The sequence below is a fragment of the Clostridioides sp. ES-S-0010-02 genome, from assembly GCA_020641055.1.
Taxonomy (GTDB): domain Bacteria; phylum Bacillota; class Clostridia; order Peptostreptococcales; family Peptostreptococcaceae; genus Clostridioides.
On the sequence record CP067345.1, the window covers coordinates 2,100,831 to 2,158,501 of the forward strand.

The 57,671-nt window shown below is 26.5% G+C and carries 59 protein-coding genes, 1 riboswitch and 1 other annotated feature (2 of these 61 cut by a window edge); of the genes, 42 read left to right on the forward strand and 17 right to left on the reverse strand.

Going from position 1 to position 57,671, the window contains the following annotated elements; translation table 11 throughout:
* The 5 genes from JJC01_09495 to JJC01_09515 form a co-directional block, all read left to right on the forward strand.
* Positions 1-712, forward strand: the 3' portion of a protein-coding gene (locus JJC01_09495; protein ID UDN60075.1) for a hypothetical protein. Its footprint begins 989 nt before the window's first position; only the last 712 of its 1,701 coding nucleotides appear in the window; the start codon falls outside the window, past its left edge; its stop codon occupies positions 710-712.
* Between the two features lie 168 nt (positions 713-880).
* Positions 881-1,498 (forward strand): hypothetical protein, encoded by a 618-nt coding sequence (locus tag JJC01_09500; protein ID UDN60076.1) that lies wholly within the window; start codon positions 881-883, stop codon positions 1,496-1,498.
* A 359-nt stretch (positions 1,499-1,857) separates the two neighbouring features.
* A complete protein-coding gene (locus JJC01_09505; GenBank protein ID UDN60077.1) occupies positions 1,858-3,051 on the forward strand; it encodes an aspartate kinase in 1,194 nt (397 codons plus the stop codon).
* 17 nt (positions 3,052-3,068) lie between these two features.
* Entirely contained in the window at positions 3,069-4,361 is a 1,293-nt protein-coding gene (gene lysA / locus JJC01_09510; protein ID UDN60078.1) for a diaminopimelate decarboxylase, read from the forward strand.
* Positions 4,362-4,565: 204 nt separating this feature from the next.
* Entirely contained in the window at positions 4,566-5,231 is a 666-nt protein-coding gene (locus JJC01_09515; protein ID UDN60079.1) for a hypothetical protein, read from the forward strand.
* Positions 5,232-5,379: 148 nt separating this feature from the next.
* Here JJC01_09515 and JJC01_09520 read toward each other — a convergent pair whose 3' ends face one another.
* Positions 5,380-6,465 carry an AI-2E family transporter gene (locus JJC01_09520; protein ID UDN60080.1) on the reverse strand — a complete coding sequence of 362 codons (1,086 nt, stop codon included), beginning with the start codon at positions 6,463-6,465 and terminating at the stop codon, positions 5,380-5,382.
* Positions 6,466-6,656: 191 nt separating this feature from the next.
* On the opposite strand from JJC01_09520, the gene JJC01_09525 reads away from it, so the two are divergent.
* From JJC01_09525 to JJC01_09535, 3 genes are all read left to right on the forward strand, one after another.
* Complete coding sequence (locus JJC01_09525) at positions 6,657-7,373, forward strand: rRNA pseudouridine synthase (protein ID UDN60081.1); 717 nt, start codon at positions 6,657-6,659, stop codon at positions 7,371-7,373.
* 42 nt (positions 7,374-7,415) lie between these two features.
* The gene (locus JJC01_09530) at positions 7,416-7,997 is read left to right on the forward strand and encodes a class I SAM-dependent methyltransferase (GenBank protein UDN60082.1); all 582 of its coding nucleotides are present in this window, start codon (positions 7,416-7,418) and stop codon (positions 7,995-7,997) included.
* Between the two features lie 378 nt (positions 7,998-8,375).
* The gene (locus JJC01_09535; GenBank protein UDN60083.1) at positions 8,376-9,248 is read left to right on the forward strand and encodes a MurR/RpiR family transcriptional regulator; all 873 of its coding nucleotides are present in this window, start codon (positions 8,376-8,378) and stop codon (positions 9,246-9,248) included.
* A gap of 185 nt (positions 9,249-9,433) precedes the next feature.
* On the opposite strand, the gene JJC01_09540 is transcribed toward JJC01_09535, so the two are convergent.
* Positions 9,434-9,634, reverse strand: coding sequence for a cold-shock protein (locus JJC01_09540; GenBank protein ID UDN60084.1), 201 nt, complete (start codon positions 9,632-9,634; stop codon positions 9,434-9,436).
* Between the two features lie 149 nt (positions 9,635-9,783).
* A riboswitch (cyclic di-GMP riboswitch) is annotated at positions 9,784-9,880 on the reverse strand.
* A 264-nt stretch (positions 9,881-10,144) separates the two neighbouring features.
* Here JJC01_09540 and hcp point away from each other — a divergent pair.
* Entirely contained in the window at positions 10,145-11,803 is a 1,659-nt protein-coding gene (gene hcp, locus JJC01_09545; protein ID UDN60085.1) for a hydroxylamine reductase, read from the forward strand.
* A 48-nt stretch (positions 11,804-11,851) separates the two neighbouring features.
* On the opposite strand, the gene JJC01_09550 is transcribed toward hcp, so the two are convergent.
* The 3 genes from JJC01_09550 to JJC01_09560 all read right to left on the reverse strand — a co-directional run bounded on the left by JJC01_09550 (position 11,852) and on the right by JJC01_09560 (position 13,528).
* Entirely contained in the window at positions 11,852-12,061 is a 210-nt protein-coding gene (locus JJC01_09550; GenBank protein ID UDN60086.1) for a helix-turn-helix transcriptional regulator, read from the reverse strand.
* A 10-nt stretch (positions 12,062-12,071) separates the two neighbouring features.
* On the reverse strand, positions 12,072-12,539 hold the full coding sequence (locus JJC01_09555; protein ID UDN60087.1) for a DUF2975 domain-containing protein: 468 nt from the start codon (positions 12,537-12,539) through the stop codon (positions 12,072-12,074).
* 290 nt (positions 12,540-12,829) lie between these two features.
* Positions 12,830-13,528, reverse strand: a complete 699-nt coding sequence (locus tag JJC01_09560; GenBank protein ID UDN60088.1) for an alpha/beta hydrolase — start codon at positions 13,526-13,528, stop codon at positions 12,830-12,832.
* 264 nt (positions 13,529-13,792) lie between these two features.
* Here JJC01_09560 and JJC01_09565 point away from each other — a divergent pair, with 264 nt between their 5' ends.
* Entirely contained in the window at positions 13,793-14,350 is a 558-nt protein-coding gene (locus JJC01_09565; GenBank protein UDN60089.1) for a TetR/AcrR family transcriptional regulator, read from the forward strand.
* 269 nt (positions 14,351-14,619) lie between these two features.
* Here JJC01_09565 and JJC01_09570 read toward each other — a convergent pair whose 3' ends face one another.
* Positions 14,620-15,099 carry a GNAT family N-acetyltransferase gene (locus tag JJC01_09570; GenBank protein ID UDN60090.1) on the reverse strand — a complete coding sequence of 160 codons (480 nt, stop codon included), beginning with the start codon at positions 15,097-15,099 and terminating at the stop codon, positions 14,620-14,622.
* 304 nt (positions 15,100-15,403) lie between these two features.
* On the opposite strand from JJC01_09570, the gene JJC01_09575 reads away from it, so the two are divergent.
* From JJC01_09575 to JJC01_09615, 9 genes are all read left to right on the forward strand, one after another.
* Positions 15,404-16,162, forward strand: coding sequence for a GNAT family N-acetyltransferase (locus JJC01_09575; protein UDN60091.1), 759 nt, complete (start codon positions 15,404-15,406; stop codon positions 16,160-16,162).
* A 639-nt stretch (positions 16,163-16,801) separates the two neighbouring features.
* On the forward strand, positions 16,802-17,203 hold the full coding sequence (locus tag JJC01_09580; protein ID UDN60092.1) for a hypothetical protein: 402 nt from the start codon (positions 16,802-16,804) through the stop codon (positions 17,201-17,203).
* A gap of 420 nt (positions 17,204-17,623) precedes the next feature.
* Positions 17,624-18,124 (forward strand): GNAT family N-acetyltransferase, encoded by a 501-nt coding sequence (locus JJC01_09585; protein ID UDN60093.1) that lies wholly within the window; start codon positions 17,624-17,626, stop codon positions 18,122-18,124.
* Positions 18,125-18,204: 80 nt separating this feature from the next.
* Positions 18,205-18,418: a binding site (T-box leader), on the forward strand.
* A 262-nt stretch (positions 18,419-18,680) separates the two neighbouring features.
* Complete coding sequence (locus JJC01_09590; GenBank protein ID UDN60094.1) at positions 18,681-19,715, forward strand: N-acetyl-gamma-glutamyl-phosphate reductase; 1,035 nt, start codon at positions 18,681-18,683, stop codon at positions 19,713-19,715.
* A 41-nt stretch (positions 19,716-19,756) separates the two neighbouring features.
* On the forward strand, positions 19,757-20,974 hold the full coding sequence (gene argJ, locus JJC01_09595; protein UDN60095.1) for a bifunctional glutamate N-acetyltransferase/amino-acid acetyltransferase ArgJ: 1,218 nt from the start codon (positions 19,757-19,759) through the stop codon (positions 20,972-20,974).
* Between the two features lie 13 nt (positions 20,975-20,987).
* The gene (gene argB, locus JJC01_09600) at positions 20,988-21,848 is read left to right on the forward strand and encodes an acetylglutamate kinase (protein UDN60096.1); all 861 of its coding nucleotides are present in this window, start codon (positions 20,988-20,990) and stop codon (positions 21,846-21,848) included.
* A gap of 57 nt (positions 21,849-21,905) precedes the next feature.
* Complete coding sequence (locus JJC01_09605; protein UDN60155.1) at positions 21,906-23,093, forward strand: aspartate aminotransferase family protein; 1,188 nt, start codon at positions 21,906-21,908, stop codon at positions 23,091-23,093.
* 106 nt (positions 23,094-23,199) lie between these two features.
* Entirely contained in the window at positions 23,200-24,222 is a 1,023-nt protein-coding gene (gene argF / locus JJC01_09610; GenBank protein UDN60097.1) for an ornithine carbamoyltransferase, read from the forward strand.
* A gap of 124 nt (positions 24,223-24,346) precedes the next feature.
* Positions 24,347-24,955 carry a DUF4878 domain-containing protein gene (locus tag JJC01_09615; GenBank protein UDN60098.1) on the forward strand — a complete coding sequence of 203 codons (609 nt, stop codon included), beginning with the start codon at positions 24,347-24,349 and terminating at the stop codon, positions 24,953-24,955.
* 377 nt (positions 24,956-25,332) lie between these two features.
* On the opposite strand, the gene JJC01_09620 is transcribed toward JJC01_09615, so the two are convergent.
* From JJC01_09620 to JJC01_09635, 4 genes are all read right to left on the reverse strand, one after another.
* Positions 25,333-26,550 carry a M20 family metallo-hydrolase gene (locus tag JJC01_09620; protein UDN60099.1) on the reverse strand — a complete coding sequence of 406 codons (1,218 nt, stop codon included), beginning with the start codon at positions 26,548-26,550 and terminating at the stop codon, positions 25,333-25,335.
* Between the two features lie 230 nt (positions 26,551-26,780).
* Positions 26,781-27,419 carry an ABC-2 transporter permease gene (locus JJC01_09625; protein ID UDN60100.1) on the reverse strand — a complete coding sequence of 213 codons (639 nt, stop codon included), beginning with the start codon at positions 27,417-27,419 and terminating at the stop codon, positions 26,781-26,783.
* Positions 27,419-28,282 (reverse strand): ABC transporter ATP-binding protein, encoded by an 864-nt coding sequence (locus JJC01_09630; GenBank protein ID UDN60101.1) that lies wholly within the window; start codon positions 28,280-28,282, stop codon positions 27,419-27,421. Before JJC01_09630 ends, JJC01_09625 begins: the two co-directional genes overlap by 1 nt.
* Complete coding sequence (locus JJC01_09635) at positions 28,279-28,653, reverse strand: GntR family transcriptional regulator (GenBank protein ID UDN60102.1); 375 nt, start codon at positions 28,651-28,653, stop codon at positions 28,279-28,281. The genes JJC01_09630 and JJC01_09635 overlap by 4 nt, the downstream gene beginning before the upstream one ends.
* A gap of 423 nt (positions 28,654-29,076) precedes the next feature.
* Between JJC01_09635 and JJC01_09640 the strand changes: the two genes are divergently transcribed.
* The 5 genes from JJC01_09640 (at position 29,077) to JJC01_09660 (ending at position 34,220) form a co-directional block, all read left to right on the forward strand.
* Entirely contained in the window at positions 29,077-29,421 is a 345-nt protein-coding gene (locus JJC01_09640) for a replication/maintenance protein RepL (protein ID UDN56463.1), read from the forward strand.
* 16 nt (positions 29,422-29,437) lie between these two features.
* On the forward strand, positions 29,438-30,034 hold the full coding sequence (locus JJC01_09645) for a hypothetical protein (GenBank protein ID UDN56464.1): 597 nt from the start codon (positions 29,438-29,440) through the stop codon (positions 30,032-30,034).
* 36 nt (positions 30,035-30,070) lie between these two features.
* Complete coding sequence (gene clpB, locus JJC01_09650; GenBank protein ID UDN56465.1) at positions 30,071-32,665, forward strand: ATP-dependent chaperone ClpB; 2,595 nt, start codon at positions 30,071-30,073, stop codon at positions 32,663-32,665.
* Between the two features lie 283 nt (positions 32,666-32,948).
* Positions 32,949-33,419, forward strand: coding sequence for a methylated-DNA--[protein]-cysteine S-methyltransferase (locus JJC01_09655; GenBank protein UDN56466.1), 471 nt, complete (start codon positions 32,949-32,951; stop codon positions 33,417-33,419).
* Between the two features lie 660 nt (positions 33,420-34,079).
* Positions 34,080-34,220: a hypothetical protein gene (locus tag JJC01_09660; protein ID UDN60225.1), complete on the forward strand. Its 141-nt coding sequence runs from the start codon at positions 34,080-34,082 to the stop codon at positions 34,218-34,220.
* On the opposite strand, the gene JJC01_09665 is transcribed toward JJC01_09660, so the two are convergent.
* The gene (locus tag JJC01_09665; GenBank protein UDN56467.1) at positions 34,217-34,588 is read right to left on the reverse strand and encodes a helix-turn-helix transcriptional regulator; all 372 of its coding nucleotides are present in this window, start codon (positions 34,586-34,588) and stop codon (positions 34,217-34,219) included. The two genes, JJC01_09660 and JJC01_09665, sit on opposite strands and share 4 nt — an antisense overlap.
* A 638-nt stretch (positions 34,589-35,226) precedes the next feature.
* On the opposite strand from JJC01_09665, the gene JJC01_09670 reads away from it, so the two are divergent.
* Positions 35,227-35,484: a hypothetical protein gene (locus tag JJC01_09670; GenBank protein UDN56468.1), complete on the forward strand. Its 258-nt coding sequence runs from the start codon at positions 35,227-35,229 to the stop codon at positions 35,482-35,484.
* A 260-nt stretch (positions 35,485-35,744) separates the two neighbouring features.
* Here JJC01_09670 and JJC01_09675 read toward each other — a convergent pair whose 3' ends face one another.
* Positions 35,745-36,419 carry a VanZ family protein gene (locus JJC01_09675; GenBank protein ID UDN56469.1) on the reverse strand — a complete coding sequence of 225 codons (675 nt, stop codon included), beginning with the start codon at positions 36,417-36,419 and terminating at the stop codon, positions 35,745-35,747.
* Between the two features lie 263 nt (positions 36,420-36,682).
* Here JJC01_09675 and JJC01_09680 point away from each other — a divergent pair, with 263 nt between their 5' ends.
* From JJC01_09680 to JJC01_09705, 6 genes are all read left to right on the forward strand, one after another.
* Entirely contained in the window at positions 36,683-36,982 is a 300-nt protein-coding gene (locus JJC01_09680; GenBank protein UDN56470.1) for a hypothetical protein, read from the forward strand.
* Between the two features lie 145 nt (positions 36,983-37,127).
* On the forward strand, positions 37,128-37,523 hold the full coding sequence (locus JJC01_09685; protein UDN56471.1) for a DUF5071 domain-containing protein: 396 nt from the start codon (positions 37,128-37,130) through the stop codon (positions 37,521-37,523).
* A 727-nt stretch (positions 37,524-38,250) separates the two neighbouring features.
* Positions 38,251-38,928 carry a TVP38/TMEM64 family protein gene (locus tag JJC01_09690; GenBank protein UDN56472.1) on the forward strand — a complete coding sequence of 226 codons (678 nt, stop codon included), beginning with the start codon at positions 38,251-38,253 and terminating at the stop codon, positions 38,926-38,928.
* 156 nt (positions 38,929-39,084) lie between these two features.
* The gene (gene ilvD, locus JJC01_09695; protein UDN56473.1) at positions 39,085-40,740 is read left to right on the forward strand and encodes a dihydroxy-acid dehydratase; all 1,656 of its coding nucleotides are present in this window, start codon (positions 39,085-39,087) and stop codon (positions 40,738-40,740) included.
* Between the two features lie 358 nt (positions 40,741-41,098).
* Positions 41,099-42,037 carry a S8 family peptidase gene (locus JJC01_09700; GenBank protein ID UDN56474.1) on the forward strand — a complete coding sequence of 313 codons (939 nt, stop codon included), beginning with the start codon at positions 41,099-41,101 and terminating at the stop codon, positions 42,035-42,037.
* Positions 42,038-42,261: 224 nt separating this feature from the next.
* Complete coding sequence (locus JJC01_09705) at positions 42,262-42,690, forward strand: flavodoxin (GenBank protein ID UDN56475.1); 429 nt, start codon at positions 42,262-42,264, stop codon at positions 42,688-42,690.
* A gap of 192 nt (positions 42,691-42,882) precedes the next feature.
* Here the strand turns inward: JJC01_09705 and JJC01_09710 are convergent, their stop codons facing one another.
* Entirely contained in the window at positions 42,883-43,503 is a 621-nt protein-coding gene (locus JJC01_09710) for a hypothetical protein (protein ID UDN56476.1), read from the reverse strand.
* A gap of 159 nt (positions 43,504-43,662) precedes the next feature.
* Between JJC01_09710 and JJC01_09715 the strand changes: the two genes are divergently transcribed.
* The 7 genes from JJC01_09715 (at position 43,663) to JJC01_09745 (ending at position 49,631) form a co-directional block, all read left to right on the forward strand.
* Positions 43,663-44,031 (forward strand): MerR family transcriptional regulator, encoded by a 369-nt coding sequence (locus tag JJC01_09715; GenBank protein UDN56477.1) that lies wholly within the window; start codon positions 43,663-43,665, stop codon positions 44,029-44,031.
* 464 nt (positions 44,032-44,495) lie between these two features.
* The gene (locus tag JJC01_09720) at positions 44,496-44,858 is read left to right on the forward strand and encodes a metal-dependent transcriptional regulator (protein ID UDN56478.1); all 363 of its coding nucleotides are present in this window, start codon (positions 44,496-44,498) and stop codon (positions 44,856-44,858) included.
* A gap of 11 nt (positions 44,859-44,869) precedes the next feature.
* The gene (locus JJC01_09725) at positions 44,870-46,534 is read left to right on the forward strand and encodes a helix-turn-helix domain-containing protein (GenBank protein ID UDN56479.1); all 1,665 of its coding nucleotides are present in this window, start codon (positions 44,870-44,872) and stop codon (positions 46,532-46,534) included.
* A 62-nt stretch (positions 46,535-46,596) separates the two neighbouring features.
* Positions 46,597-47,349 (forward strand): TSUP family transporter, encoded by a 753-nt coding sequence (locus JJC01_09730; protein ID UDN56480.1) that lies wholly within the window; start codon positions 46,597-46,599, stop codon positions 47,347-47,349.
* 768 nt (positions 47,350-48,117) lie between these two features.
* Positions 48,118-48,411, forward strand: a complete 294-nt coding sequence (locus JJC01_09735; GenBank protein ID UDN56481.1) for a winged helix-turn-helix transcriptional regulator — start codon at positions 48,118-48,120, stop codon at positions 48,409-48,411.
* The gene (locus JJC01_09740) at positions 48,392-49,033 is read left to right on the forward strand and encodes an SdpI family protein (GenBank protein UDN56482.1); all 642 of its coding nucleotides are present in this window, start codon (positions 48,392-48,394) and stop codon (positions 49,031-49,033) included. The genes JJC01_09735 and JJC01_09740 overlap by 20 nt, the downstream gene beginning before the upstream one ends.
* Before the next feature lie 265 nt (positions 49,034-49,298).
* Positions 49,299-49,631 carry a carboxymuconolactone decarboxylase family protein gene (locus JJC01_09745; protein ID UDN56483.1) on the forward strand — a complete coding sequence of 111 codons (333 nt, stop codon included), beginning with the start codon at positions 49,299-49,301 and terminating at the stop codon, positions 49,629-49,631.
* 421 nt (positions 49,632-50,052) lie between these two features.
* On the opposite strand, the gene JJC01_09750 is transcribed toward JJC01_09745, so the two are convergent.
* Positions 50,053-51,033, reverse strand: coding sequence for an effector binding domain-containing protein (locus JJC01_09750; protein UDN56484.1), 981 nt, complete (start codon positions 51,031-51,033; stop codon positions 50,053-50,055).
* A gap of 647 nt (positions 51,034-51,680) precedes the next feature.
* Between JJC01_09750 and JJC01_09755 the strand changes: the two genes are divergently transcribed.
* The 4 genes from JJC01_09755 (at position 51,681) to JJC01_09770 (ending at position 54,819) form a co-directional block, all read left to right on the forward strand.
* Positions 51,681-51,845 carry a hypothetical protein gene (locus JJC01_09755; protein ID UDN56485.1) on the forward strand — a complete coding sequence of 55 codons (165 nt, stop codon included), beginning with the start codon at positions 51,681-51,683 and terminating at the stop codon, positions 51,843-51,845.
* Between the two features lie 290 nt (positions 51,846-52,135).
* Complete coding sequence (locus tag JJC01_09760; protein ID UDN56486.1) at positions 52,136-53,518, forward strand: PLP-dependent aminotransferase family protein; 1,383 nt, start codon at positions 52,136-52,138, stop codon at positions 53,516-53,518.
* 280 nt (positions 53,519-53,798) lie between these two features.
* A complete protein-coding gene (locus tag JJC01_09765) occupies positions 53,799-54,500 on the forward strand; it encodes an AzlC family ABC transporter permease (protein ID UDN56487.1) in 702 nt (233 codons plus the stop codon).
* Entirely contained in the window at positions 54,493-54,819 is a 327-nt protein-coding gene (locus tag JJC01_09770; protein ID UDN56488.1) for an AzlD domain-containing protein, read from the forward strand. Before JJC01_09765 ends, JJC01_09770 begins: the two co-directional genes overlap by 8 nt.
* Positions 54,820-55,341: 522 nt before the next feature.
* Here the strand turns inward: JJC01_09770 and JJC01_09775 are convergent.
* The 3 genes from JJC01_09775 to JJC01_09785 form a co-directional block, all read right to left on the reverse strand.
* On the reverse strand, positions 55,342-56,187 hold the full coding sequence (locus JJC01_09775) for a DUF4878 domain-containing protein (GenBank protein UDN56489.1): 846 nt from the start codon (positions 56,185-56,187) through the stop codon (positions 55,342-55,344).
* Between the two features lie 279 nt (positions 56,188-56,466).
* Positions 56,467-57,234, reverse strand: coding sequence for an ABC transporter ATP-binding protein (locus tag JJC01_09780; GenBank protein UDN56490.1), 768 nt, complete (start codon positions 57,232-57,234; stop codon positions 56,467-56,469).
* 10 nt (positions 57,235-57,244) lie between these two features.
* A protein-coding gene (locus tag JJC01_09785; GenBank protein ID UDN56491.1) for an FtsX-like permease family protein crosses the window boundary here: on the reverse strand, positions 57,245-57,671 show its 3' portion. The gene runs 1,907 nt beyond the window's last position; only the last 427 of its 2,334 coding nucleotides appear in the window; its start codon lies beyond the right edge, outside the window; the stop codon is at positions 57,245-57,247.

The window sequence follows — 57,671 nt, forward strand, 5'->3', positions numbered from 1 at the left end:
TGGAAATGACAATAGGTCATATTGGTATACAGGTATAACATCGTCTGGTGGAGATGAATCTACAATTGGATTTATGCTTGTTGACTCTAGAACTAAAGAAGCTAAACTGTATAAGCAGCCAGGAGCAACTGAGACAGCTGCGATGAAATCAGCTGAAGGTAATGTTCAAGAAAAGAATTATGAAGCTACATTCCCTGTTATGTACAATATATTAGGTCAGCCAACATATGTATCATCTTTAAAAGATAAAGCTGGTCTTGTAAAGAGAGTAGCCTTTGTATCTGTTGAAGATTATAATGTACTTGGTCTAGGGGAAGATAAAAATGAAGCTTTAAGAAATTATAAAGATTCATTAGAATCTAAAGGCAATGACTTAAAGCTTGATAATGATATGAAAGATGAAGTTATAGAAGGTGTAGTAACTAGAATAAGTCCTGATGTGCGAGGAGGAAATACTAATTACTATGTAACTTTAGATTCTAATAAAGAGATAATATTTAAAGCTACCTCAAAAGTATCTAGCGAATTACCATTGACTCAAGTTGGAGATAAAGTTAAAATATCATATTCAAAAGAAGAGTCTGGTGTAATTGAAATGTCAGAATTTGATAACTTAAATATTGCAAATTTTGATGATAAAAAAGCAAAACAAGAGACAGGAACTAATGAAGATACAAATTCACAAGATTCTGAAAGTCAAAGCAATGTGTAACTTAGTAAAAAAACTGTAGATAGTGTTTAGTGCATTAATAGCTAGTTTTTATAGAAATAAATTCTATAAAAACTAGCTATTTTATTTTAATTCTTTGTAAATTTAATGTCATAAATTTAATATAATATTAGTACAACTTTGCAAATAATACTTCAAGGAGAATGTACTATGACGAATATGGAAAAAGAGATATTGCTTTTAATTAGCAGGGTTAGATGTGTTACAGAAGCTCAATTTAGAAAGATTTATGGAGACCAAAAAAGATACAATAAAAAAAATTTCAAAAAAACATTGAGAAAAATGTGTAGTGAGTATACACTAAAAAAATATCCATGTGATGTGGATTATCGTAACTATAAGGACCTCTCATATGTTTACTATTTGAATGGTAGTAAGCTTTTTAAGGGAGATGATTTAATAAAGGCTCTAGTAGGGTCAGAACTAGTTGTTAGAATTAATACTGCAGGTTGTGATGTAAAAAGATTTTATCGAAATGTTAGTGTAGATGATGTTAAATATGATTTATTTATTGAATATACAGATCAATTTGGCAATATAAAGCAGGTTTTAGTAGATGTTGATTTAAATAATGAAATAGATGTTTCTAAATATGAGAATCTCTCTAGAAAAATAGATAAATCTACAATTCCATTTTTTAGAGTACCAAATATTTTGGTGGTTACACCAGATAATTTATCTGAATTAAATGACTTAGAGAAAGAAGATAATGAATATAGTATAAATTTTATAGATTTAGGATTAAATAAACTATTTAATTGTATATAAGATATTTTAGAAAATAAAGTTTTTGATTTGCCACATTTTGTAAAAAAATTGTTGCAATATTATATAGAATATGATAAAACTATATTAATAAATTAATTAATAATAATGAGCCTAGGGTAGAGGTAGCTATATTCAAGAGTAATCAATAGTAGCTGGTAAGTGTTGATGATTGATGAAAGGGTCTATAGCCGAAGAAAAGTTGTTGACAAACAGATTTTCTGGACTTATGCAGAATATGCATAAGGCTGTCACTTTTAAAGTGGTGAGCTACAAGGTTACTTGGTCTATGAAGTTCACACGTCCAAAGTATACCTTTGGGCGTTTTTATTTATCAAAATTTAGCTTGAGGGGGAAAAAGCATGAGTATAATTGTCCAAAAATATGGAGGAAGTTCAGTTGCAGATACTGACAAAATAAAGTCAATTGCAGAAAATATAATAGAAAGAAGAAAAGAAAATCCACAAATGGTAATAGTTGTATCTGCTATGGGAAAATCAACAGATGAATATATAAACTTGGCAAAAGAATTGAGTAATGAACCTAGTAAAAGAGAGCTAGATGCTTTAATGTCTACTGGAGAAATGATTTCAGCATCTTTATTATCAATAGCATTAAATGCACTTGGTTGTAAAGCCATAAGCTATAATGCTTATCAATTAAATATAAAAACAAGCGGACTTCATGGAAAATCTCAAATTGACGATATAAATGTAAATAGAATAAAGAATAGTTTAGATGAAGGGAATGTTGTAATAGTAACTGGATTTCAAGGAATCAATGAAGATGGTGATGTAACTACTCTTGGAAGAGGTGGTTCAGACACATCTGCTGTAGCTCTTGCAGTTAAATTAAATGGTAAATGTGAGATATATACAGATGTTGATGGAATTTATTTTACAGACCCAAGAAAATATGCAAAGGCAAGTAAACTTGATGAGATTGAATATGAAGAGATGCTTGAATTAGCAAGTTTAGGAGCACAAGTAATGCATTCAAGAAGTATAGAACTTGCACAAAAATATGGTGTTGAAATTTATGTTGGACGTACATGTGGTACAGTAAAAGGAACATATATAAGAGGGGGAAAAGACATGAAATTAGAGGATAAAGTAATAACAGGATTAGCTACTAGTGATGATGATAGTTCTATAACAATAAAAGATTTTAAAGTAGAAAATATATCTAGTTTATTTGAAGATATAGCAACTATGGGAATAAGTGTGGATATGATAAGTCAAACTGCACCTATTTTAGATAAAATAAGTGTGTCATTTACAGTTCCAAAAGAAGAATTAGGAGAGTGCAAAAAGATAGTGTCTAAATATACAAATGAAGAACATGTAGTAATTGATAATAACATCACTAAATTCTCTTTAGTAGGTCTTGGTATGAAAAATACTTCTGGAGTTGCTGCTAAAGTATTTAAGATATTTAATGAAAATGGTATAATGGTAAAACTTATAACTACATCAGAAATTCGTATAACTTGTGCCATAAATTCTGATGATAAACAAGTAGCTATTGAGAAAATAGCAGAAGTATTTAATATATAAAACTTAGGGAGGATATTATGAAACTTCATGGAACTATGACTGTAAAAGACAATGAATTATATATTGGAGGTGTAAGCTGTCTAGAGCTTAGTAAAAAATATCAAACTCCATTATATGTATTTGACGAAGACTTAGTAAGACAAAACTGTAGAGAATATATAAAATATTTTAAGGCTAAAGATGGAAAAAATAAAGTTGCTTATGCAGGTAAGGCATTTTTACCTCTTTATATGTGTAATCTTATAAATGAAGAAGAGATGTGTTTGGATGTAGTTTCAGGAGGGGAACTATATACAGCTTATAAATCAAATTTTCCTATGGAAAAAGTTTTCTTTCATGGAAACAATAAAACTGAAGAAGAAATAAATATGGGATTAGATTTGGGAGTAGGTAAGTTTGTAGTAGATAATTTCTATGAGTTAGATTTAATTGAAAAATTATGTGAAGAGAAGGAGAAAACTCAAGAAATATATTTTAGAATAACACCTGGTATAGAAGCTCACACACACGATTATATAAAAACAGGTCAAATAGATTCTAAATTTGGTTTTGCTTTAGTAAATGGAGATTTGTTTAGAGCAATAGAAAAATTGAATGATTATACAAATATTAAATTGGTAGGTCTTCATGCTCATATCGGTTCACAAATATTTGATGTAGAACCATACATAGATACAGTAGATATAATGATGAACTTAGTAAAAGAAATAAAAGAAAAATTTAATATACAGCTGACAGAAATTGACTTAGGCGGAGGTGTAGGTGTTTATTATAGTAAAGGTGATAAACCTAAAACTATAAGAGAATTCTGTGAAACTATAATCACTAAAGCAGAAAATTCTTGTAAAGAACTTGGAATAGAAGTACCTACATTGGTAATAGAACCAGGAAGATCAATAGTTGCAAATGCAGGAAGTACATTGTATACAGTAGGTTCAATAAAAGATATAAAAGATGTTAGAGTTTATGTAAGTGTAGATGGAGGTATGACAGACAATGTAAGACCTTCACTATATCAAGCTAATTATGAATGCAGTATTGTAAATAAGATTAACCATGAGACCATGAACCATGTAACAATAGCTGGTAAATGTTGTGAAAGTGGAGATATATTAATTGGAGATATAGATATAATGGATATAAAAAGTGGAGATGTACTTATAACAACATCAACAGGTGCATATGGATATTCAATGTCTTCAAATTATAATAAAATACCAAGAGCAGCAGTAGTGTCAGTATTTGATGGAGATGACAAGATAATTTGTAAAAGACAAAGTTATGAAGACTTATTATCTTTAGAAGTATAGAAGAAGAATTAAATATTAAATTTTAAAATAAGTAGATTAGACGATATATCTATAGATTTAAACTAATTTTTAGTTTGTTATAGTTATTCAAGTCATATCTACTTATTTTCTGTTTTATTAACAATTTTCCTGTAATAAATATAAAATATTTTAAAAACTTCCTGATTATGATAAAATTTAAAGTATATGACAAGGAGGGATTTAATGAGAGGAAGAGTAATTTTATTGATATCGATATTATCTATATTTCTTGTAGGATGTTCATTTAATAAAAAAGATGAAATAAGTTCAACTGAGCAAGGAAAAATATATTTAGAGAAACATGACTATAAAAAAGCTATGGAAGCATTATCCTCTGCATTAGAAGAAGATAGCGCTAATGAAAATGCAAGAGCTATGTATATGCAATCTATGAGAATGCTAAATGTGGATGAATTTGAAAAAGCTACAAATTATACGGATGCAATTAAAGAGCTTAAGCTTATAGAGAAAATTAAAAACGGCTCATCTGTTATCAAAAATGAAGCATCTAAAAAGAAAGAGGAATTGACTAAATTAGAAAAAGAACAGAATGAAGCAGAGGAAGAACGAAAGAAAAAGGCAAAAGACACAGCTGGAGAAGATAGGTATAGAGTGGAATCAGAAGCAAAGAAATCTTCCTATAGTGAAAAGAGTAAAAATAATAAATCTAATTCCAAAAACAAAAATACAACTTCAAACAATAACAAAGATGTAACTAACAATGATTCTTCTCAAAATCAAGAAAAACCAAATACGAGCAATCCAACACCGACACCAACTCCACCTTCATCAGAAAATAGTGGAGGGTCAGATAGTAGTGGAAATTCTCAGAACTCAAATAATCAGTAAATGTAAAGTATTACATATAAAAAATTAAGACTTTGTATCAGAAAATGAAATTAACTTTTAGCATATATTCTTTGCCAAGAGTTAATTTCATTTTTTTATAGTAATGTAATAGATAATAATTAATTTTTAAAATTATAAAAGATAAAGCTTATTGCAATCTCTTGTCAATATATTTGTCAATAGAAGTTTTTACAACAGCAGCTACAGGTACTGAAAGAAAAACACCTATAAATCCAAAAAGAGACTGTCCTATTAAAATCGCAGAAATTATCCATATAGCTCCTATTCCAACTTGATTGCCCATAACCTTTGGCTCTATGAAATTTCCATCTAGTTGTTGTAATATAAATATAAATACTATAACCCATATGGTTTTTTGTGGGCTGTATAAAATTGTCATAGCTACTGGAGGTATAGCTCCAATAAATGGCCCTAGATAAGGTATTATATTTGCTAAAAATATTATTGAAGCTAAAAATAAAGCATTTTCTATTCGAATGATAAATTGAAATCCTATAAATGCAATTATACCAATAATGAGAGAGTCTAAAATTCTACCAATTAAATAATCATAAAAAATATCATGAGTAGTTCTAAAAAATTCTATAATGTCATCAGCTTTGTTTCTAGCAGTAGAAGAATATAGCAATCTTTTAAATCCTAATGCAATTTTTTCCTTATCATATATAATATATATAGATAATATAAAGCCCATTACCATACTAAATAGCATAGATGATATGCTAAGTGTATAGATTAAAAGGTTTTTAGGAATTCTACTAATAAAATTACTAGCTTCTTTTAATGCATTATCTAAGCTGTGTTGTATATGAGGAATTAGAGCTTTTAAAAAATCTATGTTTGACATATTTTTTTCTATAAAATTATCTATATAATCACTGTAGATAGGCATTTCATTTATTAATCTATTTAATGTATTGGCTATTGAAGGAATTAGTAATCTAATACCAAAAGCTAAAATAATACCTATCAATATATAAGATAAAAAAATGGATAAAAGCCTATGTGTTTTAAATTTTATTTCAAAAAGCATTACAAGAGGATTTAAAAGCAAAGCGAGTAAAATAGCTAGTAAAAATGGACTAAAAAAACTTAATAATCCTTCAATGCTAGATATAAAATCTGCTGGAGTATTAATAAACTTAAAAAATAAAATTCCAATAAACACGACCATTAAATAATATTTTACATTTTCTTTTGAAATAATAATCACTTCCTTAAAATAGTGTTTAATCAGCTATTACATATTAATAGTATGTGAAAAGAAATTACAATTATTTAGGAAAATTAAATAATTTTTTGGCTTGTTTTTAATTAAGGTCTAGTATAGTATAATAATGTAACAAAATTAATGTTGATAAAAATATTAAATAACATATAATTTAAGATAAGAAAGGATTATGTATGAGAATTAATAAATATATAGCTTCTTGTGGAATTGCATCTAGAAGAAAAGCAGAAGAAATCATTCTTGAAGGAAGAATAAAGGTAAATGGAAATATAGTAAAAGAGCTATCTTTTAATATTGATGAAGAAAAAGATATAGTAGAATTTGATAATAAAGCAGTAAAGCCAAGCGAAAATTATGTCTATATAGTATTGAATAAGCCAGAAGGTTATATAACTACTGTAAAAGATCAGTTTAATAGAGCAAGTGTAATAGATATATTAAAAGGTGTAAAGGAAAGAGTATATCCAATAGGGAGGTTAGATTATGAAACAAGTGGGCTTTTGATACTTACTAATGATGGAGATTTAACATATAAACTTACTCATCCAAAACATGAAATTAATAAAACTTATGTGGCAAGTGTAAAAGGAATTATAAATAAGGATGAAATAAAAAATTTTGAAAAAGGACTAAAAATAGAAGATTATACAACAGCACCTGCTAAAATCAGAGTAACTAAGGAAAATAAAGAAAAGAATTATTCAGTATGCGAAATAACTATACATGAAGGAAGAAATAGACAAGTAAGAAAAATGTGTAAGGCTATAAATCATCCAGTTTTAAACTTAAGAAGAATTTCTGTAGGGAAAATAGTATTAAAAGATATAAAAGTTGGTGAATATAGATACTTAACAGAAGATGAAATAAAATATTTAAAATCAATAAAATAACATGAAAATGAAATGAAGTTAATAGTAGGGAGAAATAATATTATGGCATATGCAAAACATTTAACTAAAATTACAGATATAAATAAATTTTATTTAGAAAATATTATTAATAAAGGTGATGTAACAATAGATGCTACCATGGGAAATGGTTATGATACAAAGTATTTGGCTGAAAAGGTTGGAGAAAAAGGCTTTGTATATGCTTTTGATATACAAGAAGAAGCTCTAAAATCTACAAGAAAAAAATTAGAAAAAGAAGGATATATAGATAGAGTAAAATTAATACTTGATGGTCATGAAAATATCGATAAATATGTAAAAGAAGAAGTTTCATGTGTTTTATTTAATTTAGGATATCTTCCAAGAGCAAAACATCTAATTATAACTAAACCAGATACAACTTTAAAAGCTATAAAGTCTAGCTTAGAAATATTAAAAGAAAATGGAATAATAAGTATTGCTATATATACAGGACATGATGGAGGGCAAGAAGAAAAAGATAGTATATATAATTTTGTAAATAATTTAAATCAAGATGAATTTAATGTTTTAGAATCTAAATTTTTAAATCAAGTCAATAACCCACCACAATTGATTTTAATTGAAAAGAAAAAATCACAATAAACACTAAAAAAAACTTGACAAGATTCTATTAAGAGTTAATATATATATTGTAACCTTTTAAAAACACTTTAAATAATAAGTATATGATAATTTACTTTTGAAGTAAGTAATGTACTTAAATATGCAAAATAAAATATTTAACTTTTAAATGAGTAAAAATTGAAAATTTTAAAAGAAATATTGAATAAATCTTAAAAAATGCAAGGAAAGATGGTATAATAAATTTAATCGAAAATACTATGTGAAGTATAAGGTACAGAAAAGTTAGAATTTTATGAGTTTAAGAAGCTGAGATAAAAACTAAAATAATAAAATTTTTAGAAAAAATATTAGTAGTGATAAAAAGAAAATAGTTTATATAACTAAAAGGAGAAAAAAATGGAAGAAACAAATGAAATGAAAGATAGTAAACATTTGATATCAAATATACAATCTCAATACACGAGGTTAAGTAAGGGGCAAAAACTTATAGCACAATATATTTTGAATAATTATGATAAAGTTGCATTCATGACTGCATGCAAATTAGGTGAAACTGTAGGAGTGAGTGAATCTACTGTTGTAAGGTTTGCAAATGCTCTAGGCTATAGTGGGTATCCAAAATTACAAGCTGCACTTCAAGAACTCATAAAAAATAAATTAACTACAGTACAAAGAGTTGAAATGGCACATGATTATTCTGATGATTTTGCAATATTGAACAAAGTTTTAAAGAGTGATATAGATAATATAAGATCAACATTAGAAGAAATTGATGAAAAAGCATTTAAGGAAGCTTCTAATAAACTTTTAAAGGCAAGAAAAATATATATACTTGGTATGAGAAGTTCTTTTGTAGTAGCTCAATACCTAGGTTTTTACTTAGATATAATACTTGATAATGTCCATATAATTAGAATGGATATGGGAGATGCATTTGAACAGATTGTAAGAATAAACGAAGAAGATGTTATAGTTGCAATTAGTTTCCCACGTTATTCAAAAAAATCTTATCAAATTGTCAATTATGCTAAGGAAAAAGGAGCACATGTAATTTCATTAACAGATAGTTTATTTGCACCAGTAGCAGCACTTGCAGACAATACTCTTTTGGTTAAGAGTAATATGGCTTCATTTGTAGATTCACTAGTTCCAGCACTTAGTATTTCAAATGCTCTTGCAATCTCTGTTGGTATGAAAGAAAAAGAAGATATTAAACAGCACTTCGATGACTTAGAGCAAATCTGGAAGAGATATTCTGTATACGAGTAAAGTTTATATATTAATAAGTATGATTAATTATTAAAAATCTCAAATCCATCAGTTTTTGAGTAAAAATACTATAAAAAACTGACTGACATTTAACTGACAGTCAGTTTTTTTATTTAAATAAGATTTTGCTTAAATTATCAATAAAAAAAGACCCTCAAAAGAGTCTTTCCCGAAAAATCTATATATTATAATATAGTTATATTTTCTGCTTGAGGACCTCTAGCGCCTTTAACTATATCAAAGCTTACTTGTTGACCTTCTTCTAATGATTTAAATCCTGAAGTTTGTATAGCTGAGAAATGAGCAAATACATCATCTCCACCTTCTATTGATATAAACCCAAATCCTTTTTCATTATTAAACCATTTCACTATTCCATTATTCATTAAAAATACTCCTATTAACCTATATCAAGATATACTTGATTTAATTGTGTATTACCACAAATATTATTATATCATAGATTAATAGGAATGTCTATTCAATTATATTTTTTAGTTAACATTTTTGGTTATTATTAGTCTTAAAAATATATTTTTAAGACTGTCTGACATAACTCATAAATTAATTTATAAGTCTTAGTCCCTATAGCTTTGCGTCACTAAATTTCTCTAGTTTTGCCGATTTAGTTTTATTCTACAACTACAATAATACATTAGAATGAGTTATTATTCAACATTCTTGTTTTAAAATCAAATAAATTTAAAAATAGTTTACTTAAATTTTTAAATCATATCTAAAATAATTTAGGAGTACCTTTAAATTTACTTACTTGCATTATAGAGAATACTTATCATAGTATGTACATTTGAAGATGCAATTTTAATTTACTATTTTTATAATATATAACATATATGGGTAAACTATGTAACAAGGTAAAGAGGAGGTATAAATATATGGAAAATTCAATGTTCTGTTATCAATGCGAGCAAACTGTTGGTGGAAAAGGATGTACAAAAATAGGGGTTTGTGGTAAAACGCCAGAAATAGCAGCACTTCAAGACTTATTAATCTATCAATTAAAAGGTATAAGTTGTTATGCTAAAGTTTTGTTAGATAATGGAGAAAAAATAGATAAAGATATAGTTTCTTTTGTAGAAAATAGTTTATTTACGACTTTAACAAATGTAAATTTTGATGGTGATGTACATGAAAATATGCTAAGAAAATCACAAGAAATAAAGCAGAGATTAAGAAAAAAAATTAAAGAACCTATTGTAAACAATGAGTATGCTGAATATAATTTAAGTGAAACAAGAAGTCAAATGATAGAAGATGCTAAAAGAGCTGGAATAATGTTTGATGAAAGTTTAAACCCTGATATACGTTCACTAAGAATGACAATACTTTATGGATTAAAAGGAATAAGTGCTTATGGGCATCAGGCTAGAGAGCTTGGATATTATAATAATCAGGTAGATGAATTTTATTTTAGAGCATTATCAGCAATTACAGATGATGATATTTCTTTAGAAAACTTAATAACATTAACTCTTAAGACGGGTGATATGAGTGTTGCTGTAATGCAAAAACTAGATGAAGCTAATACTACCATTTATAAAAATCCAGAACCTCATAAGGTAAATGTAAAAATAAAAAAAGGACCTTTTATAATAGTTTCAGGACATGATTTAAAAGATTTGGAAATGTTACTTAAACAAACAGAAGGAAAAGGGATAAATATATATACTCATGGAGAAATGATTCCTTGTCATGGATATCCAGAATTAAATAAATATACTCATTTAGTAGGGAACTTTGGAGGAGCATGGCAAGATCAACAGAAGGAATTTGATTCTATACCAGGATGTATACTGATGACAACAAATTGCTTAATGAAACCAAGAGATTCTTATAAAGATAGAATTTTTACAACTAGTGTCGTCGGATGGGATGGTGTAAAATATATAGGTAAAAGTGAAAATGGAGAAAAAGATTTTAGTGAAATAATAAATAAAGCACTAGAACTTGGTGGGTTTGAAGAAAGTGAAGAACCATATGAAATATTAGTAGGATTTGGACATAATGCTACATTAAGTAATGCACCAGCAATAGTAGATGCAGTTAAATCTGGAAATATAAGACATTTCTTCCTTATTGGAGGATGCGATGGTGCAAGACCTGGAAGAAACTATTATACTGAGTTTGCTAAACAAGTTCCTAAAGATTGTATAATTCTTACACTTGCATGTGGAAAGTATAGATTTAATAAATTAAACTTTGGTGAAGTAGCGGGGTTTCCTAGGTTGTTAGATGTTGGTCAATGTAATGATGCTTATTCAGCAGTAAGAATAGCCTTAGCTTTAGCTGATGCATTTGATACAGATGTGAATAGTCTTCCTCTCTCAATAATATTATCATGGTATGAGCAAAAAGCTGTGGCAGATTTATTAGCATTATTATCACTAGATATAAAAAATATTTATTTAGGGCCAAGTTTACCAGCCTTTATAAGTCCAAATGTACTACAATACTTAGTTGATACATTTAATTTAATACCTATTAGTACACCTGAAAAAGATTTGGCAACATGTCTAAATGTTCCACTAAAATAATAAAAGCTATAGGTGATAATCAAAAAGAGTGTTTTAGACACTCTTTTCTTAATCATCTTCTACATATTCAAGTATATCACCTGGTTGGCAGTCTAAAGCTTTACAAATTTCATTTAGAGTGGTGAATCTAATAGCTTTTGCTTTGCCAGTCTTTAAAATTGATAAATTAGCATTTGTAATATCTATTTTTTCAGCCAAATCTTTAAGTGATATTTTTCTTTTTGCCATCATTACATCTAGATTAACTATAATTGCCATAATATCACCTCTATATCGTTAAATCGTTATCTTCTTTTATTTTTATAGCTTTATTAAATGTTTCAGCAATTACAAAACACATTAGTGAAAAGATAAAAGAGATGACCATAAGTGGTGAAATTCCTCCATTATCAGTTCCAAATATTTTTATAGGACCAGCATTTACACTATAACCATTGATACATTCAATTATAGTATTTATCAATAAGCAATATCCCATTATTTTAAATCTCTTAACATTTTCAAGTATAAAAGGTGAGTATTTAGTGCTATTAATTATAAAAGTTAGGAATAAAATAACTATATAATAGTCAGAAAAATAAACAATTCTAACAATTGTAATAATCAATTTTTCAAAGCTAAAATTATACAAAGATATGGGTATCATACATAAGAATATTATACCTGTTGCAGCCATACTTACTAACATAATGTACAAAAACACTGTTAGAATATTTCTAAAAAATTTTGTACTCATAAATACCATCTCCTTAATATAGGTTATATTATTGATTATAATATATAATTTATTGTTTTTCAATAAAAAAATATTGATTAAAATATAAAAATATTATTGTATATATAAATAAGAATATTAAGGTGGTAAGTTTATATGAAAAAGAATATAAGTTCTAAAATGTTGAATAATATTGTGCTAGTTGGAATAATTTTAACTTTATTATCGCTTATTTTAATGATATTAAGATAAAGTGAATTGATAGAATAATTATTCTAATTTATAGATAAATAGTAATAATGAAATTATCTTCACTCAAATAAAGTATTTGTCCATTTATTTAATACTTTTAATTGCTCTGGTGTATTAAACCAATGCTCCCCGTTTGCTATAACTGTTAAATTACAATTAAAATGGCGTGTAAATTTCTCTACCACACTTAGTTCTGTAAGTTCGTCATGTTTACCATATAGTATTCTTGTTGTAGTGTTCCATTTAGTAATAGGATGTTTTTTGACATATTGCAGATATTCCCATGAAAGTGTATGACCAAATGAAGTTGGAATAATTAGTTCATGTTTAAGTTGTTCTTCTGATACATTTGCCCAAAGCATCATATTAGAAATAAGTTGTTGCATATCGAGAATTGGAGATACAAAAACACACTCTTCCAGATTCTCATTTTCAAAACTTAACATACTAAACCATGCACCAATACTATTTGCATATAATGCAATTTGATTCCAATTAGATTTTGCATATTTCATTATAGCTAATAACTCTGGAACAACATTCCATGGGTCAAACGAAATGTTTTCTTCTTTACGTTCTCCATGTTTAGGTAAATCAATGCTTAAAACCTGCCATCCATGATTAACAGCGATATTAGCAAAAATTTCGGCTTCTTCTTTATAACCACATTGTCCGTGTATATAAATATACAATTTGTTTGAAGGATTTCCCCAAAGAATTGAAGGAATTCCATGAATTTGAAAATATTTCTTTTCCATAAAAATCTCCCTTCAGTTTAATATATAGTATCTATTGATATATCTATTAAACTATAAAATTATACTGTAATATTCTAATTTAATTATCTATAATACTAATTTAATTAGTTATAATACTAATATAGTTAGTATTATATTAAACTAAAATTAAATTGTCAACATTGCACTCAATATAAAGTTTTTTATAAGTCTTAATTGTTGACGAAGCTAATTAGATTAGTTAAACTAATAAAGTAATTAATTTTAGTTGAGAGAGGTATAATCATGCGTGTTAGTAGAGATATAGTAATACAGGTAGCATCTGATATAGCTGATAAAGATGGGCTTAACAAGCTTTCTTTAAAAGTTGTTGCAGAAAAACTAAGTATACGTACACCTTCTTTATATAATCATATAGAAAGCTTAGATGATTTGTTGAGAGAGGTTGCTCATAATGGTATGAGGAAAATGAATAAACAGATGGAGAAAGTTGCTATTGGTGATTCTGGAGATACAGCTATAAAGTCTGTAAGTATTGCATATTTTAATTTTATAATTGCTCATCCTGGGGTTTATGAAACAATTCAATGGGCTATTTGGCATGGGAACAAAGAAACATCAGAGATATTTGAAGAATATAAATCGCTATTAGAAAAACTTATTCTTTCTTGTAATTTAAGAACAAAGAATATAGATGAAGTATTAAATTTGTTGATGAGTGTGATTCATGGATATTCAACTTTGCAACTTGGAAAAGCTCTTTTAGATTCAGAAGAAGCCATAAAAAGTCTATCTGACACTGTTGATACTGTACTATTAGGTATTCATAAAAAGTATGACTAAATATATCGCTAAATATTAATGTAAATGATAGAATTAATAATCAACATTACATATATATCAATAAATTATAATATAGTTGATTTAATTAATAGATTGGATTAGAAAATAAGAAGTAAAAAAATAAATATTAATGTCTTTGCTAGAAGATTCTTTCAAAGTATATTACTTAAAACTTAAAGAAAAATAGTGTACTTTAAAAATTTAATCTAAAAGCAAATCAACTTTAAAAACTTTAAGTGGATTTGCTTTTGATATATTTCTTTGTTAAATTAATTTGATATTGATAGTTTCATTGGAGTAAAACGTATACCATTGACAATCTGTTCAGCATTAGTATTTTTAAATCCTAATTTATGGTAAACTTCAACAGCATAAGGGGATGAATTTACAGTTACTTCAGTTAAATCATCTCTGTTTTCAGTACAATACTTTACACCTATAGCCATTAATTTTTTTGCAACACCACATTTGTGATAATTTTTATCTACAAATAACATACATATATGATTTAGGTCTCTGATAGCTAAAACCCCAATTAACTTTTCACAATCAAAACAGCCCCAAAAGAAAATAGATTTTTCTTTGACTTTTTCAATAATAGAGTTATATTCTATAAATTCATGGAATGACTTAATTCCTTCAGCACAATAATCTGGAGACTCAAATTCTTCAAATACATTCCAAATTAAATTCAATGCACTTCTAATATCAGGTTCTTTTAATTCTCTTATTAGGTACTTTTCACACATTATAAACAACACCTCTATTATTAAAAATTTTTCTTATAATTATATACCTTAAATATATTTATTTCAATATAAATTGTTTTATTAAATTTGAATTTAAAGGTGATTAATAAAACAATCCATATATAATATAGTTAGAACATAAAAATTTATTTAATTTTACATATAATTTAATAATGATAAATTTGAAATAATTTAATATAAAATGAAAATATATATGACATATAAGTGTCATATATATAATAGTACAATTAAAGATATAGTATATATATGAAAACTATTTTGTAAAGAGAGAAGGAGAGGTAATATGCAGATTATAGATATAAATTCAAATAATATTGATAATGAACATGTATGTTGTGCAATTACTGAAAAAAAGGGAGAAAACTGTGTTTCTTCTAAAAAATATTGGATGAAAAGTAATTTTGACAAAGGTCTTGTATTTAAAAGATTAGATGAAAGAGGTAAAGTTTTTATAGAATATATACCAGCAGAAAATGCATGGTGTCCTATTACTGCAGATAATTATATGTATATTAATTGTTTCTGGGTATCTGGAAAATTTAAAGGACAAGGATACTCTAATTTATTACTACAAAAATGCATTGATGATGCAAAGTCAAAAGGAAAATATGGGTTAGTTGTACTTTCATCTGAAAAAAAGCTACCATTTTTATCTGATTCTAAGTATTTAAAATATAAAGGATTTTATCTGGCAGATACATCAGAACCAAGTTATGAGTTATTGTATTTTCCATTTACTGATAATGCACCTATTCCATGCTTTAAAGATTGTGTAAAACAAAGTAAATCAAAGGAGAATGGGATAGTTTTATATTACAGTAATCAGTGTCCATATACTGCAAAATATACTCCTATTTTAAAAAAAATTGCGAATGCTAGAGGTGTTGAAGTAAATCTTATAAAATTTGAAACAGCAAAAGAAGCACAAAATGCTCCTGCACCATTTACTACATATAGTCTTTTTTTCAATGGAGAATTTATAACTAATGAGATACTTTCTGAAAAAAAAATTGAAAAATTTTTAGATAGTAAAGGTTTTTAAAACTTAATTAAAATAAGATATAAATTTAAATCTTCTAGTTTTTGTGCAATTTTTAGGTGTTTGTTTGGACATAAATGAGAATATACATTCCATGTTGTTTCAATTTTTTCATGTCATAAATGTTCTGCTATTGTTAGTATATTTATTCACTAGTCAAATTATAATATTTTACAGAATAACTAAACATTGCAACAAGATGGTTGTGTATTGTTTTTAGATATGTTTGACTGTAATTAACTTTTAATAATTAGTTTTGTCACTTTCTTACATGGGAAGGAATAATTTCATTTATTTGAAAATTTCAAAAGAAAGGAAGTAATTTTAAATCTATTGTAAGCTTTTCATTAATAGTAGTATCCTTTGCTGTTGTTTGAGTTCTTCTATATTTATTCTCCATATACTTATATTAACATTATATGTGTATGTATCAATGTTTTTTATATACTATTTGTGCTATCCATTCAACCTAAATGAGTGTGATTTCCACTCTAAATTGTAAAAGCTTCATATAAATCCTATGATATATTTAAGATATTTTTATAATAATTATAAATTTATATTAATAAACAACTGTAAAGGTGAACTTGCTTATAGTATAATAAATTAATATATTATGCAAAGAGTTAAGGAGAGATACTTATGCAGACTTTAGATGTATACATGAAAAAATTATGTCCACAATATCTAATAAAACATAGTGAAATCGTTGATGAAGTAACTGTTGATGTACGTACATCGATAGAATATGGTAGTATAGCCAAATTAGAACATAATATCTCTGTTATTAATGAAAAAGAATATGACTTCCTGCACAGGAATAAACCCATCGCAGGAATTGTTGTCTTATATGGTTTAATAAAAAATCGTAAAAAAATAAAAGATAGGCTTCTATCTATTAGCGATAACAATAGTAAAAAGATAATAATTGTTTGCTCTAGAGGTAGGCTTCGTAGTCCAATTGTTTGGATGTATTCTAGATATTTAAAAATAGATTCTAAAGTATTAATAAATGGAATACACTCTCTAAAAAATAATTCTTAAACTTATAAAAATATAGATCATTCTCGATATTATGCAACTAATTATCACATATATAGTATCAAGCTAGAATGTATATATATTTACACAAATCTATATGTATTCTCACTTGTTGTTCAACTGTGTTGAATTAATAATGATACTTTTATCAGTTAATTTCCATCAATTTTATTTTCAATAATTACAATTGTAAAATTGAGGATGTTGTAGAAATAAAAAAAGATATTGAGTAGTAAAATTTATGATACTAATATACTTTATAGCCTGTTAGAAAATATAGAACTAATAGTACTAATAAATGAAATTTCATGTGATAGATGAGCTTTTATCAGATTAAAAAGAAAATCAGCAGAAAGACGATTGTTGTGTATGATTAAGAATTCTTTGATAACAATTTTAGTCTTTCTCTTAAAAGGAGAAAAAATGATATTAAAAACAGAAAGATTAACTCTAATTCCACTATCACTTCGTCAACTTGAACTTTGGACTTCCAATAATTCAGAATTAGAAAAGGAATTAGAATGCATTTATTGTGCAGAACCAATGACTGGTTTTTTTTATGATATTGTAAAAGGACAATTAAATATTGCTAAAAAAGATGAAAAAAATATATTGTTTTATACATTTTGGTTTATTATGTTAAATGAAAACCGTACAATTATAGGATTAGCCGATTTTAAAGATGTGCCAAATTCTTATGGTGAAATTGAGATTGGTTATGGATTAGGTGAGGATTATAAAAAACAAGGATATATGACAGAAGCTATTAAAAAGATATGTAGCTGGGGATTAAGTCAACCAAATGTTTCTTCTGTGATAGCTGAAACTGATGCTTACAATACAGATTCACAAAATGTTTTATTAAGATGTGGTTTTAAGTTATATCGTAACTCGGATACAAAATGGTGGAAATTAACAACCTAGAAAAAATTTCCAAAAATTTATAAATAATATTGACAAACTACTAAAAATAAATTATTATATAAAACAACAAGAAAAGAAATTGAAATCCTATGAAAAAGAAAGTAGCATAAAAGGATTTGATAGAGAGCTAGGGATGGTGGAAGCCTAGTAATGAATTTTATTGTGAATAGAGCTTTGGAGGAAGTTACCAGAATTAGTAGTATGGTAATTGGTGAGTCTCGCCTTAAGAGATTAGAGTGGGTAAGATTATCTTATCAATTAGAGTGGTAACGCGGGTGTATATTCGTCTCTTGGTCTTTGACCAAGAGGCTTTTTTAATTTTAAATATACATTTGCAAATACTTTTTAATTCATAAGAATTATTATAATTGTAATTTTACCAATAAGAGTGGTACCGCGGAAATTCGCCTCTTAGCATTATAATGCTAAGGGGCTTTTTATTGTTAGTTAGATAGTTTTAAACTTATATATTATCAAATGATTATTAAATAATAATATTAATTTAAAAAAATAATTCGAAATATTCTTAAAATAATTATAAAACGGAGGAAATAAAATGAGCAAAATAAAAGCTGGAATTATTGGAGCAACTGGATATGTTGGTGTAGAATTACTAAGATTACTAATAAATCATGAAGGAGTAGAAGTTACAGCTATAGGTTCAAATTCATACATTGGCAAAAACATAGTTGATATATACCCAAGTATAGGTTATGAAAACAGTATGACATGTATAGAAAACGAAAAAGTAATTGATATGTGTGATGTTGTATTTACTGCTCTTCCACATGGTGTAAGTGAAAAGTTTGCAATAAAAGCAATTGAATCTAAAAAGAAAGTCATAGATTTAGGTGCTGATTTCAGAATAAAAGATGAAAAAATATATAGTAAATGGTATGGAGTATCTTTTATAGATACAATTTTGCACAAAAAAGCTGTATATGGATTAAGTGAGATATATCAAGAAGATATAAAAAGTGCTGATATAGTTGCAAATCCAGGATGTTATCCTACTAGTATTTCTTTACCATTGATGCCATTATTAAGTTCTAAATTAATAAAAAATAATAATATAATAATTGATTCTAAATCAGGTCTTACAGGAGCTGGTAGAGAGTTATCAACAAGTAGTCATTTTACAGAAGTTAATGAGAATATAACTGCATATAAAATAGGAAAACATAGACATACTCCAGAAATAGAACAAAATCTAAGTGAAGCGTATAAAGAAGATGTAGATGTAGTTTTTACACCAAATCTAATTCCAGTAAATAGAGGGATACTATCAACTATATACTGCATAAAAGAAGATAATGTATCTATAGGTGATATACATAAAAAATTAACTGATTATTATGAATATAAAAAATTTGTAGAAATACTCCCATTAGATAAGATAACCTCTTTAAAAAATGTTGTATATTCAAATAAATGTGTAATATCAGTACATGAAAATAAAGATACATTAATAATCTGTTCAACTATAGACAACATGATTAAAGGGGCAGCAGGGCAAGCCGTACAAAATATGAATATAATGTTTGGAATTGAGGAGACTACAGGCTTAAAGCATATTGCACCAGCATTTTAGGAATAGAAAAATACTAAACTCATATAATTAGGAGGATAAAAATGGAGATTATAAAAGGTGGAGTTACAGTTCCAGAAGGGTTTGTTGCTTCAGGAATTCACTGTGGCTTAAGAAAAAATAAAGAAAAGAGGGACTTAGCTTTAGTTTATTCAGATATTTTATGTGATGCAGCAGCAGTAGTTACTCAAAATAAAGTTAAAGGAAATCCAGTTTATGTAACACAGGAGCATATTAAAAATGGAAAAGCACAAGCGATTATAGTCAATAGTGCTAATGCTAACACATTTAATGGAAAAGAAGGTCTTATAAACGCATATAAAATGGCTAAATTTACTAGTGAAAAATTAAATATTAAAGAAGATGATGTTTTGGTTGCATCTACTGGTGTTATAGGAAAACCACTAAATATAGATTTAATAGAAAAAAATATGGATGAGTTAGTAAGTAATCTCAGTAAACAAGGTCATATTGGAGCAAGAGAAGCAATTATGACAACTGACATTATAAAGAAAGAAATAGCAGTAGCAATAATGTATGGAGATAAAAAAATAACTATTGGAGGTATGGCAAAAGGTTCAGGAATGATACATCCTAATATGGCAACAACATTGGGATTTATAACGACAGATGCAAATATCGATAGCGTTCTCTTAAAAGAAGCTCTAAAAAGTGCAGTTGATAAAAGTTTTAATAGAGTTAGTGTAGATGGAGATACAAGTACTAATGATATGGTAATGATTTTGGCAAATGGAAAAGCGAAAAATGAGAGAATGGATGAAAAAGATGAACATTATCAAGTATTTTTAAGTGCGCTTACATATGTTTGTATAGAACTTGCTAAACTTGTTGCTAAAGATGGAGAAGGATGTACAAAATTAATTGAATGCTATATAAATGGAGCACTAAGTGAAGAACATGCAGTAAAGTTAGCAAAAACAGTTATATCTTCTTCCTTGGTAAAGACAGCTGTATTTGGAGCTGATGCAAATTGGGGAAGAATATTGTGTGCTTTAGGATATGCGGGTGAAGAAATAGATATGGAAAAAGTAGATATTATTTTTGAAAGCATGAAAGGATATATAGAAGTATGTAAACAGGGAAATGGGTTGGATTTTAATGAAGAAAAAGCGAAAAAAATTCTTGAAGATGATGAAATAAGTATATTAGTAGATTTGAACATGGGAAATGCTAGAGGAAATGCATGGGGATGTGATTTAAGTTATGATTATGTAAGAATAAATGGAAGTTATAGAAACTAGGAGGAAATGCTTAATGATTGATATAGAAAAAGCAAATACACTGATAGAAGCTTTACCATATATAGAAAAGCATCAAGGCAAAACTATTGTAGTTAAGTATGGTGGAAGTGCAATGAAAAAAGATGGTTTAAAAGAGTCTGTTATGGAAGACCTTGTACTTATGAGTTATGTTGGAATAAATATAGTTTTAGTACATGGTGGAGGAGCAGAAATCAATAAAATGCTTGCTAAAGTAGATATAGAAAGTAAATTTGTAAATGGGCTTAGATATACAGATGAAGAAACTATGGAAATTGTAAAAATGGTCTTAGCTGGAAAGGTAAATAAAGACTTAGTAAACAAGATACATACAAAAGGCGGAAGAGCAGTAGGGCTTTGTGGGATAGATAATAATATGATTTTATGTGACCCATATAAAAATTATGAACTAGGATTTGTTGGAGAAATAAAGAAAGTAAATGTTGAACTTATAGAATCTTGCTTGAAATCAGGCTATATTTCAGTAATTGCAACTATTGGAGTAGGAGAAGATGGTGAGACCTATAATATAAATGGAGATACAGCAGCATCAGCTATAGCTAAAGAATTAAATGCAGATAAGCTGATACTTCTTACTGATGTGCCAGGTCTTTTAAGAGATCCAGATGAAGAAAAGTCATTGATAACAGAAGTTATACTAGATGATGTTGATAAGCTATTTGATGAAGGTATAATTACTGGTGGCATGATACCTAAGATACATGGATGTGTAGACGCTTTGAATAATGGGGTAAATAGAGTTCATATTTTAGATGGAAGAGTTCCTCATTCTATAATAACAGAGTTATTTACTGATAGTGGAATAGGCACATTAATAAGAAAAGAAAATGAATAAGAAAATAAGTTAAATATAAAAAAGATTATAACTTAAGTGAGGATGATAAAAATGAAGATAAATAACAATAATATAGTTTCAAAATGGGAGGAATATTTCATAAATACATATAGCCAACCTGATTTTATTATAGATTATGGCGAAGGTAGTTGCTTTTTTGATACTAAAGGCAATAAATATATAGATTTTACAAGCGGATACGGAGTGTCTTCTCTTGGATATAGTAATAATAATTTAAAAACTGCTTTAAAGGAGCAAGTGGATAAATTATTACATACATCAAACTTATATTTCAATGGTCCAGTATTGTCTGTAGGAGAAAAAATAATTAATATAAGTGGATTGGATAAAGTATATTTTTGTAACTCTGGAACAGAAGCAAATGAAACTGCTTTTAAAATAGCAAGAAAGTACAGTAGTGATAAATATGGTGAAGGAAGAGGGACAATCATAAGTTTAAAGGATTCTTTTCATGGTAGAACAATGATGTCTTTGATGGCAACTGGTATGGATAAGTACCATAAATATTTTTATCCACTTCCCGAAGGATTTAAATATGTAGAAAAAAACGATATTGAAGATTTTAAAAATAATATTGATTCAACTGTTTGTGCAGTAATTCTTGAAGCAGTTCAAGGTGAAGGTGGAGTTAATGTTCTTGAAAAAGATTATATTTTAGAACTTGTAAAAATATGTAAAGAAAAAGACATAGCAGTAATATTTGATGAAGTTCAATGTGGCATAGCAAGAACGGGGAAACTTTTTGGATATGAATATTTTGATGTAAAACCAGATATTGTTACAATTGCAAAAGGTTTAGGCGCAGGGATACCAATAGGAGGAGTATTAGTAAATGAAAAATTTTCAAAAGTTTTAGGAAAAGGAGACCAAGGTACAACATTTGGAGGGAATTTATTAGCTATGGTGGCAACTTCTGTTGTGTTAGATGAAATATCTAAAGAAGGATTTTATGAAGATGTGTTAGAAAAAGGAGATTATATAAGAAAATCTATTGAAAATTTTAATAGTACAATCGTAGTAAAGACAAAAGGTATGGGCTTGATGATAGGAATCGAAACTACTATTGAATCTAGCACTATAGAAGAAAAAGCTAGAAAAAAAGGATTACTTATTTTGACTGCTGGAAAGAATGTACTTAGATTTTTACCACCTTTAACTATTAGCTACAAGGAGATAAATGAAGCTCTTGAAATTTTAAAAGATATATTACTAGAAGATAATTAAGTTATTAAAAGATTCATTGTTAGGGTGAGAATTAGAGTAGATAAAAATATATGAAACTAAAAATTTTATAGCATTTAAATAAATTTACAAAAAGGGGAAAATCAATATGAATAATATAAGTTTAAAAGGAAAGAGTTTTTTAACATTAAAGGATTTTACAAAAGAGGAAATTAGATATTTATTAACTTTATCTAGTTATTTAAAAACTAAGAAGAAGGTTGGTATAAAAGGAGATTTATTGCAAGGTAAAAATATAGCATTATTGTTTGAGAAGACATCAACAAGAACTAGATGTTCGTTTGAGGTGGCTGCTCATGATGAAGGTGCTCATGTAACTTATCTAGGACCCAATGACTGCCATATGGGTAAAAAAGAATCTGTATCCGATACAGCAAAAGTTTTAGGAAGATTTTATGATGGTATAGAATTTAGAGGATTTAAACAGGAAACAGTTGAAAGTTTAGCAAAATACTCTGGAGTACCTGTTTGGAATGGCCTTACAGATGAATATCACCCAACTCAAATACTTGCAGATTTTCTAACAGTAATTGAAAATGTAGATAAAGATTTAAATAAAGTTAAATTTGTTTATGTTGGGGATGCTAGAAATAATATGGGTAACTCATTGATGATAGGATGTGCTAAAATGGGAATTCATTTTGTAGCGCTTGCTCCTAAAGAACTTTGGCCAAATGAAAAGTTAGTTGAAGATATGAAAGAAATAGCTAAAAAGTCTAAAGGAGATATATTGTTAACTGAAAATATTGATGATGTAAAGGGTGCTGATGTTATATATACAGATGTATGGGTTTCTATGGGAGAAGAAGAACAATATGAAGCGAGAATAAATCAACTTAAAGATTATCAAGTGAATATGGATATGATAAAGAAAACTGAAAATGAAAATGTTATATTTTTACATTGTCTTCCAGCTTTTCATGATTTAGAAACTAAAGTTGGTCAAGAAATTTATGAAAAGTTTGGATTATCAGAATTAGAGGTTACTGACGAGGTATTTAATTCCAAGTATTCAAAAGTATTTGAAGAGGCAGAAAATAGAATGCATACTATAAAGGCTGTTATGGTTTCTACTATGACTGATGTAAATATGAATAATAATTTAATATAAATATTTTTTAATCTAGATTTATGTTTTGATAAAAGTCATAAATATTCTAAATATATTATTAAAAATCCTCATTATATGTTAAAATAATTTATGTATCAACAAATTAAGAGGGAGGATTTGAGATATGAAAAAAATCATATTACTTTTAACAACTTTTTTATTAGCAATATCTTTGACAGCATGTTCAAGTGCAAAACCAGAAGATACAATCAATAATTTTTTTAGTAGTGCAAAGAAATTTGACTTTGAAGGTATGAACAAAGCTATGGAAAATAATGATGAAAAATATAAGGATATACTAAAAGAATTAGAAACAGAAGACCCAAGTACACAGTATGTTTTAGATTATCTAAAACATAATGCATCTAAAATAACATACACAATAAAAGACAGTGAGATTAAAGATAATAATGCAAAAATTCAAGTAGAGTGTAAGTTTGTAGATTCAACACCATTACTTAAAGAAATAGTGGCTGAAGCATTTACAAAGATGCTTGGCATGAGTTTTTCAGGTCAAGATTTAACAGATGAGAAAACAACTGAAATGTTAGTGTCAATTATGAAAGAAAAGCAAAAAAGTGTTGAAGAAACTTTTGTAACAAAAACTGTAGAGTTTGAATGTACTAAGAAAGATAATAAATGGATAATAAGTTCAGCTAATGATGCACTGGCTGATGTATTATTATCTAATCTTGTTACAGCAGGAGAGGAATTTTCTAACTCTATGAGTTAAGTTGAATATTAAATTGGAACTATAATAAAAAATGAATATATAACATTTATAAGGGATATCAGCTTTGGTATCCTTTATATTTTTAAGGTAAATAGATAAAAATCAATGGAGATATTAAAAATAATTTGAATATTTATTGTCATTATTAGAAAAATATTTACTGTATAATATATATTATTTAAAATGAGATAATTACGAATAGAATGTATAATTATAAGTAAGACATATATCTAATGGAAATGATAGATGTGATATTATTGATGAGAAATCAACTTTTATATAAATAGAATTAGAAGGTAGCAATTAGAGTTAGTTGCTACCTTTTTCATGTTTATTTTCTTTTTTTATACATCAGAATGAAGAGTATTATTGTAAAATTATTTTAGATTAAGATTATCTAGTATTTTTAAAAATATTTTTACTGCAATATCTAAATCATTCACAGTAACATTTTCATTAGGATTATGACTTATGCCTTCAGTACATCTTATAAATACCATGCCTATATCAGTTATATTATCCATTTCTTGAGCATCATGACCAGCGCCACTATAAATATAAAATGGGTTGAGATTTAAATCCACAAAACTTTTTTCTATAACTTTTGTCATTTTATCAGAACATGGTACAGGAACATTTTCAAAAGAGAGTTCACTTGTATAATTAAGTTTTCTATTTTGACATATGCGAGTTATTTCATCAAATATTTTTATTACTGAAGTATCAAGAGTTTCTTGTGAACATGAGCGGACGTCAAGAGTAAAATCAACCCTTTCAGGAACTACATTTGATGATGATGGATAGAAATTCATCTTTCCAACTGTAGCAACTAAATCAGGCGTTATCTTAGCTATATTTTCAATTGATAATACACATTCACAAGCACAACATCCAGCATCAAATCGCATATCCATTGGGAGTGTTCCAGCATGGCCAGATTTGCCATTTACTGATATTTTAAAACTCTTAAATCCTGTAATACTTGAAACAATACCAGCAGGAAGAGCATTGTTTTCTAAGACAGGTCCCTGTTCGATATGGAATTCTAAATAAGCATCAATATCTTTTCTAGGGTGTAAATTTATTAAATTTTTAGTATCAAATCCAAATTTTGTTACAGCTTCTTCAAGCGTGATTCCATTTTCATCAACAGATTTGAGTAGTTCCTCTTTAAAAGTACCAGCAAAAACTTTACTTCCCATTAGAGATGTTTCAAATCTTGTTCCTTCTTCCTCAGCGAATGCAACTAATTTAATATTAAATGGATAAGACTTATTATTATTTATAGATTCTTCAAGTCCAATTAGAGGAACAATTATTCCTAGCATTCCATCAAATATACCTCCACATTTTACACTATCTTGATGAGATGCAACTACTAATGTAGGTGCGTTTAAGAAATTAGATTTATATGTACCTATAATATTTCCAATATCGTCAATTTCAATATCAAGATTCAAATTTTTCATCCAAGAACTTATTAATTCAATCGATTTTTTATGCTCATCAGTTAATATAAGTCTTGTAAGTCCTGTTGTTGTTGAACTTATTTTTCCTAATGTTTGTAAATAATCCATACATCTTTGTCCTAACATGTGTACCCTCCTAAAAATATAATTGTCAACTAAATTTATCAGATAATTATATTATATCAGTATATTTAGAAAATAATAGGATGTTACTGAATAAATAAATAATAAAAAAATAAAAATCCTAGTAGAAATAAATTCATAAAAAACAAAAATACTATCAAATTTTACCCTGATAGTATTTTTATAAAATCTTTTATAAAACCACTTAAATATAAAACTAGTGTTAATATCTTTTACACTTCTTTTTTACAATAAATTTTTGTAGAAATAAAATATGAAATTACAAATAATAAAATCGCAATAAATGGAAGAGAATAAACTAAAGTATTAAGTATAATTTCAATAGAAATACTTGAATTAAATCTTTCCAAAAGACTTTTAAATCCTAATATTGCAGCAGTAGGAAGTAAAAAGCATGCAATCATTAATAAACGAGCTTTTTCTGTACCAAATTTATAAATAAGTGGTAAAATAAGGCTAGCAAAACATACTGAAATTGATAAAATTAATCCTGTAATAACTAAAGTATCATCTAAAACAAGTGTATTTTTAAAATATCCATTAACAATGCTAATAATAAGTGAAAAAAATACACCTATAAAGCTAAATATTAACATAGTTAAATATTTACTTAATACAATAGTGTCACGTTTGATAGGCATTGTAAGTACATAGCTATCCCATTTATTTAAATCATCATATGAAAATGTTGAAACAATCATTGTTGTACATAAAACTATAATAACACCTATAAAACTACTGTTATTTCCATCTCCAACAGAAGAGATATATCCAAATACAATCATAAATAAAATTAGAAATTTTATATTGCTTTTTAAATTAAGTAAGTCTTTTAAAATTAGTCCCTTCATTATTTATCACCTCTCACATAAAATAACATAATTTCTTCAATTGATGTATTATCAACTATAAGGTTTGGATGTTTTGTAATAAATTTATACTTATCTTTAAGTAGTACTTCATATCCAAACTGGCTTTTACGATAATATGAATAATCTTCATTTGTAAGTTTAGCAAAATCATTAGAATTACATTTTAAGATACCCATAGTATCGATTAATTCATCTTTGCTTTCGCTAAATACAATTTTCCCCTTATGTATAAATGTAATATAATCTGCTATTTTGTCTAAATCACTTGTAATATGTGAAGATAAAATAATAGAATGTTCTTCATCTTGTATAAAATCTAAGAATATATCCAATATTTCTTCTCTTACAATAGGGTCAAGTGAACTAGTTGCTTCATCTAATATTAATAACTTTGGTTTATGAGATAAAGCTACAGCAATACTAAGTTTCATTTTATTACCTTTTGAAAATTCTTTAATTAGTTTATTATTTGGAACTCTTAGTTGTTTTAAATATTCTTTAAATAGTCTATCATCCCAGTTTTTATAGATATGGCTCATAATTTTTGAGATATTATTTGTATTTAAATTCTCATGAAAGTTGCTTCCTTCAAATACGACACCAATTTGTTCTTTGATTTCTTTTTCATTTTTTATGTTATCAAGGCCAAAGATTTCAATATTTCCACTATCATAAGATATTAAATTTAAAATTGATTTTAGTGTAGTAGTTTTTCCTGCACCATTTTCACCTACAAATCCCATTATAGAGCCTTTTGGTACTGAAAAAGATACATCTTGTAATGCAAAATTTTTGTAAACTTTGTTTAGGTTTTTTATAGTTATTGCGTCCATAATTATCATTCTCCCTTATATAATAAAAGTAAAATATCTTGTAACTCATTATATGTAATGCCACTACTTTGAGCTGTATCAACTGCTTTTTGTAGGTATTCTTCGATTAAACGAAGTTGTTCTTCTTTAACAAAATCCATATTTTTGCCAGATACGAAACTACCTTTACCAGTAACTGTTTCAATAAATCCATCATGTTCTAAATCACTATATGCTCGTTTTGTAGTAATTACACTTATTCTAAGTTCTTTTGCTAATAATCTCATACTTGGAAGAGCAGTACCTTCTGGCAACTCTCCACTTATAATCATACTTTTAATTTGTGTAGTAATTTGTTCGTATATTGGCTTGCCACTTGAATTACTAATAACTATATTCAATTAAACACCTCCTTAAATTGTATATATAGTATATATACATTATATAAATATATATATACTATGTCAAGTAAACTTACAAAAAAATAATTGGAAATATTATGTGTTTAGTGGTTTTACTCTGTAGAAAAGATTATTTTACTGAGCATATTAAAATTTTTAAAAAAAATTTACAAATATTATTCAAAAATCTTACCAATAAATTGAAAATACTGATTTTAAAAAACAATAAAGTTTAGCTTATAGATAAATAAAAGTTTAGCTTATAGATAAACTTTTGCTATTTTTGTTTTTGACATACATATTTTTTTGTAATATATTTATATTATCAATTAGAGATAAGGAGAGTGAGAAGAGATATTTAATTTAGATAAGGCATTAAAAAAAGATTTAAATCAAGAATACACAGAAAGTAGAAATTTGGTTATGAACAAAAGTAAATATATGAATGTTTGCTTTAAAAATTATATCAAAGTGGCAGAAGGAATGTATACTAAAAGAGATTTAATTCCAATAAAATTGATAAATTCTATGGATAAAAATAATAAGATTAGGAAAACACTACATGAATTATCTTGCGAATTTGAATATCCAAAGACTTCCTTGTCTTCATTGTTTACAGAACTAAAAAAATTAGATTTTTTACAGAAAGTAAAAAATGGTGAGTATATGATAAATCCACATATAGCATATAAAGGAAATAAAGCTGATAAAGAAAGTTTACTAGAAGAATATAATCAGATAAAAAGACCTAATAAGGTTAGTAAATAAGGAAGAAGGTTTTTATATGAGTTTAAAACTTGATAGAAATGTTCTACAGTGGTTTGATTATGTATTTGAAAATGAAGAAACTAGTTTGAGATATTATAATTTTGAATGTACATTAAAAGAGATTAGCCCCACTAGTTTAAACAGAGTAGCATTTATATTAGAAAAAAATAATTCTGAATACTGGAAGTTGTATTTTGAAATACCAGCTGAAGTTACTTTGAAACTTAAACAAAACATTCATCCTTTATTTAGAGAGTATATATATGAACAAATATCACTGTATAACGATAATCAAATTTACAATTTTGTAAATTCAAATTTATTAAAAGTGTTTAATAATATTGCAATTTACCAATATAATCTTTTAGAAAATCTATATACTATTGATTTTAGAAAGAGTTTTATAGATAAGTGCCAATATTTGTTAATAGGTGAAAAAAGACTTATAGATGAAGATTTATATCTAAGAGCAAAATCAAAAGAAGTGTTTGATTTTTTTAATTCAGATGGAACCTTTAATCTGACATTAAGTTTTGACATACAAAAAAATGAAAGTTTGCTTGATAGTCTTTTAGAGCTTAGAAAATCAATAATCATAAATGAGAGAATTTAATTTATTTGGATATAATATTAAAATGGAGGGATTTATATGGACGTAGAAAAAATGACTTTAAGAGTTCAAAAAAGTTTAAATGAGGCTTATAATGAAGCAGTAAAAAATCATAACCAACAAGTAGATGTAATTCATCTTTTTTCAGCACTTATTAATCAAGAAGATGGATTAATACCAAATATAGTAGAAAAGATGAATATATCAATAGATTCTTTAAGAAATACTGTAAACTTTGAAATGGATAAACTTCCAAAAGTATATGGAGAAGGAGCAGATTCACAAGGAGTGTCAGCTACTAGAAAAATAAATGAAGTACTTATAAAAGCAGAAAGTATTTCTAAAGAATTTAAAGATTCATATATAAGTGTTGAACATGTTATGCTTGCAATGATGGAAACAGAATCAAAATCAGTTGTTGGTAAAATATTGAAACAATATAATATAAATAAAAATGATTTTTTAAATGTTTTATCACAAGTTAGAGGTAGTCAAAGGGTAGAAACACAAGACCCAGAAGGAACATATGATGCACTTGCTAGATATGGAACAAATTTAGTAGATTTAGCTAAAAAAAATAAATTAGATCCTGTAATTGGAAGAGATGAAGAAATAAGAAGAATTATAAGAATTTTATCAAGAAGAACAAAAAATAACCCTGTATTAATTGGTGAACCAGGTGTAGGTAAAACTGCGATAGTTGAAGGCTTAGCAGAGAGAATAGTAAGAGGAGATGTACCAGAAGGATTAAAAGATAAAATAGTATTTTCTCTTGATATGGGCGCATTGATTGCTGGTGCAAAATATAGAGGAGAATTTGAAGAAAGATTAAAGGCTGTCTTAAAAGAAGTTCAAAGTTCTGATGGAAAAATCATTCTATTTATAGATGAGATTCATACTATAGTTGGTGCTGGTAAAACAGAAGGCTCAATGGATGCAGGTAACCTGATTAAGCCTATGCTTGCAAGAGGAGAGTTAAATTGTATTGGTGCAACTACTTTTGATGAGTACAGAAAATATATAGAAAAAGATAAAGCCCTTGAAAGACGTTTCCAACCTGTAATTGCAGAAGAACCTACTGTTGAAGATACAATATCTATACTTAGAGGACTTAAAGAAAGATTTGAGATACATCATGGAGTAAGAATTCATGATAATGCTATTGTAGCAGCAGCAAAACTTTCTCATAGATATATACAAGATAGATTTTTACCAGATAAAGCAATAGATTTAATAGATGAAGCTGGAGCTATGATTCGTAGTGAAATAGATTCATTGCCAACAGAATTAGATGTGGTTAGAAGAAAATTATTTACACTAGAAACTGAGAGAGAAGCTTTGCTTAAAGAAAATGATGATAAGAGTAAGACAAGATTAGAAGATATTCAAAAGGAAATAGCAGAGTTAAAATCTAAAAATGATGAAATGACTGCTAAATATGAAAAAGAGAAGAGTCAAATACTAGATATCAAAAATTTAAAATCTCAATTAGATGAAGCTAAAGGAAAAGCTGAAAAGTACGAAAGAGAATATGATTTTAACAAAGCAGCAGAGGTTAAATATGGTGAAATACCTAAATTAGAAGAGCAAATAAAGAAATATGAAGAAAGTATGAATGATGGTTCTGAAAACTCACTTTTAAAAGAAGAAGTTACAGAAGAAGAAATATCTAATATTGTATCAAAGTGGACAGGTATACCAGTAACTAAATTAGTCGAAGGTGAAAGAGAAAAGCTACTTAAGCTAGAAGATGAACTTCATGAGAGAGTTATTGGACAGAATGAAGCTGTTACAGCAGTTTCAAATGCAGTAATACGTGCAAGAGCTGGCCTAAAAGATGAAAGAAAACCAATTGGTTCATTTATATTCTTAGGGCCTACAGGAGTTGGAAAAACTGAACTTGCAAAAACTCTTGCTAGAAATTTATTTGATAGTGAAGACAATATAATTAGAATTGACATGTCTGAATATATGGAAAAACATGCTGTATCAAGATTAGTAGGACCTCCTCCAGGATATGTAGGATATGAAGAGGGCGGACAACTTACAGAAGCAGTTAGACGTGCACCTTATTCTGTAATATTATTTGATGAGATAGAAAAAGCACATGAAGATGTATTTAATATGTTTTTACAAATATTAGATGATGGTAGACTTACTGATAATAAAGGTAAGACTGTAGACTTCAAAAATACTCTTATAATAATGACCTCTAATATAGGAAGTAATTATTTATTAGAAGCAGGTGGAAATATAACAGATACTACTAACAGTCTTGTAATGAATGAGATGAAGCATAGATTTAAACCTGAATTTCTAAATAGAGTAGATGATATTATAATGTTTAAACCTTTAGACCAAGATAATATCAAGAAAATTATAGACATATTTATGGAAGATTTAAAAAATAGATTAAAAGAAAAAGATATTTCTATTGAGGTTACAGATTCAGCTAAAGATGTAATGGTGAGAGAAGGTTATGACCCTGTGTATGGTGCAAGACCTCTTAAGAGATATATAGGAAATACATTAGAAACTATAATTGCAAGAAAACTTATTGCTGGAGAGATATATAATGGATGTACTATAGTTATAGATGGTCAAGATGAAAATATTGAAGTTTTAGTTAAGTAATAAAAGTCAGTAGAGCAAAATGTGTGGTTTGATACATCATGCTCTACTGACTTTCTTGTTCATTAATGTTAATTAATTTATATATTTATGGTTTTAATAAGGAAGATATAATTAGTTTTATTATTTATATAATATAGGGTTATTAATTGATTTTATATAAAACAAATATTTTTAAACAGAGTAAGGTTTTTTTATTAAAAGTTGATAAAATATATGATATAAATAAGTAAAACTATTAATCATAACTGAAGATAAAAATAAATATGGAAGGATATAGTGCTCAATGAAAAATATATTTTACTATGAAACTAAAATTGGGAAAATAGGAATATCAGAAGAAAATAATTACATTACAGATTTATTCTTTGGGATACAAGAATTATCTTGTGAAAAATATACAGTTAAAGAGACTAAAATTATAAAAGATGCAAATAAACAACTAAGTGAATATCTAAATGGTGATAGAAAAAAATTTGATTTACCATTACATCCATCAGGAAGTGAGTTTAGTAAACAAGTGTGGAGTGAACTTTGTAAAATTCCATATGGAGAAACAAGAACTTATCTAGAATTAGCGAATACAATCAATAGACCTAAATCATATAGAGCAGTGGGGTTGGCCAATAGTAAAAATCCTATTTCTATTTTTATACCTTGCCATAGGCTTATTGGTTCTAATGGAAGTTTAAGAGGTTATTTGGGCGGAATAAAAACAAAGGATTATTTATTAAAACTGGAAAGTGAAAATAAATAATAGAATTATATAGTAAGTACATATTGAAAAGATAATACTTATAATGAAAATTAACTTTATTTTCATTAATAATTAAGTTCCAATAATTAAGTTATGAAAACTTAAACTCTCAATAATAAAAATAGTTTAAAGCTAAATAAATTTTACTACACAAATATAAAGTGAATAACATAAATAAAAGATAAATAGTATTTTGTGAGAAAAATTTGAAGTGTAGTCATGCAAATCTAGCCTCTTTAGAAAGTGGATTTTAATTATGTTTATAAATGGTAAAAAAATACTGATAATGATAGTTAGTAAACTATAATTATCAGTATTTTTTATACTTTATCAAGTACTAAAAAGTAGATTAAATAAACATAAAAATTTATATATTTATACAAAATTTTATAATAAGAATTATCTTAAAAAATATATAAAAACATAAAAAATATACAAAATTCTACAATAATAGATTTTTTTGTTATAATTACGAGTTTTTTATTGCATCTGTAGAATAAAAGTATTATTATATAGTTAAGATAATTATCCAAGAAAATTTTGGATAAGAGAAAAATATTTTATGAAATGAAAAAATCATAATTACATAATTTTTATTAAAAATTTGTTGGGAATCTTTGAATAAAATTAAGAACATAGGTTCGCTGGGGGATGGTGTATGTGGAAAAATCAAATACTACTATTATAAGAAAGGAAAAAATTAAAGACACAGGAATTAAATTAGATTTTTTATTGAGTGTAGATATTGATTTTTATGAAATGTTATTAGAAATATTGGAAAAAGTAAAAGAAGAGAACTAATTCTCTTCTTTTAAAAATCTCTTTATATAAGCATTATCAATCATTTTTTCTATAGCCTCTCTATCTTCTTCTTCAAGTGAATATATCTTTTCTAAAAGCTGCTTTGTTTTTTCACTAACTGATAAACTTTCTATTATTAATTTGTCTTCTCTATTTATTTTTGTATTTTCATTTATACCTAATAAATAATCTGTAGATGTCTTCAGTGATTTTGCTAATCTTACTATTATTTCACTTTTAGGTTCTCGCAGATTATTTTCATAACGTGATAAACTAGCTTCAGTTATACCAACTTTAGTAGCAAGTTCCTTTTGATTTATATTCAACTCTTTTCTTAGCTTTGCTATTCTATCTCCTAAACTTTCCATATGTACATCACTCCTTACCGAAATTATAAGTTATTTTGCTGAAAAGTAAAATAAAATTACCAAAAATATATAAAAAAAGAAAAAAGATAAGAAAAAAGATTGATAATTACCGTTTGTATATATATAATATAAATTATACAAATGGTAATTTATGGAAGGGTGATATGTTGAATGGAAACAAATCAAAATTAAAAATGATGCTATAAAAAAAATAATGAAATTATTAAAAATAAATCCTATAATACATTTATTTGAAGAAAATATAAAAATAAGTTTATAGAAAAGAGATATATATGTTGTAAAATATTGAGTTTTGATATAAATGATTTAATATACAAATGATTTGAATAAAAATTTTTATTAATACAATTACCAAATGTATAAATCAACATGGAAAGGGTGGTAAGGATAAGTTTTACTAAGTGAAATAGATTGTATAATGATGTTGGAATAATCAACAAATGATTTATTATGGAAATAAAAAAGAGAACTAATTAGCAAGGCTTTTAGGATTAAAGAAACTCTCAAAAAAGAAAGATGGTATATAAATATGTAATGGTAAAAGTTTTAATTATGTCAAAATAGTATATAACAAGGAAATGACTTAAAAATAAATTAAATATATTGGAGAATTTGAAATGATAATAATTAGAAGCCAGGATAAAACTAATTTAATGAAAGTTAGTAAAATTGAAATAAATGATAATCAAATATATGTAACATTTGAAGATATGTATAATACTAGGAAGATAGGATGTTATGAAAGTAAAGAGAGAGCAATACAAGTATTAGATAAGATACAAAATTTTATTGAGAATGGCACTGAATATGATTATATAACTGCTAATAAAGTTAGATGTAATGTAAATCGAATATTTCAAATGCCAATTAAGTAAGGTTATTATATTAGGCTATTCAGATTTGAAAATTATTCTAATAATTTTGTTGAAAGTGATTATAATTAAAATTTATTTTAAATATTGTTTTTGCTATAATCAAGCAGAAAAGTGAAAATAGGTATTATCAATAAGATAAAAAGTTATTGTTAAATATATTAAAGAATAAAATACCCTGTTCTTAAGGTAGTAAGAATGGGTATTTTATTTGTACATAAATATTAAGATAAAATGTAAAGCTAATAGATACATTAAATTATCTAATAAGTGATATAAAAATTATACAATAGAAATTCTCCTAAAACAGCTAATATTAAGTACATAATAGCTTCATTTTTAGGGAGGTTAATAGTTTTTCTATTTGTATCATCATCAGCTTCAACAGCAATTTCATCTTGAAGAATCTGTTCATATCGATGTGCAAAGATAGTCTTTTTACTTATATAATTAAATAAATTATCTATACATATCCATATGAAGTATCCCAAAATAGCACCTAGAGTATTCATCATCAAATCATCAATATCTGTGGTTCTATGATTAAATAATTGACAAATCTCAATTGCCAATGAAAAGCTTAGTCCAGTACATAATATGCTAATAAAATTTCTAAATCTTTTCCAAATCAAAGGAAGTAAAAATCCTAAAGGCATAAACATGATGATATTTAGAATGTAGGTTAAAGCACCACTTGAACTAAATGGAATTAAATTTATTTCATCTAGTCTAATAATTTCACCATATCTACCTATATCCCATATACTTCCAATACCTGCTTTGCTAAGTGCTAAGTAAATATAAAACAAAAAAACATAGACCCATATTAGATGTGTTACTAAATTCCTTTTTTCTTTTAAATTTACTCTTCTTATAACAATTATTTGGTATATTAAACAAGGTAATATTGCACAAAATAACGGATAAAGTGTACACATAATTTTAATTTATCTCCCTCCAAAATTTATATTTTTGACCTTATAAATACTATCTTTATTGTAATCTTTAAAAATAAACTTTTCTTTAATAAAACCTTAAAAATTTATTAACTTATAAAAATAAACTATGTATCCTTATAAGACTTAGAAAATTGAATCTTCTACACTTAATATGTAAGTATTTAAAAATTTTATCATATGTATAAATATTATAAATATATGGAAATAATAATAGTATATATTGGTAAAATAGGAGGAATTGTATGAAATGGATTAAATGGTATAGTATTACATGTATATGTATTTTTGCTCTTATAACTTTTTTTATGTTAATGTTTCCTAATAAAGTAAAAATACTTGATGCTTCATCTGCATATAGTTTTATTGAAAAAAAAGTGCCAAATAATGCTAGCTATCAAGGATACAAGAGGAATCAAATTGATGGTACTACTACAATTTATTATAATTATAATAATTCAACTCATGTAGTAAAATTATCACACCCTGAATATAATTCGAGAGCGACTAACTGGGATAAAGTTTCAAATATTATATTTGATTAACTTAAAATTAGTACTTATATACAAGTATATTAAGTTATAATTTGTTTGACATTTGTAAATGTAGATATTAGAATCTAAACATAAACGATTTTTGTTTATCTTGAAGATAAGGCAATTATTGTGTGTTAGACTGGAGAAATAGATTATGAAAAATGTCGAAGAACTGCTTCCAAAAGATAAGTTTGATAACTGTAATATTGAAAAATTAAAGTTATTATCTGATGAAGAGATAAAACCTATTTGCCTTAGGCTTTTAGAATGGATACAAGATTACAATTGGCCTGTTGCAAAAGATATATTACCTGTATTGGCATTACATCAAGAAATTATTACTCCACTGATAATAGATATTCTTATCCCAGAGGAAAAAGATGATGATTGGAAATATTGGATAATCGTATGTCTATTACCAATGTTCACAGATAAAAAACTTGAACCAATTATACCTTTTATAAAGAGAATTGCAGAAAAACCAACAAAATGGGAAAATACTTCAGAAGTAGATGAGGTTGCGAGAAAATTGTTACAATTAAGGTTATGAGTATTTTTGGAGTGTGCTTTATTAGATAAGATATGTATAATAGTTCAACTTTACAAAACTATGCTATTATGTGATATGCAGTTAAAAATATGGGATTTTAGAAAATAATTATTTTATGAAGGTTTATGGATTTATATATGAATATATGAAGATATTTTAGACTTATATTCTCCAAAAAATATTGTTGATAGAATGCAAATAGCAGTGTATTTCTAATATACTTATGTACCTAAAAACATTCTCTTTATGGGAATGTTTTTTATTTATTAAAAAATCAATATTTATTAATGCATGAAATAATAAAGCTCATATTTTCTATAAATAATACTATCTTCCATCTTATTAAAAAAATTTTCTAAAGAATACAATAAAAAATAATTATTTAGTTTAATTGTGTAATTTATTGATATCTTTTAGATTTTTTGTAATTAGTTAATATAAAAATGTATTATAATGATATTATTGAAACTTGAAAATCTGATAAAGAGATAATATCATAAGAAGTGATTACTATTAACTTTCATCTAATAAGTCTAAATCATATAGAATCTGAATTAACTAATATTAAAAATCTTATTTTAATTTTTGATGTAGGATTATTAACTTTGATGAAATTTTAAAAAGTCATGAAGAAGTTATTTAGATAGAATATAAATAAAGGGTTATTTATTGAAACTTAAAAAAGAAGATAAATAATAGAGATATACAATAAATACACATAGAAAGGATGATATTTATTATAAAAAGGAATTTGAAAGGAATTGTTACAGCACTTATCATTGTTATTTTTATACTCATTTATTATGCATTTTTTAGGGGTATTACAGCAGAGCAAATACGTCAATATGTGCAATCATATGGAAACTATGCACCCTTTGTATATATATTGATTTTCTCAATTTTGCCAATTACTTTTTTCCCAGTTCCAGTATTAGCATTGGCTGGAGGATTAGCATTTGGATTGTGGAAAGGGACACTTTATACGATAATAGGTGCAGGTGTTAATAGTGCAATTATGTTTATGATGGCAAAGGTATTAGCTAAGGATGCCATAACTAAGTTTTTAAAAAATAAATTATCACCATCTTTATGGAAACTTTTTATGGAGGCAGATGAGAAGAGAGGATTTTTTATTATATTTGTATTAAGATTGATACCAATTACTCCATATAATCTGATAAACTATGGAGCAGGGCTTACTAATATAAGATTTAGTAGCTATATGTTTGCAACACTTATTGGTATTTTACCAGGAACATTAGTGTTCTTAAATATAGGAGATAAAGCTATTGATATCACTAATCCTTCTTTTATAATTTCTATAGTGTTGTTGTTTTTATTAATAATAACATCTTTAATATTGGCAAAAAAGATTTCTCCAACTAGTATATCTAAGAGAGAATAACTATTTAATTTATTTGTGTAAGATATTAATATAAAATAGTAATATTTTTATATTAATATCTTTTAATATTTTTTGGGTTTTTTGTAATTAATTGATATAAAAATATATTATAATAATATTATGAAAATTTTTAAAATATAAGAAAGAGGTAATACCATGAGAAGCGATATAAAAAAAGGAATAGAGGGAGCTCCAAAGAGAGCATTAATGTATGGAATGGGTCTTACTAGAGAAGAAATTGAAAGACCATTAATAGGTATAGTAAATGCACAAAATGAAGTGATTCCTGGTCATCTTCATCTTGATGAAATAGCAGAAGCAGCAAAAAATGGAGTGAGAATGAGTGGTGGATTACCATTAGAATTTCCAGCTATAGGAGTTTGTGATGGTATAGCTATGGGGCATGTTGGAATGAATTATTCACTTGCTTCAAGAGAATTAATAGCCGATTCTATAGAGGCAATGGCAATGGCACATGGTTTTGATGCTTTAGTACTTATACCTAATTGTGATAAAATAGTCCCAGGAATGTTAATGGCGGCTGCAAGACTTAATATACCAAGTGTTGTTGTAAGTGGAGGTCCTATGCTTCCAGGAAAAGCAAATGGAAAAGTATATGACTTTAACTCTGCAATGGAAGGTGTTGGAGCTTGTAAGGATGGGACAATGAGTGAAGAAGAACTAGAAGTGTTGGCAATGAATTCTTGTCCTGGATGTGGTTCATGTTCTGGGCTTTTTACAGCTAATAGTATGAATTGTTTAACAGAGGCACTAGGTATGGGTATTCCATATAATGGTACTGCTGCTTCACATTCAGGAGAAAGAAAAAGAATCGCAAAGTATGCAGGTATGTATGTTATGGAACTTCTTAAGAATAATATAAAGCCTAGAGATATTTTGACAATAGACGCTTTTAAAAATGCAATAACTGTAGATATGGCAATGGCTGGTTCTACAAATACAGTGCTTCATTTACCTGCAATAGCCTATGAAGCAGGAATAGAACTTAATTTAGATTTATTTGATGAAATAAGTGAAAAAACTCCTTGTTTAACAAAATTAAGTCCAAGTGGTAAGCATCATATCGAAGATTTACATATGGCAGGAGGAATACCAGCTATAATTAATGAACTTTCAAAGATAAAAGGAATAAATTTAGATTGTAAAACAGTAACAGGCGAGTCTATAGGAGAAAACATAAAAAATTGTGAGATAAAGAATGAAGAAGTAATACATACATTAGAAAATACATATAGCAGTCAAGGTGGCCTATCAATTTTAAGAGGTAATCTTGCTGTAAATGGAGCAGTTGTAAAAAAATCAGCAGTAGCAGAGGAAATGTTGATTCATGAAGGTCCAGCAAGAGTTTTTAATTCAGAAGAAGAAGCTGTTAGTGCTATATTTGACAAAAAAATAAACAAAGGTGATGTTATAGTTATAAGATATGAAGGTCCAAAAGGAGGGCCAGGAATGAAAGAAATGTTATCTCCCACATCAGCAGTTGCGGGAATGGGGCTTGATAAGCATGTAGCACTTCTTACTGATGGGCGTTTTTCAGGAGCTACCAGAGGGGCATCTATAGGGCATATTTCTCCAGAAGCTATGGAAGGTGGTTTAATAGGAATAGTTGAAGAAGGAGATATAATTTCTATAAATATACCAGATAAAAAATTAGAACTAAAAGTAAGTGAAGTAGAAATAGAAAATAGAAAATCAAAATTTAAGCCTTTAGAAGCAAAAATAAAGCATGGATATTTAAGTAGATATGCTAAGCTGGTTACATCAGCAAATACAGGGGCAGTTTTGAAATAGTAAATATATTAAAAAAGTAGAGAATATTAAATACTAACAGGATATCTTAAAAAGTTTTTACCATAAATAAGATATCCTATTTTATTGTTTTAAATGTATAAAATATTTTATATCCTATAAAAAAGTAAATTATCTATAAAAGTAAATCTGTATATGTAAGCAAATCTTTATTTTGATATAACATATAAATTTTATTTTGTAGACAATAAAATATGACTCCTAAAAATAAAAAACATATCATAAATATAAATAGATGAGTATAAGCATGTAACTATAAATTAATAATTTAATTTATAGTTTATCACTTTAACTTGTTTATAATTTTTTATATGCAATAAAATTTTTAGGGGGATACATTATGAATAAAAAAATGAAGTTAATTCCATATGAGATAAATGAAAATCTAAGAGGAACAAAGAATAAATTTCCATATGGTATAAAACAAATGAATGCTAAAGGAATGTGGGAAGAGGGTTACACTGGTAAAAATGTTGTAGTTGGTATAATAGATACAGGTTGCGATACATCTCACCCTCTATTAAAAGGAAAAATCATTGGAGGTGCAAATTTCAGTGATGATAGTAATGGAAATAAAAATATATATGAGGATTTTAATGGACATGGAACACATGTAGCAGGCATTATAGCAGCATCTAATTATAATAATGAAGTTATGGGAGTAGCACCAGATTGTAAATTATTAATAGCAAAAGCATTAAATAAAGATGGTATTGGGACATATCAGGGTATAATTAATGCTATCAACTTTGCTGTAAGTAGCAAGGTAGATATTATATCTATGTCTCTAGGAGGGAATAAAGATGATAAAAATCTAAAAAATGCTGTTTTACAAGCAGTAAAAAATAATATTCCTGTAGTGTGTGCAGCTGGTAATAATGGAGATGGGGATTCTAGTACAAGTGAATATAGTTATCCAGCAAGTTATCCTGAAGTAATAGAAGTAGGTGCAATAAATGAAAATTATTTAGTTGAGAAATTTAGCAATTCAAATAGTACAATAGATTTAGTTGCACCAGGAAGAAATATTTTATCCACTTATATGGATAATAAACTTGCTATTATGAGTGGTACTAGTATGAGTGCACCCTATGTAACAGGTTCAATGGCATTGATTAAAGAGTGGGCAAGAGAAGAGTTTGAACGAAATTTTGATGAAGCTGAGTTGTATGCACAGTTGATAAAGTGTACAAGAGCACTTGGTTTGCCTAGAACAGAACAAGGAAATGGTTACTTATATTTAAATCTTTATAAATACAAGGGAAATACTAAAAGATAATCTTTGTTTGCTAATGAAAGATAAGGACTATATATTTACGAAATAAATGATAAAAATTGTTTAATGAGAAATATTATCAATAAGTATTGATTTTTAAAACTGTGCATGATATTATATATTTAGAAAAAATAAAGAGATTTCAAATAAAGAAATCTTTTATTTTTTAAATTCTAGTTAGCTATAGCTAACTAAAAGAATGATTAAAAATATCGTAGGAGGTAAAAATGAATAAAATATATATTGTTTATTGGAGTGGAACAGGAAATACTGAAAAAATGGCAAATTTTGTAGCTGAAGGTGTAAAGTCAAAAGGTAAAATAGCAGAGGTTTTAGATGTAAATTTATTGAAACCAAGCGATTTAAAAGGAGAAAATAAATTTGCACTAGGTTGCCCATCTATGGGAGCAGAACAATTGGAAGAAGGTTATATGGAACCATTTGTATCAGAATTAGAAGCAATGGTATCAGGTAAACAGATTGGATTATTTGGTTCATATGGTTGGGGAAATTGTGAATGGATGAGAGATTGGGAAGAACGTATGCAAAATGCTGGTGCTACAATTATAGGTGGTGAAGGAATCACAGCAATGGAAGATCCAGATGGAGAGGCAGAGGCTAATTGTATTGAATTAGGTAAAATGTTGGCTGAATAAATTTGTATGCTATAAAAATCTAATTTTTAAAAACTAATGATAATATTAGTATACATAACACTAAAAAATATTAATAGCATGATATATGTAATGAATATTTTATAAAAGATAAAATATTTAATATTTTGACTTCAATATACATTCAGTACTGCCAGATAACGATTTTTTATTTGTTATCTGGCAGTATGTTTATTAAGTATAAACTGAATAATCTGAGCTATTTAATCTTATGAAAGTTTTAATAAGTGTTGTAGAAAAATGTAAGGAAAAGGAGTAATAATGTGCTCCATTTATTGTAAAAGAAATATAACCATCAACCTGTACTATCTCTTCAAGATTGTCATAGCCTGATTTTTGTTCAATTAACATCATTTTCAATGTTTCTTTATCTGCATTTTTAATATAGTTTAAATAATTCATACGTCCATAATACGAAGCACGTTGAGGGTTGCATCCTCTTATGCCTTTTGGTGGATAGGTACAAACTGATACTGCTTTTTGTGCGTCTTGTACTGTATTAATAAATGGAAAGCCTATAATATCTGTTCCCATATCCATTATAGCTCTAACAAGAGTAGGGTCACTATTTCCCAATCTAACCAAAGAAGCAGCACCACCAGCATGTGCTGCTATCATATGTTGCTGAATGTCTTTACGGTCTAAAGTTCCATGTTCTCCCTCAATCCATACAAAATCATATCCAGATAATCCTACTAATTCACTTACAGCTGAATCAGACAGTGAAACTGCAATCCCACAAAGTACTTTTCCTGCATTTAAATTTTCTTTAATCATAGTTGCATATTTTTCCATTTATATAATCCTTTCTTTTACAAATTGATTTTTACACTTCAAACTATACAACTTCAACCTAACTTGAAGTCAATACTTTTTATTGAATACTGATTGACTATTATGAAAGGAATTTTTATAATGTTATTATTCATTTAAAAGTTTAGGGAGGTAAAGAACATGCAATATTCCATGACTGAGGTATCAAAAATAACTGAAATTTCTCCATCAGCAATCCGTTTTTATGAAGAAAAAGGTTTACTACTTCCCATCAATAGAAAACCAAGCGGTGTTCGTTACTTTTCAGAAAAGGATGTAGAACGCTTGATATTTATTACAGAACTTAAAATGGCAGGTTTATCTATAAAGAATATATATGAATGTTTTCATTTCTGTGATATGGGAGATGACACAATAGATAAAAGAATTTGCCTATTTGAGCAATATAAACAGAATATTCAAAATAAAATACATGTGTTGGAACATTGTATGGAGCAAATAGATGAAAAAGTAGCTTATCTAAATGAAAAAAAGGCAGTTAAGAAATAATTTTTTGTGCTCTTTTTATAACTATTTCTATTGAGGATAAGTAAATATAGAAAAAGGATACTAGTTTTTGATATTAACTTCTTAGAATTAATGGGTTGATAATAATTAAAATAGTGTGTAGAAAATGAATTAGTATTCCTGTCATTTATACCTGATTTTATGAAGGTTTTTCAACTATGTTGTCTATTTATTTATGTAAAGTCTCGTTTTTAATGATTTTTACACTATATATCAAAATCTAAAATGGGTTTTATTTTATATGATATTTCTCTATGTAATAAAAAAGAAAATTATGATAAGATATATTAATGTAAGTGATAAAAATACTTATGAGTATAAAAGTGAGTATTTTTTTATTATATATGAACAATCTAGATTATGATGTTAAAACATACAGTTATACTTTTTTAATTAGTATGATAAAAATATTAGAATTGAATTGTTATTGCTTGGGGGAAGTAAAAATGTATGAATCAAGAGAAAATTATTTAGAGACAATATTGATTTTGGAGAAGAAAAATGGAGTTGTAAAGTCTATTGATATAGCAAAAGAATTAAATTATAGTAAAGCAAGTGTAAGTAGAGCTGTAGGGATTTTAAAAGAAAGTAGTCTTATTATAATGATGCTTGATGGTGAAATTATTTTAACTGAGAATGGTAGAAAAAAAGCAGAAGAAATTTATGAAAAACATATTTTAATTACTAGATTTCTAATAAATACATTGGGAGTTTCATTCAATATAGCTGAAAAGGATGCATGTAGAATAGAGCATGTGATAAGCAATGAGACATTTGAAAGAATAAAAAAATATTTAGACAAAAACTAAGAGGTGAGCTTATGGAGTATTTTAGTGAGTCGAGTAAATATGAAGTGCAAAAATTTAATTGGGGAGAAGTTACATGGATACATGAGCCATCAAAAACACAATCTAATAGACTTAGTGCTGGAGTTGTAAAATTTTTTCCAGGAAATTGTCAAGAAAAACATTTTCATTTAAGTGAAGAACAACTTTTATACGTGATTCAAGGAGAAGGAATACAAATAATTGATGGTAGAAAGATTAATATAAAGAAATCATCAATAATCTATTGCCCACCATATTCAGAACATGAAATTATAAATACTGGTAAAAATGATTTGATAATATTAATCGCCTATGTTCCCTATAAATTTTCGAGCTTAAAACAATTACCAATCATGTTTTCTGAGAATAATATACAAGAATTAGTTAATATAAATATACTTGAAAATATTGCAAATCAAATATCTAATATATTGAAGCTTAAAATATCTATTTATGATTCAAAACACGAAAAAATATTTGAAACTAATGGAGAAGTTAAATTTTGCGTTACTTGCAAAAATATAAGAACCTGTAATAGAAAACTTAATAAAAATATAAATAACGACAATTTTACTAAAATATATAATTGTGATTATGATGTTTCTAGTCTAGAGATACCTATAGTATTAGAAGAAAATATAATTGGATATATAGAATGTGGAAATTTTATAATATATAAATCTATTGATATAGATAAAAAGTTGTCTATATTATCAAATAACTCAAATATAGATACAAAATATATAAATAAAATTTACAATGAAATTCCATTAAATCCTAAAAGTAGATTATATGTATTAAAAGAAAATTTACTAATGGTAACTGATTTTATTCAGGAAATAGCGAAAAGAAAATTCTTTGAAAACCAACTTAGCATAAAGGATGAGGAAATATTAAAAAATAGAAAAGACAATATAAGGCTTGAAGATGCACTTAAAAAGGCTAATACTAGGCTGTTAGAAGAAAAATGTATTATAAGCCCTATAGAAATTAGTATACTTAATACTGCTGGTGGAGAGTATCCTTATGAATTAGAATTTTCTCTTGAGAAAGAAATTAAAAATATGAATTTAGAAGGTATTTGTAAATTAATAGAGGTAAATAAGAAAATACATAATAATATTAAGAGTATTGTTCAAGAGATGACGCTCATATTATCTAGAACAGTACTTAGAGATTTAGAAGATTTAAATCTTATTTATTATGTAAAAAATAAATATACTAAAAAAATATCACTTGTAAGTAGTGATGAAGACTTATGGAATATATTACTTGAATTTTCTAAAGAATGTATTGATATTAATAGAGACTTTTGGATAAAAGATAAAGTAAATTTAATTGAAAAGATAAACGAATATATACAAAAACATTATAAAGAAAATATAAATTTAAATAGCATATCTGATGTATTTTTTATAAGTCCAAATTATTTAAGTTCTATTTTTAATGAAAAGAATAAAATTTCAATAACTGAGTATATAAATATTCTTAGAATAGAAGAATCTAAAAAATATTTAAAAAATGAAAATATGAGTATAGCAGATATTTGTAAGAAAGTAGGATTTAATAATAGCAGTTATTTTTCACAAATATTTAAAAAATTTAATAATAGTACTCCAAATGAATATAGAAAAAATATATTGGACAATAAAAATTAAAAAGAAATTGTATAGAGTATATATTATAAAGGAGATTGAAATAGAATGTATGGAGGAATTTTATGTTTGTAATTACTTTTTTATGTATAGGGGGTTTTATAGCTGCTTTTGTAGATTCTATAGCAGGTGGAGGTGGGCTTATCAGTATGCCTGTTCTTATGGCTATTGGAGTACCAATACATCTTGCTATTGGTACAAATAAATTTGCAGCATCAGCAGGTTGTATAAGTAGTGCTTATAGATATGCAAAATCTGGCAAAACTAATAATGAACTTTTAAAAAAGCTAGTTCCTTTTACTATTATAGGTAGTATTTTAGGAGTAAAATGTGTATTATCAATAAATGAAAATATACTAAATGTTTTAGTTGTATTAATGATTTTAATAGTGGCAATTTATACTTTTGTTTCTAAAAATTTAGGTCAAGAAGATAGATTTGAAGGTATTAATAAGAAAAATTTGAGATTAGGAATGCTTATGGCATTTATAATGGGATTTTATGATGGTTTTTTTGGACCTGGAACAGGAACATTTCTAACTTTCGGATTTATAAAAATATATGGATATGATTTCTTGCATGCTTCAGCAAATACAAAAATATTAAACTTGACAAGCAATGTAACTTCGTTATTATTATTTATGATAAATGGTCAAGTATATTATAAAATTGCTGTATTGTTTGCATTAGTGATGATAATAGGAGCCTATGTGGGTGCTAAAGTTGCAATAAAAAATGGTTCAAAAATGATAAAACCAATATTTTTAGTAATGGCATTGTTTATGGTCACAAAGCTAATGTACCAGACATTGTTTTAATTAGATAGTTTTAATTCCTATAATTATTTATATATTATATAAAAATCTATAACCATTGTAGTTATATTAGTTATGGCTTTTTTATAGGATACTGATAATTAAAAACTTCAAGTGTTTTGTAGTTTCTAAATGCTCATTATAGTATATATGAGAACATATATTTCACGTTATTTTAAGATTTTTATGAGGTTAATGTTGTATAAATATGAATATATACAAATTTTACAAAAATTCTAATTATCTTCTAATACAGTTCATATATAATACATATGGAAATTGTAATATTATAATAGAAAAGTTATATAGTATAAAAATATAACTTTAATCTATGTATATGAAATATATAATAATTTGTAGGAGGAATATATATGAACATATCAAGAAGAGCTATGAAAATAATTGAACTGGCACAGAGAATTGCTAATAAAAGAGGTGTAACAGTACAAGAAGCTTGGAATGATGCCGTAAGAGAATACAGAGAAAAGTATGAATATGTTGCATAAATAGTGCGCATTATATTTTAAATATAAGAAAGTTTATAAAATAAAAGGACTTAGAGTTTTATTTCTAAGTCCTTTATTTTTTTGAAAGTAAAGTATTTAAATAAAACAATCTATGATTGAGATTGTTTTATTTAAAGCTAGTTTTAGAAATTTATATAATAATTTTCAATAACTATTTAGAAAAAAATCTAAATAGTTATTGAAATGAATAATTAATTATGCTATATTGTATTTAGATGAAATTCTAAATAGAGAGGTGATATTGTTGGGTTTTCCAGAAACGTTTAAAGCTCTTTCTGACCCTGTAAGAAGAGAAATCTTACTTATGCTAAAGAATAACAAGATGTCAGCAGGAGAAATTAGTGAAAAATTTAATATGACAAATGCCACAATCTCTTATCATCTATCTCAATTAAAAAAGGCAGGGCTCATATTTGAAACCAAGTATAAAAACTTCATTTTCTATGAAATAAATACTTCAGTTTTTGAGGAAGTTATGCTTTGGTTTTCACAATTTATGGAGAAGGGAGAAAAAGATAATGAAAAAAATGATAAATAAACAATTTGTTTTATCAACTTTAGTATGTTTTATACCATTTATTGTATCAGTTTATTTTTATAATAGATTGCCAGATCAGGTTGCAATTCATTTTGACAATTATGGAAATCCAGATAATTATGCTCCAAAAGTTATAGCGGCTTTTGGTGTACCATTATTAATGCTATGTATTCATTTATATACATGGTTTAGAATTGAAAATGAACCAAAGAAAATAGGATTTTCAAAAATACTTCAAGGTTTTTCAAAATGGGGAGTTGCTATACTTTCAGTTATTTTGCAAGTAATGATGACTGTGTATTCAATAGGAATTACTTTAGAGACAAATTTTTATATAGGATTATTTTCAGGAATATTGATTTTCTTTATTGGAAACTATATTCCTAAATGTAAACAAAACTATACATTAGGAATAAAATTACCATGGACTCTTAATGATGAAGAAAATTGGAATAAAACACATCATTTAGCTGGATGGATTTGGATTATTGGTGGAATATTGTTAATTATTAATGCATTTATTAATATTCCTTTTTATAATACTTTTGTAATAATTATGATTGTAGTGATACCATTTATTTATTCTTATTTTATATATAAAAGTTCAGCTAAAAATAACTAGGATAGTTATATATTTTTATAAAACTTAGCTAAATCTTATATATTTCAGAGCTAAAACAGACAATTAAAAACTTATTAAGATATTTATCTTAGCTCTGAAATTAATTAACATTAAAAGTAAAAAGTCATCAGTAACTATATATTCTAAGGTCATTTACCAATCAGGATATGCATTATAAATTGAAAATTCATATTTAATATTGAAAATATAAGTATGATGTTATATCATACTCTATAAAAATTATTTATGAACACAGGAGGTAGACATGAATCTTGAAGAAATGAAAGAATATAGAAAATTATATAATAATAAACTAAGTGAAACAGATGAATTTTTTAGAGCCTTTGGAAGTCTTGATGATAAGACTTATTCTGAGGGAGCTATAAGTAAAAAAAATAAAGAGTTGATGGGATTAGCAATTTCTATTTTAAGTCGTTGTGATGAATGCATTTGCTATCATATAGAGGGGTGTGTAAACTCTGAAGCAAGTAAGGCTGAAATTATAGAAGCAATAAAAATAGGTGTAATTGGTGGTGGCTCTATTACATATCCAAATGCAAGATTTGCAATAAAAATCTTAGAAGAACTTAATATATAATTATAGATTTGTTTTTGTAATTAATATTTAATATCTAAGATATATTCTAAGACAGTTTTTTTAATACTGATATAATAAAACCTCTTAGAAAATCAAGTATATCAGAGGATGTATGAGATAAGATTGACGATTAAAAAAAGGAAGTGGTTCTTGGTACTTCATTTATCTTTTTCAACTTTAAGACTTTAGATAAATTTTATTAGATTTAAATATATTGATTGCTTAAAGTTATAATAAAAAATAGATAAACTATATAGTTTATCTATTTTTTATTATAATCTTGTTTAATTGTCAATAGTTAGAATGTTAAATAGAAAGATATATTTCTTCTTTTCAAAAATAATCTTCCTCTATCATAATTGCTATCTCACAGTCATATAATCTTTTTGACAAACTAGTATTATTATGCTGATATTTTTTCTTATTTTTCCTTAATAGGTATTAGTAAATCAAGTTGTATATCTTTTACCTCAAGGTCTGTCTTTTCTATATGGCTAAAATAGTTTAAATGTTCTTCTAAAAGACCACACATATGTTCTTGGTCTTGTAAATCACCTGCAAATTCATATTTCTCACTGTTATTCACCCATTCAAGAAGTGCATCCCATTCAGCAAAATTGCCAAAAGCAATCATATGTGCACCATATAACCCTCCTGCAAATTGCTTTCTTTTAAGTGGTGCCGAAATATCCATATTATCTGGAATTGTCACCCATGCCTCATAACCATGATAGCCTGTTTCATCTATTGGATTAGGATGATTGAAACCATAACGTCTTAAATCTGGTTTAATTTTATTCAAATTGTTTTTACACACGAATTCATCAAGCATTGTATTTGCATGAAGTTCTGGGTCATCACCAATATAATGAGCGGAAGCAATAGTAGTTGGTGGTAGGTATACTATACGTATATCATTGATTTTTGATAGTCTTTCATCTGCTTTATTTAACTTATTCATACCTTGCTCCTCCTTAAAATTAATACTAACAATATTGAGTGATTCAATAGCTGATAACAATGTGTCATTTTCAGAAATAATATTTTTGAATGGTAGTTCTGTAACTTTAATTAATTCTTTGATAAAACAAAAGAGAATATCCTTGATTGTTGAAAGAGCAGTAATTTCCTCGTCTAATTCATTTATATTTTGACGAAAGATGTTAATAGCAGTAACTGCATTTTTATTTTCTAGAATTGTTTGAATTTGACGTAAAGGAATTCGCAATTTACGCAAAAGCATAATCTGCTCAATTCTAGAAATTGCTTCATCATCATAAACTCTGTAAGCATAACCTTCACGACGAAAACTTTTAATTAATCCAATTTGTTCATAATAGCGTAGCATTCTAGTGGATATCCCCATATTTTTAGATACTTGGCTTATAGTGATTGTCTTCATTATACTTCCTCCTTACAGTTTCAGTATAAACTACGACACGGTGTCAAAGTCAATAATTAGACATTATAATTATTTATAACCTTAATTTAATCAGTTTAAATATCTCCTATTACACTTAGCTCTTTGTGAAATTAAATAAGTCTATATAATAACATAAAAGTTTTTGAAATATTATATATCAAAGGCATACAGGCTATTTATTTCAAGCTGTATAATCATCTGTCATTATACTAGATACTGTATTTTACAGGAAAATCAAATATTTGATATGTTTTTTTAGAAAAATTCTACTAATAGCATATAAGTTTGAAACTTTTCTGTTATTAAATATTTTACCTTTTATTTACTTTTAGAAATAAAATAGTTAAGGAATCTTACTTATATATTAAATCTGCTACACAATAAATAATTTTTGTTATTTTTACTGTAAAACTTTTGGAAAGAGAAGTACTGATTTTATTACAGAGTTTTTTACAAATTAAATTGCATATTTTTATTTATAGGGTAGAATAAACTAGTTTTGTTAAGTATTTTGAAGGTAAAATAAAGTCAAAAAAATAAAGGAACTAATTTGTCTAACGTTTATTGGTGAAAAATAAACATATAGAAGTTATAATAAATATATAAAAATGTATGAGAGGTGTTGTATGTTTGGCAAACAAAAGGAAAGTGTTAGATTTCTAGAGTTTAATGATGTAGCAGAGAAGTTTGGAGAGAAAAAAGCTGTTGCAATTTTTGATGCAATAGCTGGAAAAAAATCTAAAGAACATATTATCAAAGACATAGAGAAATTAGTCAAAAACGAAGTGTAGATATTTATAAGGTATATTGAGCTTGAGGGTAGCTCTTTATACCTTCTTTTTTATTGTATAAAAATAATTAAATATTCTAGTATTCATTTAATTATGATTGCATTACTTTTATGTTGACAAGAAAGCGCTTTAAATATATGGTGTATATATTAAAATAAATTTAAATGTAATTATGAAATACAGCTATTGATTCATTTGTTTAGGTTAGGGATTTGTATAATCACTTTCCTAATGAATTTATTGTTCTAAATAAACAAAATAGTCAAATTAGTAATGTGAGGTGAAACTTTATGCCAATTAATTCTTTTGAAAATTATCCTATGAATTGGAAACCAAAACGGCCATTAAGAGGACAAATATTATATAAAGCTATTGCAGAACAATTAGAACAAGATATTGATAATGGAACTTTGTTGCCTGGTACCAAATTGCCACCACAACGTGAATTGGCAGACTTCCTAGATGTAAATGTAAGTACTATTTCTAGAGCCTTTAAAATTTGTGAAAAGAAAGGATTAATAAGTGGGGTGACAGGAAGTGGAACTTTTGTAGCTTATGATATACGGTCAAATTTATTTTTGATGTCAAGTAATAAAATTACATTCATTGAAATGGGTACAATGAATCCTGATTTTGCATTAGAAGAAATGAGTACTTTATTTAAACAAATAACTAAAGAATTGGATTTTAAAACTATATTTCAATATGGACAGAGAGATGGCGCTGATTGGCAAAAAGAAGCTATAGCTAAATTGATTTCCCAAACTGGATTTAAAACCTCAGCTGATAGCTTACTTCCTGCAAGTGGAGGACAAAATGCAATTGTAGCCATTTTGGCAGGGCTATTTCAACATGGAGATAGAATAGGTGTAGACCCATTAACTTACCCTGGAATAAAGACAGCAGCCAAAATGCTTGGAATACAATTAATTCCAATTAAACAAGAAAATGGGGAGATTAGTGAAGAAGGTTTATTATATGCATGCAAGAATGAAAATATCAAGGGAATATATATAATACCAGATTATCAAAATCCCACTACACATATAATGTCAGAGGATGGACGAAAAATGATTGCACATATTGCATCCAAATATAACCTAATTGTTATTGAGGATGCTATTCATGGTTTACTTAATGAAATACATTTGAATCCAGTTGCTAATTATATACCTAATCAGACAATTTATATTACAAGTTTATCAAAAATTCTTGCACCTAGCTTGCGTCTTGCATACATTGCTACACCTAAAAAGTATAGAGAAGCCTTATCAAGTGCTTTGTATAATATTAATCTCTCTCAATCATATTTTTTAACAGAAATAGCTTATCGTATGATTGCATCAGGAGAAGCAGATAAATTAATTGAGGCACGCCGTAAGTCTGCTAGAAAGAGAAATGAGATTGTCAATCAATATTTATCTGAGTATAATATTTTAGGAAATAATGAATGTATATTTAGATGGTTAATACTACCTGATGATATAATGGCTGAAAAACTTGAGTTACAAGCACTCAAAGAAGGTGTACAGGTTTATGCATCTGAGCGCTTTGCAGTTGGAAAAGAAAAACCTATTTCTGCAATAAGAATAGCTGTATGTGCTACAGAAAATATAGAAGAACTTAAATCTGGTTTAAGTGTATTAAAACGATTACTAAAAGAAAAAAGATAATTGTATTGCACACAATATTTTAATTGTGTGTAATTTTTTTTGCTGTTACAATGAAAATATGATAGATAATGGATTTATAAGAATTGACATATATTATTGCCTCACAACAAAAAGTAATTATAAATTAATAGTATTTCAAAATTAATTTATTTTTATTTATATAGTAAAGCTTATATAGTTAATTCAAATCTATTTTTAAGTATAATTGCAATTATATGATTAATCTATTTTATATTTTAATAATACTCAGTGTATTAAAGGTTAAAAGGAGTGATTTATCATGGAAAGAACTCAGCAACTAAGAGAAAGTTTTATTGCTTCTATACCCATATTTTTGGGCTATATACCAATAGGAATAGTAGGAGGAATACTATTGCAGAAATCTGGTATTTCACCTTTCCAAATAGCATTAATGGTAACTTTGGTATTTGGAGGAAGTTCTCAATTTATTGCAGCTTCAATGATTTCAGCTGGTGCAAGTGTAACGTCTATTGTATTAACCACATTTATTGTTAATTTGAGACATTTTTTAATGAGTTCCAATTTAAATATGTATATAAAAAATAAAAGTCCAAAGTTTATATTGCCATTTTGCCATACCATAACTGATGAAACTTTTGCAGTTAATTATGAAAAATTTACTACTGGAAATTGGACTGATAAAAATGCAATCTATCTCAATTTTTTTTGCCTAGTTTCATCAGTCTTAGCTAATTTTATTGGGGCATTTTTAGGAGAAACAATATCTATAGATAGTTCTATTTCTGGATTTATACTGACCTCTATGTTTATAGCATTAATAGTTTCTCAAATAAAAAACAAGATTTATGTTTTAGTATTTATATCGTCAATTATTATTTCAATTATTTTATATGTATTGTTTAAGAGTAATTTAGTAATTATAGTTGCATCAATTTTAGCCTCTTTAATTGGGTTCTTTGCAGAAGAGGTACATTCGAAAAAGGAGGAATCTTATGAATAATAGTAATTATATATTTTTTATTATAATAGGAATGTACATTGTTACATACCTTCCAAGAGTTCTTCCAATGTTAATTTTTTCGAAAAAGGATATGCCTGAGTCTTTGAAAAAAATAATGAAATTTATACCTGTAGCAATCCTTACTTCTTTAACAGCGAAAGATGTATTTTTTAATGGAGATAATTTATATTTGTCTGTAGTAAATCCTAAAATTATATCTTTTCTAATTGTGCTTCTTGTTGCATATAAATTTAAATCTATTGGAATTTCTATTGTTACAGGTGTGATATCTATATATTTATTTGGATTTATTATGTAATATTTAACTACTGTCATATACAAATTTAAAAATTATAAATATTTATAAATACCTATTGCTTTAGATTTTATTATCTAACATAATTATATATTTTTAGTATTATCTTGTTATGTATTTTAAATTTAATTGATTAATGTTTTACGTACAAATATAAAGAACTTATTGCTCATATATTAACTTTCATATAGTAATAAGTTCTTTTTTATAATTTAAGTTTGTAATTAATTTATAGGTATTTTAATTTAATAGAGAATATTGTATAAATACATAATAAATATAAATGAATTTATTTTATATTTATATAAAGTCATATAGATTCAGTTACTAAGTAAACTTTAGAATAAGGTAATAATAAATTTAACTGGATTATAAATAAAAGTCTAAAACATGTTAATTTTAATCTATAAAAAATTAAATTATTATATAATAATTTTACATAAGTACTGTGATTTATATATGGAAGTAAAAAAATATTACTTGCACCAATTTATATGTATTTGTTGAATATAATAAATTAGGCATTTACTCTAATTGATTTTTTATTACTTTTAAGTTAAACTTTGCATCATTGTTATCCTTATTAGCATACAATGATTTATTTAAAAATTTTTTTGCTTCATCATATTTTTTATTACCCATACACATAACGGCCTTTAAATTATATGCATCACTTAAATCTTTTTTATAATTAGAATTTTTTTTATCTAAATATTTTAAGCAGTTATTAATTGAAATCAGACCATTATCATATTCGTCTAAATTCATATAGTGACATGTTTGTGCATAATAAGCATCTGAATTAGTAGGATCAATGTCAACTGCTTTTTTCAGTAGTAGAGTAGTATCTTTAAGTGCTTTTTTAAGTGTTTTATCTGAAACTATCTCATGTTTTCTAAATTTTAGATATACAACATCAAGGTATCTAGAACTAAGATTTCGTTTGAAATTTTCATGCCATAATAACTTATACTGATTATTTTCAACTATAAGGTACCTATTAATTTTTAAAGACTCACATTTTTTTAAGTAAATATTTTTTATATCATAAGTTTCTTCTAGTTTAACAAGATTTTTATATTCTTTTTTATCATATTTATATTTTTCTATATTTTCTTCTTTTATTAATTTATAACCAATTACTTTTTTTGTCTCAAGTAATACACTTTGATACTCTTTAAACCTTTCAAGGCTAACTTTTTTCTTGGTGTCTTTGCTTAGTAAATCATATGCTGTTTCATAATCTCCAGAATTTACTCTATCACTGTACTTTTTTGCTACTTCACTAGCACTTTCTCTTGGAGAACATCCTGTTAGTAATATTGCAATTAATACTATTAATATTAAGGGTACTCTTTTAATAATGTTCATAATATAATCCTCTATAATTAAATATTTATTAATTTTATTTTATCATCAAACATTAGATAAGTCATCAGCTTTAATATATATGTGAAGTAGATAGTTTAATAAAATGTTGTATATCTTAATTTAGATATATGAAAAATTTCTTATAAACAATTATTGCTTTAAGAAGTTGTACTTATATTACTTTATAGATTTCCTAATAATAGATTTACTTATTTCTTTACTTATAACTATTTTGATTTTATAATATTAGTAATATCTGTTTTATTTATACTAATATTTCTAAAAACCTAATTCTAATAACCAGTTTGTAAGTTTATTTTCTCTTTCCTTTAAATTGTTATTATATTCATTAAACTTTCCTAATATAATTTCTCCAATGATTACACCATCAGACATAAATACTACTCGTTCTGTTTTTGCTGCAACTTTGGCATCATGAGTTACAAGCATAATGGTTGTACCAGAGTTGTTGATATCTAAAAGAATGTCCATCACTTCATTTGTTACTTTAGAATTAAGTGCACCTGTTGGTTCATCTCCAAATAAGATTTCTGGAGTATTAATTAATGCACGACATATAGCTGCTCTTTGAAGTTGACCACCAGAAACCTGAGTAATATCTTTATCTTTGATTTCTGAAATATTTGTTTTCTCCATAAGTGTTTTTGCTCGTTCATTAATTATTTGGCGGCTTTCTTCCTTTCTCAAATAGGCGGAAAGGACTATATTGTCAAAAATATTTAAATTTTTTAGTAAATTGCTTTGTTGAAAGATAAATCCCATTTTTTCTAATCGTATCTTCGATAATTCTTCCTCAGACATACTAGAAATCATTTCTCCGCAGAATGTAATATTTCCAGATGTGAGTTTATCCATACCACTTAAGTTATAAAGTAGAGTTGTTTTTCCTGAGCCAGAAGCTCCCATAACAGATACAAACTCTCCATGTTGAATGGTTAAATCAATTCCTTTTAAAACTTGATGTATATTCTCTTTGCTGATGACATATTCTTTACTAATTTTTCTAGCTTCTATAATATTATTCATAATATACCTCTTATTCTATGATAGACATAATTTTTATTTTTTTGATTGTCATACTAATTGCTGTAATAGTAACAGATACAGTTATAATTAAAGTTATTGGACAAACTATATATACAATTAGTGGATTTGTTATAAATTGTAAATTGGATATACCAGAAAGAAGTAGCCCTGCTATTTTCTGACCAATTGTATTTGATGCAATAATTCCTAAAATAATTCCAATTGTAAGCACTAATAATGCTCTTGCAGTATATTGAGTTCGTATATTTTTAGTAGAAAATCCTAAACTAAGCATAATTGCAATTTGTGATGTATCTTTAGCAATCAGCATTTTGAAAAACATTGCTGTAATAAATCCAGAAATCGAAACAGATAGAATAATAGCTAACTTTATAACAAGTCTTAATTGGCTAATAACAGAGCCTAATGTCTGACTT

What these genes read in the sequence shown, in the direction of transcription:
- argF (UDN60097.1), top strand. Translation starts at nt 23,200, where the DNA reads ATGAATAATATAAGTTTAAAAGGAAAGAGTTTTTTAACATTAAAGGAT.
- lysA (UDN60078.1), top strand. Translation starts at nt 3,069, where the DNA reads ATGAAACTTCATGGAACTATGACTGTAAAAGACAATGAATTATATATT.
- JJC01_09535 (UDN60083.1), top strand. Translation starts at nt 8,376, where the DNA reads ATGGAAGAAACAAATGAAATGAAAGATAGTAAACATTTGATATCAAAT.
- JJC01_09685 (UDN56471.1), top strand. Translation starts at nt 37,128, where the DNA reads ATGAAAAATGTCGAAGAACTGCTTCCAAAAGATAAGTTTGATAACTGT.
- JJC01_09575 (UDN60091.1), top strand. Translation starts at nt 15,404, where the DNA reads ATGCAGATTATAGATATAAATTCAAATAATATTGATAATGAACATGTA.
- JJC01_09640 (UDN56463.1), top strand. Translation starts at nt 29,077, where the DNA reads ATGAACAAAAGTAAATATATGAATGTTTGCTTTAAAAATTATATCAAA.
- JJC01_09515 (UDN60079.1), top strand. Translation starts at nt 4,566, where the DNA reads ATGAGAGGAAGAGTAATTTTATTGATATCGATATTATCTATATTTCTT.
- JJC01_09765 (UDN56487.1), top strand. Translation starts at nt 53,799, where the DNA reads ATGGAAAGAACTCAGCAACTAAGAGAAAGTTTTATTGCTTCTATACCC.
- JJC01_09550 (UDN60086.1), bottom strand. Translation starts at nt 12,061, where the DNA reads ATGGCAATTATAGTTAATCTAGATGTAATGATGGCAAAAAGAAAAATA.
- JJC01_09745 (UDN56483.1), top strand. Translation starts at nt 49,299, where the DNA reads ATGAATCTTGAAGAAATGAAAGAATATAGAAAATTATATAATAATAAA.
- JJC01_09505 (UDN60077.1), top strand. Translation starts at nt 1,858, where the DNA reads ATGAGTATAATTGTCCAAAAATATGGAGGAAGTTCAGTTGCAGATACT.
- JJC01_09540 (UDN60084.1), bottom strand. Translation starts at nt 9,634, where the DNA reads ATGAATAATGGAATAGTGAAATGGTTTAATAATGAAAAAGGATTTGGG.
- JJC01_09720 (UDN56478.1), top strand. Translation starts at nt 44,496, where the DNA reads ATGTATGAATCAAGAGAAAATTATTTAGAGACAATATTGATTTTGGAG.
- argB (UDN60096.1), top strand. Translation starts at nt 20,988, where the DNA reads ATGATTGATATAGAAAAAGCAAATACACTGATAGAAGCTTTACCATAT.
- JJC01_09760 (UDN56486.1), top strand. Translation starts at nt 52,136, where the DNA reads ATGCCAATTAATTCTTTTGAAAATTATCCTATGAATTGGAAACCAAAA.
- JJC01_09500 (UDN60076.1), top strand. Translation starts at nt 881, where the DNA reads ATGACGAATATGGAAAAAGAGATATTGCTTTTAATTAGCAGGGTTAGA.
- hcp (UDN60085.1), top strand. Translation starts at nt 10,145, where the DNA reads ATGGAAAATTCAATGTTCTGTTATCAATGCGAGCAAACTGTTGGTGGA.
- JJC01_09690 (UDN56472.1), top strand. Translation starts at nt 38,251, where the DNA reads ATGATATTTATTATAAAAAGGAATTTGAAAGGAATTGTTACAGCACTT.
- JJC01_09675 (UDN56469.1), bottom strand. Translation starts at nt 36,419, where the DNA reads ATGTGTACACTTTATCCGTTATTTTGTGCAATATTACCTTGTTTAATA.
- JJC01_09645 (UDN56464.1), top strand. Translation starts at nt 29,438, where the DNA reads ATGAGTTTAAAACTTGATAGAAATGTTCTACAGTGGTTTGATTATGTA.
- JJC01_09530 (UDN60082.1), top strand. Translation starts at nt 7,416, where the DNA reads ATGGCATATGCAAAACATTTAACTAAAATTACAGATATAAATAAATTT.
- JJC01_09755 (UDN56485.1), top strand. Translation starts at nt 51,681, where the DNA reads ATGTTTGGCAAACAAAAGGAAAGTGTTAGATTTCTAGAGTTTAATGAT.
- JJC01_09670 (UDN56468.1), top strand. Translation starts at nt 35,227, where the DNA reads ATGATAATAATTAGAAGCCAGGATAAAACTAATTTAATGAAAGTTAGT.
- JJC01_09580 (UDN60092.1), top strand. Translation starts at nt 16,802, where the DNA reads ATGCAGACTTTAGATGTATACATGAAAAAATTATGTCCACAATATCTA.
- JJC01_09680 (UDN56470.1), top strand. Translation starts at nt 36,683, where the DNA reads ATGAAATGGATTAAATGGTATAGTATTACATGTATATGTATTTTTGCT.
- clpB (UDN56465.1), top strand. Translation starts at nt 30,071, where the DNA reads ATGGACGTAGAAAAAATGACTTTAAGAGTTCAAAAAAGTTTAAATGAG.
- JJC01_09630 (UDN60101.1), bottom strand. Translation starts at nt 28,282, where the DNA reads ATGATAATTATGGACGCAATAACTATAAAAAACCTAAACAAAGTTTAC.
- JJC01_09560 (UDN60088.1), bottom strand. Translation starts at nt 13,528, where the DNA reads ATGGAAAAGAAATATTTTCAAATTCATGGAATTCCTTCAATTCTTTGG.
- JJC01_09705 (UDN56475.1), top strand. Translation starts at nt 42,262, where the DNA reads ATGAATAAAATATATATTGTTTATTGGAGTGGAACAGGAAATACTGAA.
- JJC01_09715 (UDN56477.1), top strand. Translation starts at nt 43,663, where the DNA reads ATGCAATATTCCATGACTGAGGTATCAAAAATAACTGAAATTTCTCCA.
- JJC01_09740 (UDN56482.1), top strand. Translation starts at nt 48,392, where the DNA reads ATGAAAAAAATGATAAATAAACAATTTGTTTTATCAACTTTAGTATGT.
- JJC01_09770 (UDN56488.1), top strand. Translation starts at nt 54,493, where the DNA reads ATGAATAATAGTAATTATATATTTTTTATTATAATAGGAATGTACATT.
- JJC01_09730 (UDN56480.1), top strand. Translation starts at nt 46,597, where the DNA reads ATGTTTGTAATTACTTTTTTATGTATAGGGGGTTTTATAGCTGCTTTT.
- JJC01_09775 (UDN56489.1), bottom strand. Translation starts at nt 56,187, where the DNA reads ATGAACATTATTAAAAGAGTACCCTTAATATTAATAGTATTAATTGCA.
- JJC01_09625 (UDN60100.1), bottom strand. Translation starts at nt 27,419, where the DNA reads ATGAAGGGACTAATTTTAAAAGACTTACTTAATTTAAAAAGCAATATA.
- JJC01_09700 (UDN56474.1), top strand. Translation starts at nt 41,099, where the DNA reads ATGAATAAAAAAATGAAGTTAATTCCATATGAGATAAATGAAAATCTA.
- argJ (UDN60095.1), top strand. Translation starts at nt 19,757, where the DNA reads ATGGAGATTATAAAAGGTGGAGTTACAGTTCCAGAAGGGTTTGTTGCT.
- JJC01_09555 (UDN60087.1), bottom strand. Translation starts at nt 12,539, where the DNA reads ATGAGTACAAAATTTTTTAGAAATATTCTAACAGTGTTTTTGTACATT.
- JJC01_09615 (UDN60098.1), top strand. Translation starts at nt 24,347, where the DNA reads ATGAAAAAAATCATATTACTTTTAACAACTTTTTTATTAGCAATATCT.
- JJC01_09585 (UDN60093.1), top strand. Translation starts at nt 17,624, where the DNA reads ATGATATTAAAAACAGAAAGATTAACTCTAATTCCACTATCACTTCGT.
- JJC01_09525 (UDN60081.1), top strand. Translation starts at nt 6,657, where the DNA reads ATGAGAATTAATAAATATATAGCTTCTTGTGGAATTGCATCTAGAAGA.
- JJC01_09710 (UDN56476.1), bottom strand. Translation starts at nt 43,503, where the DNA reads ATGGAAAAATATGCAACTATGATTAAAGAAAATTTAAATGCAGGAAAA.
- ilvD (UDN56473.1), top strand. Translation starts at nt 39,085, where the DNA reads ATGAGAAGCGATATAAAAAAAGGAATAGAGGGAGCTCCAAAGAGAGCA.
- JJC01_09590 (UDN60094.1), top strand. Translation starts at nt 18,681, where the DNA reads ATGAGCAAAATAAAAGCTGGAATTATTGGAGCAACTGGATATGTTGGT.
- JJC01_09565 (UDN60089.1), top strand. Translation starts at nt 13,793, where the DNA reads ATGCGTGTTAGTAGAGATATAGTAATACAGGTAGCATCTGATATAGCT.
- JJC01_09725 (UDN56479.1), top strand. Translation starts at nt 44,870, where the DNA reads ATGGAGTATTTTAGTGAGTCGAGTAAATATGAAGTGCAAAAATTTAAT.
- JJC01_09655 (UDN56466.1), top strand. Translation starts at nt 32,949, where the DNA reads ATGAAAAATATATTTTACTATGAAACTAAAATTGGGAAAATAGGAATA.
- JJC01_09780 (UDN56490.1), bottom strand. Translation starts at nt 57,234, where the DNA reads ATGAATAATATTATAGAAGCTAGAAAAATTAGTAAAGAATATGTCATC.
- JJC01_09665 (UDN56467.1), bottom strand. Translation starts at nt 34,588, where the DNA reads ATGGAAAGTTTAGGAGATAGAATAGCAAAGCTAAGAAAAGAGTTGAAT.
- JJC01_09570 (UDN60090.1), bottom strand. Translation starts at nt 15,099, where the DNA reads ATGTGTGAAAAGTACCTAATAAGAGAATTAAAAGAACCTGATATTAGA.
- JJC01_09620 (UDN60099.1), bottom strand. Translation starts at nt 26,550, where the DNA reads ATGTTAGGACAAAGATGTATGGATTATTTACAAACATTAGGAAAAATA.
- JJC01_09750 (UDN56484.1), bottom strand. Translation starts at nt 51,033, where the DNA reads ATGAAGACAATCACTATAAGCCAAGTATCTAAAAATATGGGGATATCC.